The sequence below is a fragment of the Tersicoccus phoenicis genome (assembly GCF_001968835.1).
In the GTDB taxonomy this organism is placed as follows: domain Bacteria; phylum Actinomycetota; class Actinomycetes; order Actinomycetales; family Micrococcaceae; genus Tersicoccus; species Tersicoccus phoenicis.
Genome location: NZ_MRDE01000063.1, coordinates 1 through 57,671, shown reverse-complemented (window position 1 = coordinate 57,671; position 57,671 = coordinate 1). Strand labels below are relative to the sequence as shown.

Here is a 57,671-nt window from a genome sequence, read left to right as displayed (position 1 = left end):
TGACCTGGCCGTCCTGGGCGCGGCGCATGATCGGGACGACGTCGATGATCGGGTCCGAGGACATGATGACGCCGGCGGCGTGCACGCCCCACTGGCGTTTCAGGCCCTCGAGGCCCAGCGCCGTGTCGAACACCTGCTGCGCGGCCGCGTCGCCCGCCAGCAGCTCCCGGAACTCGCCGGCCTCGCCGTACCGCTTGGCCTGCGGGTCGTGGATGTCGGCGAGCGGGATGTCCTTGGCCATCACCGCGGGCGGGAGTGCCTTCGAGAGCTGCTCCCCCATACTGAACGGGTGACCCAGCACGCGGGCGGAGTCCTTGAGCGCCTGCTTGGTCTTGATCGTGCCGTAGGTGACGATCATCGCGACCCGGTCGTCACCGTACTTCTCGGTGACGTAACGGATCACCTCGGAGCGGCGGCGATCGTCGAAGTCGACGTCGAAGTCGGGCATGGAGACGCGCTCGGGGTTGAGGAACCGCTCGAAGATCAGTCCGTGCCGCAGCGGGTCGAGGTCGGTGATGCGCAGTGCGTAGGCGACCATGGAGCCGGCGCCGGAGCCGCGGCCGGGGCCGACGCGGATGCCGTTGTTCTTGGCCCAGTTGATGAAGTCGGCGACGACGAGGAAGTAGCCGGGGAACCCCATCTGGGTGATGACGCCGAGCTCGTAGTCGGCCTGCTGGCGGACCGCGTCGGGGATGCCGTCGGGGAACCGGTAGGCCAGACCGCTGTCGACCTCCTTGACCAGCCAGGACGTCTCGTCCTCGCCGTCCGGGCAGGGGAACTTCGGCATGTAGTTCGCGCCCGTGTTGAACGAGACGTCGCAGCGTTCGGCGATGAGCAGGGTGTTGTCGCACGCCTCAGGCAGTTCCGTGAACAGGGACCGCATCTCGGCGGCGCTCTTGAGGTAGAACCCGGTGCCGCTGAACGCGAACCGGCTGCCGCCGGCGTCGTAGGTGGGTTCGAGCAGCGTGGAGCCGGACTGGAGGGCGAGCAGCGCCTCGTGCGCTTTTGCATCCTCCTCGTGCGTGTAGTGCAGGTCGTTGGTGGCCACCAGGGGCAGGTCCAGGTCCTTGGCCAGGCGCAGCAGGTCGCCGACCGTGCGTCGCTCGAACTCGAGGCCGTGGTCCATGACCTCGCAGTAGTAGTTCTCCGCGCCGAAGATGTCGCGGTAGTCGGAGGCCGCCTGGCGGGCGGCGTCGTACTGGCCCAGCCGCAGCTTCGTCAGCACCTCCCCGGAGGGACAGCCGGTGGTGGCGATCAGCCCGGGGCTGTAGGTCTCGAGCAGTTCCCGGTCCAGGCGCGGATACTTGCCGTACGCGGCGTCCAGCGACGCGATCGATGACGCACGGAAGAGGTTGCGCATGCCCTGGTTGTTGTAGCTGAGCAGGGTCATATGGGTGTACGTGCCGGACGCCGAGACGTCGTCCCTCTTCTGACTCTCGTCCCCCCAGCGCACCCGCGTCCGGTCCGACCGGGCGGTGCCCGGGGTGACGTACGCCTCAACCCCGATGATCGGCTTGATGCCGGCGTCGGTCGCCTTCTTCCAGAAATCGAAGGCCCCGAAGAGGTACCCGTGGTCGGTGGTCGCGATCGCCGGCATCTGCTGACGGCTGGCCTCGGCGAACAGGTCGTCGAGGCGAGCGGCCCCATCGAGCATCGAATACTCGGTGTGATTGTGGAGATGGACGAACGACGAGGAGGAACCGGATGCCACCGACCCAGTCTAGTGGCCGCCACCGGACCGGTCCGTGTGGCGGCACGCGCGTGCCGCCCGCGTCAGTGCGGCGATGTCCGGGGTCAGTCCAGGAAGGTGATCGGTGGCAGGTTGGGGTGGGCGGCGACGGCGGTGGTGAGCACCTGGACGAACTGCCGGTAGTCGGCCTCCATCGTCTCGTCGGTCGCCGCCGCGCCGAGCCGGTAGACGACCCGTTGCTCGTCGAGCGGGGTGAGCACGAGCCGCCGGCGGCGGGGCCGGCCGCGGTCGGCGGGCGTGACGGCGACGGATCGCAGGTCGGTGAAGGAGTAGTACGTCTCTCCCATCCAGATGCCGCGGCTGTCCACCGTCACCCGTGCCGGCGTGCTGCGCAGGTCGAAGAGTCGGGTGGCGAGCACGATCAGGGCGATGGCGGAGACGAACATCCCGGTCCCGAGCGCCATGATCAGGAACGAGCTGTGGCCGGGCCCGGCCAACCGGTCCCCGAGCAGCAGGGCGAGGACGATGCACGCCGCGAGAACCGCGGCGCACGCCAGGATCGCCGTCGCGTACTGCCGGCGGACCCGGCGGCGGTTGAGTCCGAAGCTCACCGATGCCACGGCGTGCCCCGTCCCGGGCTGCGGAGCGGGCCGGCGCACTCCCACGCCGGCTCAGGGGCACGGTCAGGGACGAGCACGGAGCGCGTCCAGGGCGTACTGCAGATCCGGTGCGCAGGCGCTCTCGAAGCTGACCGCGTCACCGGTGCCGGGATCCCTGAACCCCAGGCGCCGGGCGTGCAGCCACTGGCGGGTCAGGCCGAGTTCGGCCGCCAACCGCGGGTCGGCGCCGTAGGTGAGGTCCCCGACGCAGGGGTGTCGTAGGGCCGAGACGTGCACCCGGATCTGGTGCGTGCGGCCGGTCTCGAGGTGCACCTCGAGCAGGGTGGCTCGACCGAACGCCTCGAGCGTCCGGTAGTGGGTCACGGACGGGCGGCCGTCCGAGGTCACGGCGAAGCGCCAGTCGTGGCCGGGGTGCCGTCCGATCGGCGCGTCGATGGTCCCGTTCATGGGGTCGGGCAGCCCCTGCACCAAGGCGTGGTAGACCTTCTCGACGGTGCGCTCCTTGAAGGCCCGTTTGAGCTGGGTGTAGGCGCGTTCGGTCTTGGCGACGACCATCACGCCGGACGTGCCGACGTCGAGCCGGTGCACGATGCCGGCCCGCTCGGGCGCACCGGAGGTGGAGATCCGGTACCCGGCAGCGGCCAGGCCGCCGACCACGGTGGGCCCCACCCAGCCGGGCGAGGGGTGCGCCGCGACACCGGGCGGCTTGTCCACCACGACGTAGTCGTCGGCGTCGGCGAGGATTCCCATGTCGTCGATGGTCTCGGCACGGATCCGGGCCGGGTCCTCCCGTTCCGGGACCGTCACCTCGATGATCTCGCCTCCGCTGAGCCGGTCCGACTTGGCCAGGGGGTGGCCCCGGCGACGGATGTGACCACCGGCGAACAGGGCGGCGGCCGCCGACCGGGAGATCGTCAGCAGGGCCGCGACGACGGCGTCGGCTCGCTCGGCCCGGACGTCCGCGGGCACCCGGACCGGGGTGGGTCGCGGGTCCGGCACGCTCACCGACGCGGCTCCGGCTCGTCGCCGGTGCCGCCCACCTCCGGGCCTGCCTCCTCCGCACCGGTGCGCTTCGTGCCGGTCGTCCGGCGGCGTGCTGTCGTCTCCCGTTGCCCGGAGATGCCGATGCCGATCAGGGTGAGCACACACAGCGTGGTGACGCCGCTGACGATCGCCGAGTCGGCGAGGTTGAAGATGGCGAAGTTCGGCAGCGCGATGAAGTCGATCACCTCGCCGAAACCGAAACCCGGGTCGCGGAACAACCGGTCGGTGAGATTGCCCAGCGTTCCCCCGAGCAGAAGGCCCAGGCCGATCGCCCACCACCAGGACCGAACCTTCCGGACCAGGACGAGCAGGATGAACAGCGCCACCGCGATCATGATCAGCGTGAACACCCAGGTGTAGCCCTCCCCCAGCGAGAACGCCGCCCCGGAGTTGCGGAAGAAGCGCCACTGCAACAGGGGGGGCAGGACGGGCGTGACCTGACCCTCGGTCATCGTGTCGAGTACCCACAGCTTGGTGGTCTGGTCGAGCAGCCAAGCGAAGACGGCACAACCGAGCAGGACGAGCACGTACCCGAAGCGGTGCGTCCGGGCCGCGGCCACCGAGCCGTCGGCGTCCGCCGCGGGTTCGTCGGCGCGTCCCGACGAGGCCCGTCCGTCCGGGCTCGCGGGAGACGGGTGCGGTGTGCCGGTGTCCGGCGGGGTAGCGGCGGGGCGGGCGTCGTCGCCGTCGATCATGATGAGGCAGTTCCTCGAATGCTGGGATCCGGCCAACGATGCGCAGCCGACGCGGCCGGAGACGGGGCGGGGGAGCCGCCCGCACCGGCCGCGTCGGGCGTAAGCCGGTCGGACGGGGTGAGTCTGGATCGGGTGGCCCGGCGCTGACGTCGACCGCAGCACCGGACCGGAAGAAACCGGGTCAGACGGTGTCGGAGCGTTGTTCGACGGACCCGGTCGACTCCAGATCGCGCAGCTGGGACTCGATGTATTCCTTCAACCGGGAGCGGTAGTCCCGCTCGAAACCGCGTAGCTGCTCGACCTGGTCCTCGAGGGCGGACTTCTGCTTCTCGAGATCGCTGAGGGTGCGGTTGCTCTTCTGCTCGGCATCGTCGATCATCGCCTCCGCCCGGCCCTGGGCCTCCGCGATGATGCTGTCCCGCTGCTCGATGCCGGAGTTGACGTACTCGTCGTGGATCCGCTGCGCCATGGCCAGCAAGCCGGCCGCGTTGTCCGCGGCCGGGGTGGTCGCACCCGTCCCGTCGGCGGCGGAGGTGACCGGAGCCGGGGTGTCGGTGTCCGTGTGGTCTGCCCCCGGGGCCTGGCCGCCCGTCTCGGTGTCCGTCCGGGTATCGACGTCGGTGGCGGCCGACGGCCCCTCCGCGGCGACGGTACCCGTCCCGCTGTCGTCGGTGAGGCTCTCGGAGCCCGTGGTCGGTCGGATGCTGGCATCGGTCTCGCCGGCGGCGCCCTCGGATCGAGCCAGACGCTGACGCAGCTCGTCGTTCTCCTGGTTCAGCCTGCGCAACTCGACGACGACCTCGTCCAGGAAGTCGTCGACCTCGTCCTGGTCGTAGCCCTCGCGGAACTTGGTGGGCTGGAAACGCTTGTTGACAACGTCCTCAGGCGTCAGAGCCATCAGGTCACCTCACTTTGTCGGATTGTCGGATCCCGTGTCGACCGGTCCCCCGCTCGTCCCCGGGAAAGGGGCACACCTACCGGACCGCGGTGGACCCGGCGGCCGTGTTCCCAACTGTACGCGAGCGATCGCGTCCACCGGGGCGCGTCGGACCGTTTCACCCTCCACGTCGTGGGAACGGGAATCGGGGGCACCCGATCAGGAGAACGAGAGAGCGAGGCCGGAGGCGATGCTCATCAGGATGCCCGTGACGAACAACAGGATGAGGAAGCCGAGGTCGAGAGAGACCGCTCCGAGCCGTAACGGCGGGATCGTGCGGCGCAACCACTTCACCGGCGGGTCCGTCACCGTGTAGATCGCGGACGCCAGCACCAGACCCGCGCCCTGGGGCCGCCAGCCTCGAGCGAACATCTGCACCCAGTCGTAGATCAGACGGATGAGGAGGCTGAGCAGGAACAACAACAGGAGCACGTAGATCACTCCGAAAACGAAACTCACCTCAGGCGCACATCCCTCATCGCTCGCGTACCGGTCGCGTGGATTCTACCGGTTCCGTCCGCGGTGGGCCCGATCACGCCCGACCGGTCAGCTCTGATTGAAGAAGCCTGCGGTCGTGTCCTGCGGCTTTTTCTCCTCGCCCAGCACCTGCACGTAGGACGGGGTGAGCAGGAACACCTTGCTGGTGACTCGTTCGATGCTGCCGTGCAGCCCGAAGACGAGGCCGGCAGAGAAGTCGACGAGCCGCTTGGCGTCGGACTCGCCCATGTCGGTGACGTTCATGATGACGGGAATACCGTCGCGGAAGCTCTCGCCGATAACTTTCGCATCGTTGTACGACCGCGGGTGAACCGTGGTGATCTGGTGCAACTCGGTGCTCTCCTCGCGGGCAGACGTCGCCCGCTTGATCGGCGTGACCGGCGCACGGTAGTCGTCGCTGCCGGGAACGGGACGGGCGGACTCCCGTCGCGTCTCACGCTGGGGCTCCGCGTAGGCGGTCTCCTGACGCTGCGCCGGGGCAGGCGCGTCGTAGTCCTCATCGCCGTCGGCAAGCCCGAGGTAGACCATTGCCTTCCGCATCGTCCCGGCCATGAACATCTCCCTTGTGCATCGTGCGTGGGTTACTGCCTAGGACGCTACCCCACGGCCGGGCGCGGTCCGAGAACATCTGATCCGACACGCAGGTGTGTCGTTCCGTGCGCGATCGCGCTCTCCAGGTCCGCGCTCATTCCGGCCGAGATACCGGTGGCGGAGGGGTGCGCCTCGCGCAGGTCCGCCGCGATCTGCGCCAGGCGCGCGAAGGAGGGATCGGGGTCGTCACCCCGGGGTGCGACTGCCATCACCCCGGCAACGGTGAGCCCCTCCGCGGCGGCAATGGCGTCGGCGAGGGGCAGCACCTGGTCCGGTGGCGCGCCGCCGCGGCCGGTGCCCCCGCTCGTACCCGTCATCCCGGCGGATCGGGCACCGCGGTCGACGCCCGGATCGAGGTCGATCTGCACCCAGCAGGCGAGCGGGCCGAGCTCAGCGGGACGGTGATCGAGGACGGCCCGGCCGAGCGCGTGGACCAGCGGCACACGGTCGACCGAGTGCACGCTGCGTGCGTAGCGGACCACCGAGCGCGCCTTGTTGCTCTGCAACTGGCCGATGAAGTGCCAACGCAGGTCGCGGCCCGCCGGGGTGGCCGCTGCAGCGTCCGCCTTGGCGGAAGCCTCCTGGTCCCGGTTCTCGCCCACGTCGCGCACCCCGAGCTCGGCCAGGCGCAGCACGTCCTCGACGGGGAAGAACTTCGTCACCACGATCAGCTGCGGACGGTCGGAGCGACCGGCGTCCGCGGTGGCCCGGTCGATGCGCTCGGCCACGGCGGCGAGCCGGGTCCGCAGCTCCTCGGTGCGCGGATCCGGCTCCGGGGGTGCCGTCACGGCTGGACGCGCCAGACGAGGCCCGCGGTCCGGCCGGTGGCGGGGTCGCGGCGGTAGGAGAAGAGGTTCTCGCTCTCCCGGGTGCAGCCGGGCACGACCGTGACGTCGACCCCGGCGGTGCGCAACTGCCGGTGGAGGCCGGCGCGGAGATCGAGTCCCGGGGTGCCCGCACGCGTGGTCGATGCCGAGCCGGGCAGCACGGCCTCGACCTCCGCCTGCATGTCCACGGGCACCTCGTAACACGCGCCGCAGATCGCGGGGCCCAGCCAGGCGCGGACCTGTTCGCCACCCTCGGCCTGTAGAGCCCGCACGGTCGCGGTGGCGATGCCGCCGGCGGCGCCGCGTCGGCCGGCGTGGGCCACCGCGGCCGCCGTCGAACCGTCCGACCGTTCGGCGACCAGGAGGATCGGCACACAGTCGGCGACGAGGACGGCCAGCGCACTGGTGCCCGCACCGTCGACCAGCGCGTCCGCCACCGGCACGCCCGGCGCCTCGGCGGGACCGATCCGGTGCACCGCCGTCCCGTGTACTTGGTGCATGAAGCGCAGCGACCCGTGGGGCACTCCCATCGCCGCGAGCAGAGCGGCACGATTCCTGGCCACCTCGGCGGGATCGCCGCCGAGGCGGCTGGCCAGGTTCCCGGCCCCTGTGTCGGTGAAGCCGACCCAGATGCCGGCCGCGACCTGCTCCCGGTGGTGGAACATCGGCTGCCTACTTCAGGAAGTCCGGCACGTCCAGGTCGTCGTCGCGGCGCGCGGCCTGACCGGAGCCGGGCTCGACGACGGCCGGCAACTCCTCGTAGCCGGTGTTCCGCGAGCCGGAGGAACGGTCCGCCTCGGTGCCCTGCTCCCAGCCGGACTCCGACGCACGGACGCCCTCGGGGGCGTAGGCGGGGACGGGCTCCTGAGTACCATGACGATATCCACTTCCGGCGCCGTTCTGGCTGAACCCACCTTGGCCGTGGCCGTTCTGCCCGTGCGGAGCCGCCGGGGCGGGCCGCTCCGGCGCTGCCGGGCGGGAGGCGGGCCGGGACGGAGCGGGCCGGCTCGGGACGGAGGACCGGCCCTGACCGGCGGGGCCACCCTGCCCGGCGGAACGTGACGGGGCGGACCCCGTCTGAGCAGCGGCGTAGGCCGGCGTGGCGGGCCGCTCGTCGTCGGAGTCGGTGGTGTCGAAGCCGGCGGCGATCACGGTGACGCGCGCCTCGTCGCCGAGGGCGTCGTCGATGACCGCACCGAAGATGATGTTGGCCTCGGGGTGCGCGACTTCCTGGACCAGGCGGGCCGCTTCGTTGATCTCGAACAGGCCGAGGTCGGAGCCGCCCTGGATGGAGAGCAGGACGCCGTAGGCCCCGTCGATGGAGGCCTCCAGCAGGGGCGAGGCGATGGCCAGCTCCGCGGCCTTGACCGCGCGATCCTCGCCGCGAGCCGAGCCGATGCCCATCAGGGCCGAGCCGGCTCCCTGCATGACCGACTTGACGTCGGCGAAGTCGAGGTTGATCAGGCCGGGGGTGGTGATCAGGTCGGTGATGCCCTGGACACCGGAGAGCAGCACCTGGTCGGCGGAGCGGAACGCGTCGAGCATGGAGACGTTGCGGTCACTGATGGAGAGCAGCCGGTCGTTGGGGATCACGATCAGCGTGTCGACCTCGTCGCGCAGCGTGTCGATGCCGGACTCGGCCTGATTCGACCGGCGCCGGCCCTCGAAGGTGAACGGCCGGGTCACGACGCCGATGGTCAGGGCGCCGAGGCCGCGGGCGATGCGCGCGACCACCGGCGCGCCGCCGGTGCCGGTGCCGCCGCCCTCGCCAGCGGTGACGAAGACCATGTCGGCGCCCTTGAGCACCTCCTCGATCTCCTCGGCGTGATCCTCCGCCGCTTTGCGGCCCACCTCGGGATCCGCACCGGCACCGAGACCGCGGGTCAGCTCACGCCCGACGTCGAGCTTGACGTCGGCGTCGCTCATCAGCAGGGCCTGCGCGTCGGTGTTGATCGCGATGAATTCGACACCACGCAATCCGACCTCGATCATACGGTTGACGGCATTGACGCCGCCGCCGCCGATCCCGACGACCTTGATGACGGCCAGGTAGTTCTGAGGTGCTGCCACGTTCTCGATCCCTTGTTCGTTCGTTCCTCGCCGTACCGGACCGTGGGTCCGATGCCTGGCCTTGCGGTGGTGTCCCTCACCGGTGCGTGAGGGGCCCGGAGTGCCCGGGGGCCACGACCGCGCCTCCATGCTCGCACGGGGTTCGAGTGCGACACGAAGCCGAAGTCCGCGACCTTAACCCTCAGCTTGAAGGTTAGAGTTATGTCAAGTTCGACGTCGTGAAGAACGCTAGGCGGTCGGCTCGCCGGGAGCAAACACGGTCCCCGGCGTGTCTTCGGATGGCCCCGTCGGGTCAGCGGGTGACGGGGCGGGACGGTGTGCTGACGTCGTAGGTCTGTACCGCCGGGGTGCCCGGGTTCTGCGGCCGCGCGATCAAGGCGGCCAGCACCTTCGCCTTGAGCTCCCGCTGCGACGAGTTGCCCCAGACGACCTTCTTGCCGTCCTGCAGGGTCAGTTCCACCGAGTCGACCGAGGTCGCCGAGGCGTGCTCCATCTTGGCCAGGACGTCGGCGGGCAGGGCGGCGAGCACGGCGGTGATGGCGCGGAACACGTCCTTGCCGATGACCGCGGTGCCGCCGTCGATGATCGGCAGGGACACGGTGGAGCGGTCGGTGGCGGTGGCCAGCTGGGTGCCGTTCTGATCGATCAGCAGATACCGGTCCTGCTCCTTCAGGACCGCGACCGGAACCCGTTCGTGCACGGTGACGGCGAGGGTCGACGGCGGCCGCGCCTCGACGGACACGTCCTCGACGGCGGGCATCGACGCGAGCCGGTTCCGCACCTCGTCGCGGGTGATCTGCGGCAGCGGGATGCCCTGGAGCGAGGAGAGCGCGTCGGTGACCGCCCGGGTGCCGGTCAGCCGGTTCCCGGTGACGCTGACCTGGCGCAGGGCGAGCACCGGGGAGAAGACCAGCACCGCGATCAGCGCGGCGACCGCGGCGAGGGTGACGGCGGCGCCGATCGCCCAGCCGCGGCGTCGACGACGGCGGTCGGCGCCCGGGAAGTCGAGCACCGTCGAGTCACCCGTCCCGGGAGTGCCCGCGAGCAGCGCGGCGCTGCTGGGCGGTTCCGGTTCGAGCAGACTGACCCTGCCGGTCGAGCCGACCCGGATCTCGGAGCGGTAGGCACCCGTGGCCGCCCGCTCCTTCTCCCGCGCGGTTCGTTCACTCATCGTCGGCCTCCGGGTCGTTCGTGGGTGCGTTGGGGGCCGGTGCGGTCCCGGTCGGAGTGGACGCGGTGACGGCCGCGAGCGCGGTCACCAGGCGCGGGCCGAGGGCGGTGACGTCGCCGGCACCGACGGTCAGGAGCAGATCGCCCGCCCGGGCGGCGGCCGCCGCGTCGAGCACGGCATGCTCGGGGTCGGGGACGAGCGCGACGGCGGCGTCCGGTGCGAACCGGTCCGTGATGAGTGCGCTGGACACCCCGGCCTCGGGTTCCTCGCGGGCCGGGTAGATGTCCAGCACGGTGACGCGGTCGGCGGCGGCCAGCGCCGCCGCGAACTCGGCGGCGAAGATCCGGGTGCGGGAGAAGAGGTGCGGCTGGAAGATCACGTGCACGGCGCCTGCCCCGGCCACCGAGCGGGCGGCGGCCAGGGCGGCGGCCACCTCGGTGGGGTGGTGCGCGTAGTCGTCGTAGACCCGGATCGTCCCGTCCGGAGAGGCGCCCTTGTACTCGAATCGGCGGCCGGCACCGGTGAAGGTGCCCAGCGCCGCACTCCCCTCCCCCGCGCCGACGCCGAGCGCGACCCCGACGAGCAGGGCCGCGACGGCGTTGCGCACGTTGTGCTCCCCGGGCACGCGCAGCACGAGGTCCGCCCGCTCTCCGCCGGGCAGGGCGAGCCGGCTGCGGCTGCCCGCACCCGCGGGCACGATGTCCTCGATCACGGCGTCGTGGCCGGGGTCCTCCGCCGGGCTGGTGCCGTACGTCAGCACGGTGGGGCCGCCGGCCCGGGACCGGGCCAGGGCGGCCAGGTCGGCGGACCCGGCGTCGTCCCGGCACGCGATCAGGGTATCCTCGGGCCCGAGCAGGGCGGTGAAGTCCGCGAAGGCGGCGTGCACCGCCTCCGGGGTGCCGTAGTGGTCGAGGTGGTCCGGCTCGATGTTGGTGACCACGGCGACGCGCGGCTGATAGTTCAGGAACGACCCGTCGGACTCGTCGGCCTCGGCGACGAACACGCCGCCGTCGCCGTGCGCGGCATTCACCCCGAGCGCGGAGACGTCACCGCCGATGGCGAAAGACGGATCGCGGCCCGTCTCGCGCAGCAGGACCGTGGTCATCGCCGTGGTGGTGGTCTTACCGTGCGTCCCGGCCACGGCGACGACGTCGGTACCCGTCATGGCCGCGGCCAGCGCCTCGGACCGGTGCAGCACGGTGAGCCCGGCGGCCCGCGCCGCGGCGAGCTCGGGGTTGGTCGGGCGGATCGCGGTGGAGACGACGACCGTGTCGGCGCCGGCGACGTGTGCGGCGTCGTGCCCCAGGTGCACGGTCGCGCCCAGGTCGCGCAGCGCCGTGACGACGGCGGATTCGCGGGCGTCGGAGCCGCTGACCGGTACGCCGCGGGCCAACAGGATCCGGGCGACGGCGGACATACCGGCTCCCCCGATACCGATCAGGTGCACCCGGCCCAGCCGGGCCAGCGCGTCCGGCCGGCTGCTCGTCGCTTCGCTCACCGGGCGCCCCCGGACGCACCGGCCGGACCCTCGACGTGTTGGTCGGCGGCGGCGAGGACGAGCCGGGCCATGGTGCGGTCGGCGTCGCGGATCCCGCGGTCGGCAGCGGCGGCGGCCATGCCGGCGAGCCGCGCGTCGTCGTGCAGCAGGGTCGGCACCCGGGCGCCGATCCAGTCGGCCGTGAACTCGTGGTCGCGCACGAGCAGGGCGGCGCCGGCGTCGACGAGGACCCGGGCGTTGAGCGCCTGCTCGCCGTTGCCGTGGGGCAGGGGGACGAAGACGGCGGGCAGGCCGACGGCGGCGACCTCGCTGACGGTGCCGGCGCCGGCGCGGGCGACGAGCAGGTCCGCCGCGGCGTACAGGTCCGCCATGCCGTCGACGTACTCGATCTGGGTGTAGTGCGGCCCGGTCAGGGCGACGCCGGGGGCGGACTCGATCTGCTTGCCGCGGCCGGTCACGTGCAGCACCGTCACCCCGGCCGCGGCCAGCGCGGGCAACGCACCGACCAGGGCCCGGTTCAGGGACGCGGCGCCGGAGGACCCGCCGGTGACGGCGAGCAGCCGCGCGTCCGGGGCGATGCCGAACCGGGCGCGGGCGGCGGTCCGGGCGGCGGTCCGGTCCAGGCCCGCGATGGTGGCGCTCATCGGCATGCCGACGAGCCGGGCGTGCGGGAGCCTGGTCCGCGCGAACGCGGTACCGACCGCGGTGGCGAACCGGGCTCCGACCCGATTGGCCAGGCCGGCCGTCACGTTGGCCTCGTGGATGACGATGGGCACGCCGCGGCGGCGGGCCGCGAGGTAGAGCGGGGTGCACACGTACCCGCCGACACCGAGGACGGCGTCGGCGGCCGCCGTGTCGAGGATCTGCCCGGCCTGCCGTACCGCCCGGGCCAACCGGACGGGCAACCGAGCCAGGTCGCCAGACAGCGTCCGTGGCAGCGGCACCCGGTCGATGGTGGCCAGTCGGTGCCCGGCGGCGGGGACGAGCCGGGTCTCCATGCCGGCTGCCGTGCCGACGGCGAGCAGCTCCGCCTCCGGGCGGGCAGCACGGATGGCGTCGGCGATGGCCAGCAGGGGTGACACGTGCCCGGCGGTGCCGCCGCCGCCCAGCACGATGCTCGGTGGACGCATCAGCCGCGGCCCCGTCCGGTGGCACGGGCATCGGTTCCCCGGTCCAACCCGTTCAGCAGTGGCACCCGGCCCACCCCGGAACCGGTGGGCCCACCGCGCCGGGCCGTCGGGCGGGTGCGGGCGAAGGAGAGCACGACGCCGATACCGCACAGCACCACCAGCAACGACGAGCCACCGTAGGAGATGAACGGCAGGGGCACCCCGATCACCGGCAGCAGGCCCGTGACCATGGCGATGTTCACAAACGCCTGGCCGATGATCCAGGTGAGGATGGCGCCGGAGGTGATCCGGACGAACGGGTCGGTGTGCCGCATGATCACGCGCAGGATGGCGATCGCGAGGATGCCGAACAGGCAGACCACGACGAGGGTGCCGACCAGGCCGAGTTCCTCCCCGATGATGGAGAAGATGAAGTCGTTGTGGGCTTCCGGGATGTAGTACCACTTCTGCCGGCTCTGGCCGAGCCCCAGGCCCCACCAGCCACCCGAGGCGAGCGCCCCCAGACCGGCGTTGGCCTGGTCGTTGACGCCGACACACTGGCCGGCACCGAGCCAGCCCGTGATGCGACACATCCGGTTCCCGCTGCCCAGGGCCATCGCGACGGCGCCGGCCGCGGCGAGCACGCCGGCGACGACGAAGAGCCGCTTCGGTACGCCCGCGAAGAAGAGGATCGCCATCACGATCATCACCAGCAGCAGCGAGGTGCCGAGGTCGCGCTGCAGCACGACCAACCCGATAATCAGCGCCGCGACGGGAAGCACGGGGATCAGGGCATGGTGCAGTTGCCGGAGCAGCGCACCCTTGCGGGCGAGGATCAGCGACATCCAGAGGCAGAGTGCGAACTTGGCGGCCTCGGACGGCTGCCCGGTCAGGCCACCGAACCGCAGCCAGCTGCGGTTCCCGTTGACCTCGTAGCCCAGCGGGGTGAACACCGCCAGCAGCAGCAATATCGCCAACCCGACGGCCGGCCAGGCGAGCCCTTTCAACGCCGGGACGGGCAGTCGACTGAGCACGAACATGCCGATCAGGCCGAGGATGCCGAACATGCCCTGTTTGAGGAACAGGGCGTACGAGGAGCCTTCCTGGGCGATGGCCTCGACCGCGGACGAGGAGAGCACCATCAGCAGACCGACGGCGGTCAGGGCGATGGTCGAGCCGAGGATCAGGTAGTAGCTGGAGTTGCCGGAGCGCTGGTCGCGGTCCTCGATGCGCGCCCAGACGCCGGCGATCAGCCGGAAGAACGTGGACCGGGGCACCCGCGGGGGTGCGGGCCGGACGGGGCTCGCCCCCACGCGGGGGGCCTGCGGCCGCGGGGGCGTGATGACCACGGGCTGATCTCCTGTCTGCGGGCGGGTCTGGTGCCGTGCCGGTACGTCGAGCGAGCGACCGGCACCGACCTCGCGACCGGCGAGTGCGTCAGCCGGCGTCGCCTGTCGTACCGCCGGCCGTGCCGTCGTCGTCGGCGAATCGCCGCACCGCCGTGATGAAGGCGTCACCACGCTCGGCGTACGAGACGAACTGGTCCATCGAGGCGGCCGCCGGCGCCATCAGCACGGTGTCCCCGTCGGTCGCCACCGCGGCGGCGGCCGACACGGCCCGTGTCATGATGCCGGTTCCGCCATCGGTCCCGGCGGACTGCCCGAGTCCAGTCTCGCCCGCACCGGGCTCGATGACCGGCACATCGGGGGCGTGTCGCGCCAGCGCGGCGCGCAGGTCGGCGCTGTCCACGCCGATCAGCACGACGGCGCGCAAACGGTCGCGGTGCCGGGTGACGAGCTCGTCGTAGGCGACGCCCTTGGACAGGCCACCGGCGATCCAGACCACCGGCCGGAACGAGGCCAGCGAGGCGTCGGCGGCGTGCGGGTTGGTGGCCTTCGAATCGTTCACCCACAGCACGCCGTCCAAGGTGGCGACGGGCTGGATCCGGTGGGCGCCGGGATGGTACGCGCGCAGGCCGTCCCGCACGGCGACGGGTTCGACGCCCGCGGCGCGCGCCAGGGCGGCGGCGGCGAGGGCGTTGGCGACCTGGTGGCGCGGCACCAGGTCGCCGATGTCGGAGACGTGAGCGAGTTCGGCGGCGCTGGTGCGGCGCTCGGCGACGAAGGCGCGGTCCACCAGCAGCCCGTCGACGACGCCGACCATGCTCAGGGCGGGAGCACCGGTGGTGAAACCGATCGCGCGAGCGCCGTCGACCACGTCGGCGTCCTCGACCATCCGCTCGGTCTCGATCTGCTCGGCGTTGTAGACGCAGGCGACCCGGGTGCGGGCGTAGACCTTCGCCTTCGCGGCCCGGTACTGCGCGTAGGAGCCGTGCCAGTCGACATGGTCCTCGGCGATGTTCAGGCAGACGCTGGCGAGCGGGGAGAGGCTGTGGCTGTAGTGCAGCTGGAAACTGGACAGCTCGACGGCGAGCACGTCGTACTCGACCGGGTCCCGCAGCGCGTCCAGGATGGGGGTGCCGACGTTGCCGACGGCGACGGCCTTCAACCCGGCCGCCTGCAGGATCGCCTCGGTCATCCCCACCGTGGTGGTCTTGCCGTTCGTGCCGGTGATGGCCAGCCATGCGGGCGTGGTCCGGCCGGCACGCTCGGTCACGCGCCACGCCAGCTCGGTGTCCCCCCACACGGGTACGCCCGCGGCCTCGGCGGCCCGCAGCAGCGGGGCGGTGGGCCGCCAGCCCGGGGACACGACGACGAGCTCGGGCGCGGCGTCATCGATCCGGGGCAGGGTCCCGGCGGTGTCGGGACCGAGCAGGACATCGCGCGCACCGACGATGCGCAGCGTGTCCGCGGCCTGCCGGCTGGCGGCGGTGTCCGCCGCGTCGACGACGACGACGGCGGCGCCGAGTTCGATCAGGGTGTCGGCGGCAGCGAACCCGGCCGTGCCGATCCCCGCGACGACGACGCGCAACCCGGCCCAGTCGGCGTCCCAGCTCCGCAGTGCCCGTGTGCGCGGAGAATCGGTCCGGGGCGAAGTCGCGTCCGTGTCGTCGGGCCCGCTCACGCCAGGGCCACCCATTCGGCGTAGAAGATGCCGACGGCCACGGCGACACCGAGCCCGCAGATGATCCAGAACCGGACCACGACGGTCACCTCGGCCCAGCCCTTCAGCTCGAAGTGGTGCTGTAGTGGCGCCATCTTGAACAGCCGTCGCCCGCGCGTGAGCTTGAAGAATCCGACCTGCAGGATGACGGACAGGGAGATGATGACGAACAGGCCGGCGAGGACGATCAACAGCAGCTCGGTGCGGGAGAGGATGGCGAACGCGGCGACCGCGCCGCCCAGGGCGAGCGAGCCGGTGTCGCCCATGAAGATCTTCGCCGGGGAGGTGTTCCACCACAGGAAGCCGACCAGGGCGCCGATCAGCGCGGCCGCGAGCATCGCCAGGTCGATCGGGTCCCGCACCGAGTAGCAGGCTCCCGCCTGAGCGATCCGCGGGGACGCGCAGTTCTGGTTGTACTGCCAGAACCCCATGATCAGGTAACCGCTGAACACCATGATCGACGCCCCCGCGGCGAGCCCGTCGAGACCGTCGGTCAGGTTCACGCCGTTGGTGGTCGCGGTGACGATCAGGTTGGCCCAGATCACGAACAGCACGACGCCGAGTGCGGGCCCGGCGAACGCCAGGTCGAGCGGCGTGTCGCGGACGAAGGAGATCGCGGTCGACGCCGGCGTGACGCCGTTGGCGTCGGGAAAGCCCAGCGCCAGCACCGCGAACACGATGCCGATCACGCCCTGCAGGGTCAGTTTGGCCGCGGCGGTCAGACCAAGGCTGCGCTGCCGGGAGATCTTCAGGGCGTCGTCGAGGAACCCGACGCCGCCCATGGCGCACATGAGGAACAGCAGCAGGGCACCGGAAATGGTCGGCCCCTCGGTCCGCGGGTTGAGCAGGAAGACGACGAGGTGGGTGATCAGATAGCTCGCCAGCACCGCGGCGACGACGACGGTGCCGCCCATGGTGGGCGTGCCTCGTTTGGTGTGGTGCGAGGTGGGCCCGTCGTCCCGGATGAACTGGCCGTAGCCGCGGCGCACGAGCAGCCGAATGAACAGCGGCGTGCCGACCAGGGAGAAGAGCAGGGCCAGGCCGCCACTGAGGATGAGGGCGATCACGGTCCGCTGACCTCCGGGGCCGCGGGCGGCTCGGCCGTGTCCTGGCTGCTCATCGGCCCCCATGCTAGCCGATCACCCAGGTGGCGCAGCCCGGCCCCGTTGGACGACTTGACCAGCACGATGTCGCCGGGCCGGAGCTCATCGGCGAGCAGCCGCTCGGCGGCGTCGACGTCGGGCACCCAGCGGGACTCATCCCCCCAGGAGCCCTCCATCACGGCGCCGGTGTGCAGGGCGCGGGCCTCCTCTCCCACGACCACGAGTTGGTTGATGTTCAGCCGCACCGCGGCCCGGCCGATCGCGTCGTGCTCGGCGACGGAGTTCTCCCCCAGCTCCAGCATGGTGCCCAGGACGGCCCAGGTGCGGCGGCCCGAGTCGGCGCCGAGCGCGGCGAGCGTACGCAGGGCGGCCCGCATGGAGTCGGGGTTGGCGTTGTAGGCGTCGTTGATCACGGTCACCCCGTCGAGCCGGTCCGTGCGTTCCATCCGCCAGCGGCTGACGGCACCGCTGGTGGTCAGGACGGCGGCGATGTCGGTGCCGGGTACGCCGGCGGCGTGCGCGAGCGCGGCGGAGGCGAGCAGGTTCCCGACGTGATGGACGCCGATCAGACGACTCCGTACCGGGTGTTCGGTGCCGGGTCCGTTCGGTCCGGGGGGCAGGTGGAGGGTGAAGACCGGGTGCCCGTCGGCGTCGGTGCGCAGGTCGGTCGCGCGCACGGCGGACGCCAGCTCGGGGTGCTCGTCGGCGCGCGGGTCGGCGGTGAACCAGAGCACGCTCGCGCCGGTGCGTGCGGCCATCGACCGGACCCGCTCGTCGTCGTGGTTCAGGACGGCGGTGCCGGTGGCCGGCAGCGCCTCGACCAGTTCGCCCTTGGTCGCGACGATGGTCTCGACGGAGCCGAACTCGCCCAGATGCGCCGTTCCGACCATCAGTACGGCGCCCAGGTCGGGACGGACGAGGTCGGCCAGATAGGCGATGTTGCCTTGCTGGGTCGCCCCCATCTCGATCACCAGGTACCGGGTCCGGGGTCCGGCGGTGAACACGGTCAGGGGGACACCGACCTCGCCGTTGTAGGAGCCGATCGGTCCGACGGTCGGACCCCGGGTGGCCAGCAGGGCGGTGGTCAGATCCTTGGTGGTGGTCTTGCCGGCCGAGCCGGTGATGCCGATGACGGTCAGCGGCCCGGTCGCACGCAGCCGCGCCACGTGGTCAGCGGCCAAGGCGCCCATCGCGAGCACGGCGTCCGGCACCAACACGGCCGGATGCGGCCGGCCGGCGTCGTCGGTGGTCTCCCGCTCGGCCAGGACCAGGCTCGCCCCGGCGGCCAGTGCACCGGGGACGAAGTCGTGCCCGTCGGCCACCGCACCGGGCTTGGCCACGAACAGGGTGCCGGGACCGACCTCGCGGGAGTCGGTGGCGACGGCCGAGACGACCGTGGCGGGATCGGTGCCGGCCGTGAGCGTGCCCCCGGTGATCTCGGCGACCTGCGCTGCCGTGACGTCCATCATGCTGGTGTGTTGCCTTCCTCCTGGTGACGACCGTCCCGGGGCGCTGGATCGGCTTCGTCCACCGGGGCATTCCCACGGTCGCCGACCTGGCGCAGGGCGGCGGCCAACTCCTGCCGGTCGTCCAGCGGCAGGTTCACGCCCTTGACCTCCTGCCAGACCTCGTGGCCGCGGCCGGCCACCAGGATGCTGTCCTGCGGGCGGGCCAGGGCCACCGCCCGGCGGATCGCCTCCGCACGGGGGTGCACTTCCTCGACGACCCGGCTGAACCCTTCGTCATGGACGGCCCGGTGAGCGCCGGCCAGGACGGCAGCCCTGATCCGGGCGGGGTCCTCGTCGTGCGGGTCGTCGTCGGTGACGATGACCACGTCCGCCAGTCGGGCCGCGATCTGGCCCATCAGGGGCCGCTTGGTGGCGTCCCGGTCCCCCGTGGCGCCGAAGACGAGCAGCAGCCGGCCGCCGTCGTCGGGACGGGTCGCCTCCAGCGCGCGGACCAGGGCGTCGGGGTTGTGGGCGAAGTCCACGACGGCGTGCGGCGCCGTGCCGATGACCTGCATCCGGCCGGGCACTTGCGGGGTGAGCACGTCGGGCACCTCGAGCAGGTCCTGGATCGCGGCCGGGTCCATCCCTCCGGCGTGCACCATCAGTACGGCCAGGGCCGCGTTGGCCACGTTGAACCGGCCGGGCAGCCCGGTCCGGGCATGCAACCGGACGCCGGCGGGTCCGACCAGGGTGAAGCGGTGGCCGAGTCCGTCCCGCGTCAGGTCGGTGACGTGCCAGAGGGCACCGGGAAGATCGACAGCGCGCAGGTCGGGGCCCGATGCGGCGTCCATGCCCGGTGCCCCGTCCTCGGGCCCGCCCACGAGCAGGCAGGTCACCGCGTCGGCGCCGAGCCGGTCCGCGGCGTGGTGGGCCATCGCCCGACCCCAGTGGTCGTCGGCGAGCACGACCGCGCGTCGGCAGTGTTCGGGAGTGAACAGCTGCGCCTTCGCGGCGAAGTACTCGGACATGCTGCCGTGCAGGTCGAGGTGGTCCTGCGTCAGGTTCGTGAAGCCCGCGACGTCGAACCGGATCCCGTCCACCCGGTGGTAGGACAGCGCGTGCGAGGAGACCTCCATGGCTGCCGCGTTCACTCCGTGCTCCCGCATCAGGGCCAGCAGCGCATGCACCTGCGGCGCCTCCGGCGTGGTGAGCACCGACGGGACGGCCGTGCCCCCCGCCAGGATCTCGATGGTCCCGATCAGGCCCGTCCTCGCGCCGGCGGCACCGAGCAGCCCGTTGATCAGGTAGGTCGTGGTGGTCTTCCCGTTCGTGCCGGTGACCGCGTACAGCGCCAGTTCCTCGTCCGTCGCGGCCGGACCGAAGACGCGGTGTGAGAGCGCACCGACCACCGCACGCGGGCGCGGGTGGACCAGGACGGGGACGGTGACGCCGGAGCGAGCAGCCAGGGCGGCGCCGTCCGGATCGGTGAGCACGGCGACGGCGCCGGCGTCGACCGCGTCCGCGATGAACTGCCCGCCGTGCCGGTGCGTGCCGGGCAACGCCGCGTAGAGGTCCCCGGGCAGCGTCTGCGACGTGTTCAGACTCACTCCGGTGACGGCCGGGTCGGCGCGTCCCGCGGAACCGGGAACGGCCTCCGCGTCGATCAGGGCACGCAACTCCGACAGGGGTACGGCACGCGGGTGGGCGGGCCGGAGCGCAGCCGCACCGGCCGGCGGCGCCGTGGAGGTCGAGGCACCACCAGGGGAACGGTCGGGCGTGCCCCCGGGGGCAGCCTCGTCCGAGGCGGAATGATAAGCAGGCATCCTGTTCACCGTAGCGCGTTCTTCGCTCAGTAGGAGAGCGGGAGGCGAGGCGGATTGCCCGTCGACGGAGGGACCTGGTAGGTGTTCAGCACCTGGCTCATGATCGTCTTGAACACCGGTGCGGTGGAGATGCCGTAGATGTTGCCCTGCGGTTTCTGCAGGACGATGCCGACGACGTACTGCGGGTTGTCCATCGGCGCTATCCCGACGAAGGACGCGGTGAAGCCGTCGAACCCGCCGTTGGGGCCGGGGTTCTCGGAGGTACCGGTCTTGCCTCCGATCCGGTAGCCCTCCATCTGGGCGTCCTTGGCCCCACCGTCGGTGATCACGCCCTCGAGGATCTGCTGTACCTGGCGGGCGGTGTCCTGCGTGACCACGCGGGTGCCGGGGGCGATCGGCACCTTGCGCTCCGTGCCGTCCGGTTCGATGTAGGCATCGATCAGCCGCGGCTGCAGTCGGATGCCGTTGTTCGCGATGGTCTGGAAGGCCATCGCCGTGTGCACCGGCGTCTGCGAGACGCCCTGACCGAACAGCACCGTGTACTGTTGCCGGCCGTCCCACTGGTCCGGTGGCGCGAGGATGCCCTGGCTGGTGCCGGGCAGGGGCAGGTTCAGGGGCTGCCCGATGCCGAAGCGGCGCAGATAGTCGTAGCGCTGTTCCCGCGAGAGCTGCGAGCCGGCCATCACCGTACCGGTGTTCATGGACCAGCCGAGAATGCCGGCCAGGGTCCGCCGCTCGTAACCGTGCTCGAACGAGTCGGAGAACGTCTGACCGTCGATGGTGTAGGTCGGCGGCAGCAGGTACTGCGAGAGCGGAGTGGCCTTCTTCTCCTCGATCAATCCGGACGCGGTGATCATCTTGGTGGTGGAGCCGGGCTCGTAGGCGGCCTCGACGGCGAGCGAACCGCGTCGGTCCGCCGGGGTGGCACCCGGGTTGTTCGGGTCCACGGTGGTCGAGTCCGCGACGGCGATCAGGTTGCCGGTGCTGACTTCCACGACGACGGCCGTGCCCCATTCCGCCTTGGTCGCAGCCACCTGGTTGGCGATGGCTTGCTGCGCGACCCACTGGATGTCCTGGTTGATCGTCAACCGCACCGTGTCGCCGTTCCGCGCGGGAACGTCGTTGGCGGTGGCGTTGGGGATGCGGACGCCGTTGGCGCCGATCTCGAACTTGCGCTCACCGTCGGTGCCGGTCAGCTGCTTGTCCTGGGTCAGCTCCAGGCCCGCGAGGGCACGGTTGTCGGAGCTCATGAAGCCCACGAGGCCACCGGCGACGGCACCCGAGGGGTAGACGCGCTGGGAGTTGGTCTCGGTGTAGACGGCCGGATTGCCCAGGTCGAGTACCTTGGTCCGCACCTCCGGGCTGACCTTGCGGGCGACGTAATTGAAGCGCTTGTCTCCGGTGACGGCGGTCCGCACCTTCGCGCGGTCCATGCTCAGCGCGGCGGCGAGTTCAGTGATGGCGTCATCCCGGGTCACCCGGACCTTCGCGCCGTTGTCCCCGGCCGCGCGGTCGTAGTCCTGGAACAGGGTCTGGTCCACCGTGATGTTGAAGCTCTGCACGCTCTTGGCCAGGACGTTGCCGTTGGCGTCGACGATCTCTCCGCGCGTGGCGGGCATTTCGATCACCCGGGTGCGATTGGCGGTGACGGCCTGCGCCAGTCCGGACGGGTCCAGGCCCTGCACCCAGAACAGCCTCCCGCCGAGCAACACGAGCAACGTCAGCAGCATGACCAGCCCGATCCGCAGCCGTCGGCCGATCACCGCCTGAGTCGCCGCTCCGTCGCGAGTCCGTCCAGGTGTCGTCTTCCTGCCTGTTGCCACGCTCGTCCCATCGTTGCGGACCGGCGCTCACGGATGACTGGCCGTGTGCCGTTCCTCTGTCGTTCTCTGTGCTGCCACGCCGGTCGAGTCGGCGACCGGTCCCTGCCCCTCGCCGGCCGCAAGGTGTCGCGGGTATGGCGGGTCAGCGGCCCTTCTGCTGCGGCGCCTCGATGGTGCCGCCGTACAGATCGACCGGTCGGGGCCGGACCGGATCCTTCGTGCCGGACGACTTCACGCCCTTCTTCCCATCATCGACCCTGGCGTCCGTTGTCGCCGGTGACGGCGCGCCGGGGACCGCCGGAGCGGGAATCTGCACCTTGGGTGCGTCCTTCTTCACGGCGGCGGTCGGGTTGCCGGAGACGCTGAGCCGGTCGAGGTTGATGTACCCGGGCGCGGGCGCCGGCACCATGCCCGCCTTCGCCGCCTTCGCGGCCAGGTTCTGCGGTGCCACGTTGTTCTCCACCTGGGCCGTGAGCGCCTGGTTCTGCTCGGTCAGCGCGGTCTGCTCGTTACGCAGTTCGATCAGCGTGTACTGTCCCCCGGACATGGTGACGTTCAGGACCAGGACCGCTACCAGCGCGGACGCCAGGACGAGGAAGCAGAACACCACGAACGGGGTACGCCGACGGCTGGGTCCGGCAGGGACGACCGAAAGGGCGGTGCGGCGTCGAGGTTCCGTCCGCGCCGGTCGTGCCTCGGGCGCCGCGGGTGCGTCGGGCTGGCTGGTGACGGCACTCATGCGCCGCTCCTGTCTGTGCGGCGGTCTGTGTGGCGGTCCGTGTGGCGGCCTGTGTGGCGGTCTGCGTGGCGGGCGGCCGGGCGTTCGGCGATGCGTTCGGCGGCGCGAAGCCGAGCCGAGGCGGCGCGGGGGTTGGCGGCGACCTCCTGCTCGGACGGGGTCTCGGTGCCCTTGGTGAGCAGGCGAAAGTGGGGCTGGTGCTCGGGCAGTTCCACCGGGAACCCGCGCGGCGCACTGGAACGCGACGCTGCCGCCAGTTCCCGCTTGGCGATCCCATCCTCGAGCGAGTGGTAGGAGAGGACCACGATCCGCCCGTGCAGATCGAGCGCACCGAGAGCGGCGGGGATGGCCCGCTCCAGCACGTCGAGTTCGTCGTTGACCGCGATCCGCAGCGCCTGGAAGGTTCGCTTGGCGGGGTGACCGCCGGTCCGGGCGGCGGCCGCGGGCACAGCCGAGCGGATCACCTCCACCAGCTGCCCGGTGGTCGCGAGCTCACCCACGGTACGGGCAGCGACGATGGCGCGGGCGATCCGCCCCGCGAACTTCTCCTCGCCCCAGCGGCGGATGATCCGCACGAGGTCGGCCTCGTCCGCGGTGTTGACCAGCTCGCGAGCGGTGATGCCGGAGGTGGTGTCCATCCGCATGTCCAGCGGCGCGTCGTGTGCGTAGGCGAAGCCCCGTTCGGTCTCGTCCAACTGCAGGGAGGAGACACCGAGATCGTAGAGCACCCCGTCGAGGTGATCGACGCCGGCCCGCGCCAGGACGGCAGGAACCTCGTCGTAGACGGCTTTGATCAGCGTGACCCGCCCACCGAAACGGGCGAGCCGTTCACCGGCCAGCCCGAGGGCCTGCGGATCCCGGTCGACGCCGACCAGGTGCAGGTGCGGGAACCGGGAGAGCATCGCTTCGCTGTGACCGCCCATGCCCAGGGTCGCGTCGAGCGCCACCGCACCCGCGTGCGCCAGGGCGGGGGCCAGGAGGTCGAGAGTACGGCTCAGCAGTACGGGTGTGTGCCGCATCGACGCCGGCGTCTGCCCGGTCATTCCACCTCGCCCCACCTCGTGCCGCGCACCATCCCTGCGGCCGGGATGCCGTGCCGCGGCCGTGTCGAACCAGCTCCGCGAGCGGGGAAGGTCCGACGTCGTCATGTCCTGATCAAGAATCGCATCCTGCGGGACCAAGAACCGGGACGCACGCGCGCGACGCGCCGGGATGTCGGTGCAGCCGGATCCCCATCCGCGCCTGCCCTTGCCTGCCTGACTCCGGGGAAGGTGAGTCAGGTCGGTCGGACGGGCGGCTGGAGATCCCACCACAGCGCTCCCGGCGCGTTGCATGGTCCCGGTGGTCATCGCGGCCTCAGAGGATGCCCGGCAGGGCGTCCTCGTCGGTCTCGGAGAAGGCGTTCTCCTTCTCCGTCAAGTACTCGCCCCACGCCTGGGCGTCCCAGATCTCGGCACGGGTCCCTGCCCCGATGACGGCCAGTTCCCGGTCCAGCCCCGCGTAGTCACGCAGCGCCACAGGGATGGTCACCCTCCCCTGCTTGTCCGGCACCTCGTCGGAGGCGCCGGAGAGAAAGACCCGGATGTAGTCCCGGACCTGGCGCGACGAGATGGGAGCTTGTCGCATCTGGTCGTGGACCCGTTCGAACTCCTTCTGGCTGAACACGTAGAGGCACCGTTCCTGCCCTCGGGTGAGTACCAGCCCCTCCGCCAGTTCCTCGCGGAACTTGGCCGGCAGGATGAGGCGGCCCTTCTCGTCGAGACGGGGTGAATGCGTTCCCAGGAACACCTCACACCCCCAAGCGTGCCTCCACGATCCTCTACTGCCCTCCACTTTACTCCACACTTCACCACTGTCAACGCCGGCGGTGCTCCACTGTCAGCCCGCTTGGCCGTTTACGGGCGTCATCGACCGGAACATGCCCCGCCGGTGATTCGCCACAGACCCCGTCCCTTTGCCCAGCCGAGACGCGGACACGCCGCTGGGCATCGGCCGTGCCGGTCGGTGTGCAGGCGCTCGCCATCCGGTGGTGGAGGGAAATGGAGGGGGCCCTCAGCGGGAGAAGGCGGCGCTTTCGGCGGGAAAGGATGGATCACTGGCTCGCCGGACGGCAACCCCACTCCGCGTCCGATCTCACGACCCGGTCGATTCACTCGGGATGCAGCGCTCCTTTCCCGTCGACATTGGGCGTGTCGCGGGACCGGATGCTGGGAGAGGGCGGTGTCGCTGGAGAGCAGGCACCACGCAACAGCGGAAGGCATCGGCGGGAAGGCAGGACGAGGCGTCCGCCGGGCGCCGGTCTATCGGCGGTGCCGGTCAGACGATCTATCGGCGGTGCCGGTCAGACGATCGCATCACGCCGAGAACATCGCGCCGGTCGTACGACGATCAGGCTCGCTTCACGCTGGTGACGCGAGTCTGGCGAACCGATTTCAGGACTCGTCGCGTCGGCGCTCGTCCCAGCGATTCTCGAGCGACGTCATGAAGGCACTGCGGTGCGGACCGGAGTTGTCGCCGCCGCGGCCCGCTCCGTTCGGCCGGCCACGGGTGTGCCGTGCGGACGCCCAGTAGATGCCGCCGCCCATGATCACGAATCCAAGGACGCCGAGCACGATGATCTGCGAGGAGATGCCGAACAACAGGACGAGGACGCCGATCACGGCCACGAGGGAACCGAGCACGACGTGCCGGGCGGCCAACGACCGATTCGTTCCGGACCCGAGCGTGCTGGCCAGTTTGGGATCTTCATTGTGCAACTGTTGTTCCAGTTGCTCGAGCAGGCGCTGCTCGTGCTCCGACAGTGGCATCACTGCCTCCTTGCCCTCGGTCCGACCTGAAGGATCCCCGCGCCCGTTGCTTGGGCCCCGTGAGGAAAACTCTCCGACTCCTGGTCTGGAGAACGATTCTCGCACGGTTTGTGTTCCCGTTTTCACTCGGATATCGAGCGGTCGCGGGGTGGGTCCGGCGAGTCGTCCATACCACGCCGTCGCGGTCGGGCGGTGCAGTCAGAACGGTGTGTCCACGTCCAGAATAGAGGCCCGTCGAAGACGATGGGAAGCCGTCGGACGCCCCGTGGGGATATCCGCTCCACCAGTCGTCGCCCGGGTCCGTCAGCGCCATTCGGTGAGTCGCTCCGCCGCGAGATCCTCACCCTCCGAGTCCGTTCGGCGCGCCGTCTCCCGATGCCGGCGGGCGTGCCTGCCCGCCCATCAGTCGCGCCGGTCCGACGGCGGCTGCACCGAAGCGACGGTGCACGTCGTCGAGGGTGCGTTCGGCGCGGCGCCAGTTGTTCTCGCGCCGATCGATGCTCAATTGTTCGGCGGCCCCGGTCTCCCCGGTCAGCGATTCCGTCCGCAGACCGATCAGGCGAACAGCCATCGGCCGCGGTCCCAGGGCACGAAGCAGCGCGACGGCGACCGCGTGCAGCCGCGCCGCGCTGTCGACACCCTCAGCCATCGAGTGCGAGCGGGTGAGCGTGGTGAAGTCGGCGTAGCGGAGCTTGAGGGACACCGTGCGGGACCGCAGCCCCGCGCCCCGCAGCCGGGCCGCGGTGCGATGCGCCAACCGGAGCAGTTCGGCCTCCAGGCGCACATCGTCCGCCACGTCCTCGGCGAAGGTCTCCTCGGCACCGATGCTTTTCTCGATCCGGACCGGAGTGACGGGACGGGGGTCGATTCCCCAGGCGAGCCGGTGGACGTGCTCGCCGGTCGCACCGAGCATTCGCCGCATCGTCCCGACCGGCGTCGCTGCCAGCTGCGCCACCGTGGAGATGCCCGCCCGTGCCAGCACCCGCCGGGTCTTCTCCCCCACGCCCCACAGCGCCGTCACCGGCAGCGAATGCAGGAACGCCACGGTGTGCTCGGCGGGGATCACGAGCAGGCCGTCGGGCTTCGCCCGGGTGGACGCGATCTTGGCGACGAACTTCGAACCGGCGATGCCGACCGTCGCGGGGAGACCGAGTTCGCGGCGGATCCGCTCGCGCAACAGCCGCCCGATCTGCAGTGGCTCCCCGAGCCGGCGGACGGCGCCACCGACGTCGAGAAAGGCCTCGTCCACGCTGACCTGCTCCACCAGATCAGTCATCTGGGTGAAGACCCCCATCACCGCCGTCGACATCCGGCGGTACTTCTCCATGGACGGTTCGACGATCCGCACCTGCGGGCACAGCCGCAGGGCGGCGCCGACCGGCATCGCCGACCGGACCCCGTACGCGCGGGCCTCGTACGACGCGGAGAGCACCACCGAGCGTGGCGAGTGGTGGGCGACCAGCACTTCCCGGCCCCGAAGGGACGGATCGTCGAGCTCCTCGACCGAGACGTAGAAGGCGTCCATGTCCACGTGCAGGATGACGCTGCCACGCGTGGACGCACCCGCCCGTCCTCGCTCCTGCACCGCCACAGTCCCATGTTAGGAGCCGCTACCGACGTTCCGGTGCCGCCGCGTGCCCGTGGTGGCAGCCGACCCGACCCTAGACTGGCACCGACCGCAGACCCCCGACCCGAGGAGCCCGCATGTCCGCACCGGTACGCCCGGGTCACACCGTCCCGGCCGACGACCGGGCCTTCGTGGCAGCCGTCGACGCCGCTCTCGCCGCGTTCTTGCGCGGCGAGGTCGAGAACCTGGCCGCCATCTCCCCCGACGGTCGGCACCTGGTCGACGCGATCGCGAGCCTGAGCCGGGGCGGAAAGCGGATGCGCGCCACCCTGTGCTACTGGGGCCACGCGGCCGTGGACACCCCGGCGACGGTCGACATCGTGCAGGCCGGCGTCGCGCTCGAGCTCTTCCAGACCGCCGCCCTGATCCACGACGACATCATCGACCGGTCGGACACACGCCGTTCGATGCCGAGCGTGCACCGCCGATTCGAGGCCCTGCACGCGGAGCACGGCTGGGCCCTGGACGGCACCCACTTCGGAACCTCCGCGGCGGTGCTGACCGGCGACCTGTGCTTGAGTTTCAGCGAGCAGGTGTTCGGCTCACTCGGTGCCGCCGCCGCGAGCGGCACGCGCGCCCGCCTCGTGTTCGACCAGATGCGCATGCAGGTGCTGACGGGCCAGTACCTCGACGTCCTGGAGGAGGTGGCCGGACCGAGCCGGGAGCCCGCCGAAGCCGTGGCCCGCGCCCGGACCATCTCGTCGTACAAGTCGGCCCGGTACTCGGTGGAGCGTCCGCTCGTGCTCGGTGCCGCCCTGGCCGGCGCGGAGGCGGACCTCATCGACGCGCTCAGCGCGACCGGACTGCCCCTGGGCGAAGCGTTCCAGTTGCGCGACGACGTCCTCGGCGTCTTCGGTGACCCGGCGCTGACCGGCAAGCCCGCGGGCGACGACCTGCGCGAGGGCAAGCGCACCGTCCTGATCGGCTTCGCCCTCCAGCAGGCGCCGGCGGACGAGGCCGCCTGGCTCAGCGCCCAGCTCGGGAGACCGGATCTCGACTCGGCCACCATCGAGCGGCTCCGCACGATCCTGATCGACTCCGGCGCACTGCGCCGCACCGAGCAGCTCATCGAGGATCTTCATCGGCGGGCGGTGACGGCGATCGGGCTGCTGCCGGCGCCGGTCCCGGTCCGCGCGGCCCTGACCGAGCTGGCCGGCCGCGCGGTCAGTCGTCAGGCCTGACCTCGGCGGACGGACGGTCCCACGACGTCACCAGGCGAGCGCCTGCGCCCGACGGCGGATCTCGGTCTTGCGGCCGGTGCGCAGCGCGTCGATCGGACGGCCGGGCAGCGACTCGTCGAAGGTGAAGAGCCAGCGCAGCGCCTCGTCGTCGCTGAATCCCGCGTCGCGCAGCACGCTGATCGTGCCCCGCAGACTGTCCACCGGCCCGTCCTCGGTCAGGAATGCGGCCGGGACGCTGCGTACCGGAGGCTCACCCACCCGGAGGGCGAGCAGGGTCCCGTCGTCGATCAACCGATGCACCTTCGTGACCTGCAGATCGAGTCGCTCGGCGGCGTCGGGCAGGGGCAGCCAGTCACCCACGAGGTCGGTCAGGGAGTCGGATTCCGGCGTTGCGTTCGTGCCCGTGATCGGGCTCGCATCATGCGTGTCCACGGTGTCAGCGTGCCACGGACGGCGCCCACGCGCCACGTCGGAGTGCTCCGATCAGCAGGTTGCGGAGGGACGGTCGGAGGCGGGCGCCCTGAGGGTTGCGACACGGTATATCTCACGCCGCACAATCCGAAGCGACGAGATCGGTTTGTGATATGGCGAATCTCGGGTACATTCACAGCTGTCTCATTCGCAACACCTTCACCACCGGAACCACCCTCACCACGCCGACTGGGGGCGCGCGAGGCTGGTTCCGGTCGGGGGTGCCCACGATCCGTGAGGTCGACCTATGTCTGCTAGCCCCTCGTCCGCCCTGCCCTGCGGCGCGTCACCGGACACCACTCGGCACGCGGCCGCGCCGGGCCGCCGCGTTCTCGGTGCCGCCGTCACCGCCGCCACCGTGCCGGCCGTGATGCTCACCTCGCTCGCCGTCGCCGCCCCCGCCGTCGCCGCACCGGCGCACGCACCGGCCGGCGCTCAGACTCCGCTGCTCGGTGCCCCCGCCCTGCAGGTGCCGGCCCGGGCCGTGCCGGCCCGATACACCGTCAAGCGAGGCGACAGCGTCTGGGCCATCGCGACCCGGTACGGCCTGAACCCGACGTCCGTCCTGGCCCTCAACCGGCTGACCGGGGCCAGCATCATCCATCCCGGCCAGGTACTTCGCCTGACCGGCGCGGTGAGCGCGCCGGCCCGGCCCGCCCCCCGACCCGCTGCTGCGTCTCGACCGGCGACACCCCGACCGGCTGCCACCCCGGTGACCAGGTCCGGTTCGTACGTCGTGCGCTCCGGTGACACGCTGTCCGCCATCGCGGCCCGGCACGGCGTGAGCCTGTCGTCCGTGCTCACCGCCAACGGGCTGACGATGACCTCGATCATCTATCCGGGTCAGAACCTCCGGCTCTCCGGTTCGGCCGCCCTGCGTTCGGCCGCCCCGCGGGTGGCCGTCAGCACCGCCCGTCCGACCGCCACCGGCGGTTCGTACACGATCCGCAGCGGAGACACCCTCGGCGCGATCGCCGCCCGGCACGGGGTGTCCTTGCCGGCCCTGCTGAGCGCCAACCGGATGTCCGTCTCGACCATCATCTACCCGGGCCGCCGGCTGACCATCCCGGGACGAGGGGTCACGGTCACGCCGGCCGCCACGCCGCGGAAGGCCACACCGGAGCTGGTGCCGAGCACGTTCCTGCACTACACCTACCCGACGACCGTCGTGGCCGATGCCAACCGCAACAAGGCGGCACTGCTCGCTTCCCGGTTGCCCAATCCAGCGCAGATGCAGCAGATCGTCGCCAGCACCGCGCGGTCGATGGGCGTGAACCCGGCCCTGGCGATGGCTTTCGCGTATCAAGAGTCGGGTTTCTCGGCCACCGCCGTGTCCCCGGCCAACGCCATCGGCGTGATGCAGGTGATCCCCTCGTCCGGGACGTGGGCGTCCCAACTGGTCGGCCGGCCGCTGAACCTGCTGAATCCGTACGACAACGCCACGGCCGGCGTGGCCATCATCCGTGCCCTGGTGCGGTCCAGCCCGAACCTGGATCATGCGATCGGCTCCTACTACCAGGGGCAGGGATCGGTCAGCCGGTACGGATTCTTCGCCGACACCCGTGCCTACGTGAACAGCGTCAAGGCGCACATGAAGCGGTTCGGCTGACCGCAGGCCCGTGGCCGGGCAGGTTCCCGGTACCGACCCGACCTACCCGTGGTGCGCCCCGGTGCGAGTGTTGCGCCGGGGTGCCCCGCCCACGCGCCGTAGGATCGTCGGGTGCAGCACCGCGTACCCGACCGGCTGGTGGGCCGGGTGATCGACCAGCGCTACGAGATCGTCGAGCGGCTGGCGCGCGGAGGCATGTCCACCGTCTACCTCGCCGTGGACGGACGCCTGGACCGCGAGGTGGCGGTCAAGGTGATGGCCGACCACCTGACGGCTGATCCCGACTTCCTCGACCGGTTCATCCGCGAGGCCCGGGCCGCCGCCCGCCTCAACCACCCTCACGTCGTCCAGGTGCAGGACCGCGGGGCCGACGACGACGTCGTCTACCTCGTGATGGAGTACGTGCCCGGGCAGACGCTCCGGCAGGTGCTCGACCAGCGCGGTCGACTGACACCGCGGCACGCTCTGGCCCTGATCGATCCCGTGATCGACGGCCTCGCGGCAGCGCACGACGCCGGCCTCATCCACCGCGACGTGAAGCCGGAGAACGTTTTGATCGGGCACGACGGCCGGGTCAAGGTGGCGGACTTCGGCCTGGTCCGTGCCATCACGGCCCCGACCAACTCGACCACGCTGCTCGGCACCGTCGCCTACATCGCCCCCGAGGTGGTGCTCGGTGATCCGACGGACGCGCGCAGCGACCTCTACTCCGTCGGCGTGCTGCTGTACGAACTGCTCACCGGCCGACAGCCGTTCACCGGTGCGAGCGCCGTGCAGGTCGCCTACGCGCACGTCAACTCGGTGGTCCCCCCGCCGTCCCGGCTGGTGCCCGGCCTGTCCCCGGATCTGGACGAACTGGTGCAGTGGTGCGCCGCGACCGACCCGGACAACCGGCCGGTGCACGCGCACGCCCTGCTCGAGGAACTGCGGCACATCCAGAGCACCATGACGGACGAGGACCTGGATCAGGCCGGCCCGAGCGCGCCCGACGCCGGTCTGCTGGCTCCGAGTCCCGCACTGGCCGCGTCCGCCGCCCGGGACACCGAACGGACGGTCCTGCCGGAGCGGCCGGACCGCCCCCCGCGCGGCATGCCCGCGGGGATTCCCGGAGGCGACCGCACCGAGGTGATCGGACCCCTCGCGGCGACCACGGCGATCTCCGGCCCCGGCGTGGTTACCGGGGCGCCCGAACGCGCCGCGGCCGACACGTCGACGGTCCGCCCCGGCCACGCCGGCGCTCCCCTCCCACGGCCGACCCGCGGCGGCACCGCCCCCGTCTCACTGCACCGGGGACACGCCCGCCGGCGCGGCGTCCTGCTGGTGGTGCTCGCCCTGCTCGTCGCCCTCGTCGCCGGGTTGCTGGCCTGGTTCTTCGGCTACGGCCCCGGGGTCGCCGTCGCCGTCCCGGACGTGCGGACCCGCACCCTCGCAGCGGCGGAGCGGTCGCTCGCCGAACTCGGCCTGGCCGGCACGGTACGGCGGGTCAACGACGAGGTCGCGGCCATCGGCACGGTGATCGACACGGACCCCGCCGCCGCCACGCCGATCCGCCGGTTCCAGCCGGTCACGCTGCTGGTCTCGGCCGGGCCCACACTGTATGCGGTTCCCGGGGTGGTCGGGCGGACGACCGAGGAGGCCCGGGCCACCCTCACGGGCGCACGACTCGACGTCGGCACCGTCAGCGGCGCCTGGAGCGAGACGGTCGCCGCCGGCCGGGTGCTCAGTCAGCTGCCGGCCGCGGACGCGCAGCGCCGGGCCGGCTCGGGCGTGAACCTCGTGGTCTCCCGGGGACGCCAGCCCGTGGACGTCCCCGACGTCACCGGTTCACCGGAGCGGCAGGCGCGGCAGCGGCTGGCCGACGCGGGGCTCCTCGTCGCGCTCGCGCCCGCCCGCGTGTTCAGTGGCACGGTGCCGGAGGGCTCGGTCACGGCGCAGGCACCCGCCGGTGGGCAGGCCCCGCGGGGGTCGACGGTCAACCTCACCCTGTCGAAGGGCCCCCGCATGGTCGAGGTGCCCGATCTGATCGGCACCCAGGTCGACCAGGCGCGTCGGCGGCTGGAGACGACGGGTTTCCGGGTCGAGGTACGCGAGGTGCTCGGCGGGTTCTTCGGCACCGTCCGGGCACAGGACCCGGCCGGCGGCGGCACCGCTCCCGAGGGGTCAACGATCGTGCTGACCGTGGTCTGAGCCGGCAGCGCGCGGTCAGCGTGCGCGCTCCTCCTCGGCGAGCCGGACCGGTGAGATCAGCAGGCCGTCGCGTACCAGCGACGGCAGAACCCGTCGAGCGGTCACCAGCCGCACGGCGGCCAGGACCAGGTACAGACCCGAGAAGCCGAACCGTGTGTACGTCTGGACGTCGTCGGGGAGGAACACGCTCGCGGAGAAATCACCGAGGAAGAGCACCAGGATGAGCACGGCCTCCCGCACCGTCAGCTTCAGATCGGTGAGCAGGCTCATCGCGAAGATGGATTGCGCTCCGGTGAGGAAGAGTTCCTGCCGCTGCAGCGGGTCCATCGGCAGTCCCGTGAGCGAACCGCCGCCGAGCAGGAAGGCGATCGGCACCGCTCCGACCAACAGCGACCACTGGTTGATCTTGGAGGAGAGCAGGGTGCCGAGCCCCTCGTTGGCGCTCTGTCGCCACGCGAAGATGCACGCCGGGATCAACTCGGCGGTCTCCGTGGCCAGCGGCGCGATCCACTGCACCATGAGGAAGCTGTCCACACCCAGATCCTGTCCGGACTGGACCAGTGAGCCGGAGAACGGCTCGGCCGAGAGCAGGATCACCGTGGCAGCCACCACCATGAGCGCGATGGTCACCAACCGCCGGGCACCGGTCGGGAGCACGGCGATCGCGGCGGGTGGCCCGATGAAGTCCGGTTCCTCCTTCGGAGCCCGCCACAGTCGCGTCACGTAGAAGGCGAACATCCCGATCAGGACGACCGAGTCGATCACCGTCAGAGAGGGACGCAGGACCAGCGTGAGCGCGTAGACGGAGATCAAGCCCAGCACGACCACGTCCACCGTCGCGAGGCGTCCGAGGCGGAAGTCGAAGGGTGAGCCGGCGGAGGGATTCTTCCGGTTCTGGCGCCGGAATCCGAGCGCCGCCACCAGGACGACCAGCGACCAGCCGACGCCGATCAACAGCCGGTTCGCCCCGGTCATGTTCGCCAGCGCGAGCGGTGCGCTCTGCGGGTCGGTGCCGGCCTGGAAGGCGAACAGGAGATCGACCGCGTACTCCGGCAGGATCGCGATCAGCGCCAGAAACGAGATCGCGAGCCCCTGCGGCAGATCGATCTGCGCCAGTTCGGTCCCCCAGGTGAGCAGCAGCGCGGCTCCGATGAACGCCGCGCCGTAGATCAAGACGCTGGCGATGGGCAACAGCTCGATGCCGAAGAGCAGACTCACCATGGCGGGCGTGAACAGCGCCACCGCAACGGCGATGGGCACCAACCGCCCCGCGGACACCGCGGAGGTCGACGTCGCGCGTCCGGTCACCGTGCGGCTCCCCGCACGATCGCCCGGGCCCGACCGAGCACGCCGGACAGCGTGCGGACCACGCCGGGATCAGCGATGACGGCGTCCGAAGAACATGCGCAGCAGCCGGGTGAGCAGGCCGGAGCGTCTACGTCCGTAGCCTCCCGTCGACCGGTGGTGAGCGCCCAAGGGGTTCCCGAGATACCCACCACCCATCGGGCTGGTGCGATGGTGACCCCCACCGTAGGACTTGCGACCGTGATGTCCCACGTCGCTCCTTCCGATCGTCCGACTGTCGACCAGCTCCGACGGAGCGGCCACGACGAATACTACTCCGCGGCACCTGGCCGGTCCCCGCGACCCCGGCACCGACATCGTCCTACCGCGTCAGTTCCCGGCGAGGGACTCCGCAACGAGGAAGGCGAGCTCCAGGGACTGCTGGTGGTTCAGCCGAGGGTCGCACACCGACTCGTACCGGGTGAGGAAGGCCTCCTGGTCGATCCGGTCGGAGCCGCCCAGGCACTCGGCGACGTCGTCGCCGGTCATCTCGACGTGCAGGCCCCCGGGCACGGTGCCCAGTTCCCGATGCACCTCGAAGAAGCCGCGGACCTCGTCCACCACGTCGTCGAAGTTCCGGGTCTTGTACCCGTTCGGGGAGGTCACGGTGTTGCCGTGCATCGGGTCGGTGATCCACAGCACCGTGGCCCCGCTGTCGGTCACCGTGCGCACCAGGTCCGGCAGTCGGTCGCGGATGAGACCGGCGCCCATCCGGGTGATGAAGGTCAGTCGTCCGGGTTCCCGCTCCGGGTCCAGCCGGTCGATCAGGCCGAGCACGTCGTCGGGCGCCGTGCCGGGGCCGAGCTTGACGCCGATGGGGTTGCGCACGCGGGACAGGAAGTCCACGTGCGCGCCGTCGAGGTCGCGGGTCCGCTCCCCGATCCAAACGAAGTGCGCGGAGGTGTCGTACGGCAGCCGGCTGCGCGAGTCGATCCGGGTGAGCACCCGCTCGTACTCGAGCACGAGCGCCTCGTGGCTGGCGAAGAACTCGACTCCGCGCAGCGCGTCGAAGTCCGCGCCGCACGCGGCCATGAACTTCAGCGCCCGGTCGATCTGGGCCACCGTCGACTCGTAGCGCACGTGCGCCGGGTGGGCCGCGAAACCCCGGTTCCAGTCGTGCACGGCGCGCAGGTCGGCGAACCCGCCCTGGGTGAAGGCCCGGACGAGGTTCAGCGTCGAGGCGGCGTTGTGGTAGGCGCGGATCAGCCGCGCCGGATCGTGACGCCGGGACGCCTCGGTGAAGTCGTAACCGTTGACCATGTCACCGCGGTAGGCGGGCAGGGTGACCCCGTGACGGGTCTCCTCGTTGGAGGACCGCGGCTTGGCGAACTGTCCGGCCATCCGGCCCATCTTCACCACCGGCAGCGAGGCTCCGTAGGTGAGCACGACGGCCATCTGCAGGATGGTGCGCACGCGAGCGCTGATCCGGTCCGCGGTCATCCCCGCGAAGGTCTCTGCGCAGTCCCCGCCCTGCAGCACGAAAGCGTTGCCCTGCGCGGCGGCGGCGAGCCGGGTCCGCAGCTGATCCACCTCGCCGGCGAACACGAGCGGCGGCGCCGAGGACAGTTCGGTCAGCGCCGCGTCCAGGCCCGGGCCGTCCTGCCAGTCCGGCTGCTGCGAGATCGGCAGCGACCGCCACGCGTCCAGGCCCGGATACGCGGCGGCACCCTCCTGGGTGCCGGTCGCGGGGATCATGCGGGATCCGGGGATGGCTGCGTCGAGATTCACGCGCTCAGCGTACCGGCGGTGCGAGTGGGCGCGGAAACCGTGTCCTTCCGCCGTCCCGGAGGTCCTGGAGCCGGTGCGGCCGCAGCAGCCGATCCCGCGGCCGGTCGGTCAGCCACGCCCGGTCCCGTCGTCGGACCCGGAGCGCTTCCGTGCGAGTTCGGCCTTGACGGTCGCGGCGTACACGTCCGGCACGGATTCCTGCCCCGACAGCCGGGCCAGGTTCAGCATGATCTCGTCGGTCACGGCGCGCAGCACGTCCCGGTCCTCGTGCTGCCCGTGGTACCGGCGGAAATCGAGCGCGGGCCCGATGATGATGCCGACCCGGTGCACCCGCGGGACGATCCGACCGATCGGTTGGACCTGGTCGGTCCCGATCATGGCGACCGGGATCACGGGCACCCCTGCCTCCAGGGCGAGGGTGGCGACGCCGACCTTGCCGCGGTAGAGCCGCCCGTCGGGACTGCGGGTGCCCTCCGGGTAGATGCCGAGCAGCTTGCCCGCCCGCAACACGTCCGCCGCGGCGGTCAGGGACAAGGCACTGGCGGCGCCTCCGGAGCGGTCCATCGGCAACTGGTTGATCAGGCGGAAGAACAGGGCGGTGAACCAGCCCTTGAGCCCGGTGCCGGTGAAGTACTCCTGCTTGGCCAGGAAGGCGACGGGGCGCGGCACGACCACGGGAAGGAACACCGAGTCCGAGAACGAGAGATGATTGCTGGCCAGGATCGCGCCGCCCGTGCCGGGAACGTGCCGCAGACCGCTCACCCACGGCCGGAACACCAGGCGCACGAGCGGACCGACGACCAGATGCTTCAAGAACCAGTAGAACAAGGCCAGCCCTCCCGCTCCGGTGACGCCCTCACCCTACCGGCCCGCATCGGCGCAGACCGATGACGGCGGCATGTCGCCGCTCGGCGCCGGCTCCCACGGTCCGGACCGTCCGCGCCGGGGCCCGGGGTGGCACGATAGGACCATGCGGGCCCCCTCCGATTTCCTCGCGTTCTCCCGGGCCGGTTCCGGTGAGCGGCAACGCACCGGTGTCGTCGTCAGCCACGGGTTCACCGGCTCCCCCACCTCCGTGCTGCCGTGGGCGCGTCACCTGGCCGACGCCGGTTTCGCCGTCCGGGTACCCCTGCTCGAAGGACACGGCACGAGTTGGCAGCACCTCAACCGCACCACCTGGCAGCAGTGGTACGGCAGTCTGGTGACCGCCTACCACGACCTCGCCGACCACGTGGACGGGGTCGCCGTGGCAGGACTGTCGATGGGCGGCACACTCGCCCTGCGGTTGGCCGCCCAGTACCCGATCGTCGGCGCGACGCTCGTCAATCCTGCGATGACCTTCGCCTCCCCCGCCGCACGGTGGGTGGGTGCGCTGAAGTTCGTCTGCCGGTCCCTGCCCGCGATCGGCAGTGACATCAAGGCGCCCGGCGTCGACGAGGAGGCGTATCCCCGCACTCCCGTCGCCGCGACCCACCAGCTGGCGCGGCTGTTCGCGGCGACCGACCCGCTGCTGCCGGAGGTGCACTGCCCGGTGCAGATCTTCCGGTCCACGGTGGATGCGGTCGTCCCGGACAGCAGCCTGACCGCGATCACCGCCGGCCTACCGGTCGCTCCCGAGGTGATCGCCCTGCACAACAGCTATCACGTGGCCACCCTGGACAACGACGCCGCGCAGATCTTCACCGCCTCGGTCCGCTTCCTCGACGCGTGCGTCCGCCCGGAAACGGCGCCCAGCCGATGAGCGACCCGCGGGCGGTGGAGCCCTCTCGCCCGGACGACGAGGCGGCCTGGCAGGACCTGGTCCGCCGGTTCCATGAGTCCGGTCCGGCCAGCCACGAGTCCGGACCGGCGCCCGGCCCGCGCGACCACGTGGTGGACGAGCCGGACGAGGACTTCGAGCCGCCCGAACCGGCCCCGCTCAGTTCCGCCGAGCCGGCCCTGGCGCTGGCCTGGACCGGCGTCGTCGTCTCCCTCGGTCTGCTGCTGGTCGTCACCGTGTTCCTCCGGCCGGCACCCAGCGTGTTCGCCTGGGCCCTCGCCGGGTTGTTCGTCATCAGTGCCGGCTACCTGGCGTATCGACTGCCCCGCGAGCGACACGACGACGACGACGGCGCCCGGGTCTGAGCCCGCCCAGCAGCCGTGGCCGGGGAGCGCTCAACGGCGGCTACGCGCACTGACCCGGGCCAGGTCCGCAGCACCGACCAGACCGGCGTCGGCGCCGAGCGTCGCGGCCACGATCGGCGCCACCGGGCGGAACCCGCGCCCGGTCAGGTGGCGGGCGAAAGCGTGGCGGGCCGGTTCGAGCAGCAGGTCGCCCGCGGCGCTGAGACCGCCGCCGATCACGAACCGGCCCGGATCCAGCGCGGCGGACAGGTTCGCGAGCCCGATCCCCAGCCACCGACCCATGTCCTCGAGCAGCTCCCGGCTGGCCGGGTCACCGTCGACGGCGAGCGCGGTGACCAGGGCCCCCGTGATCACCTCCGGGTCGCCCCCGGCCGCCGCCAGCAGCCGGTGCGCCAGCGGTGAGGCTGCCCGCGCCAGGCCCCGTGCCTCCCGTCCGAGGGCATTGCCGGACGCGTACTGTTCCCAGCACCCGCGGTTCCCGCACTCGCAGCGATGCCCCTCCGGCATGATGACCTGGTGGCCGAACTCCCCGGCCAGACCGAACTCGCCGCGCTCCAGTTGCCCGTCGCGGACCAGCGAACCGCCGATGCCGGTACCCAGCGTGATGCACGCCAGTCGGGACACGTGCCGGCCGGCGCCGAAGCGGTACTCCCCCCACCCGGCCGCGTCCGCGTCGTTGACCACGAGGATGCGTCGCCCCAGCCGAGCCTCCAGCGTCGCCCGCAGCGGCTCGTTGCGCCAGGCCAGGTGAGGACTGAACAGGACGGTCGAGCCGCTCAGGTCCATCCAGCCGGCCGCGCCGATGCCGACCGAGAGGATCCGGTGCGCGGCGGAGAACTCATGAACCAGCGCCACGATCGTCTCCTCGACGGCAGCTGCGTCGGTCGCCGGCGTCGCGCGCTGCGCTCGGTCGATCACCACGCCCTCGGCGTTCACCACCCCTGCGGCCACCTTCGTGCCACCGATGTCCACGCCCAGCGACAGGGAACGACGGGCCAGCCGGGACGGGATCCGGCGCGGTGAGCGGTCCACCTGCGGTGGCCGGCGGGCGGAGCGGTCACGGCCGGCGCGCCCGTACGGGACGCCGGGAAGCGGCACCGACCGATCGTCCATGGCCGTCAGTGTAGGGGGTGGGCGGATGGGGACGGACCCGGCTGAGGTTACTCATTGGTAACTTCTGGCCGGATGAGTGACGTCCGGCCGATATGCTGACCCCAGCAGGCGGTTGCGAGGAACGGTTCGAGTTGCACCCGTGCTGCACACGATGCCGAAGGAGCTCCCGTGCGCGAAGCCGTCGTCCCGGCCCTGGTCGAGGTGGACCCGGACCTGAACATCACCGACCTGTTGCTGCGGCAGACCGCCAAGCCACACGATCCCGCACTGTTCGCCCGGCGCGGCGCCGCTGACGCCTGGCAGGACGTGCCCGCCACCCTCTTCCTCGCCGAGGTCACGGCGGTCGCCCGCGGACTGATCGCGAGCGGCATCCAGCCCGGTGACCGGATCGGCATCATGGCCTCGACCAGCTACCAGTGGTCCCTCGTCGACTTCGCGATCTGGTTCGCCGGTGCCGTGTCCGTGCCGGTGTACGAGACCTCCGCGCCCAGCCAGGTCGCGTGGAATCTGACCGATTCGGGCGCCCGTGCCATCTTCGTCGAGTCGGACCGGCACCGCGCCGTGGTTGACCGGGCGCGCGAACTCGAGGACCTGGTCGCCGTGGGCGACGTCTGGGTGATGGACGACGCCGGTCTGGCGCCGCTGATCGCCGCCGGACGGGACGTCCCCGCCGCCACGGTGGAGGATCGCCGCAGCGCCGCCGGCCTGGAGGACCCGGCCACCGTGATCTACACGTCCGGGACGACGGGCCGGCCCAAGGGCGTGATCCTCACGCACGGGAACTTCGTGCGGCTGGCCGACAACGCCTCGGCCGCGCTCGGCTCGGTCGCTCACGAGGGTGCGCGGACCATCATGTTCCTGCCCCTGGCGCACGTGTTCGCCCGTTTCATCGCCGTGCTCGCCGTCTCGGCCGGCTGCGTGGTCGCGCACACCCCGGACGTGAAGAACCTGCTGCGGGACCTGCAGGGCTTCCGCCCCGACTTCATCCTCGTCGTGCCGCGGGTCTTCGAGAAGGTGTACAACGCCTCGAAGCTGAAGGCCGAGGACGGCGGGCGCGGCACGATCTTCGCCGCCGCCGAGCGGGTCGCGATCGACTGGTCCCGGGCGCGGCAGGCCGGTTCCGTACCGGTGGGTCTGCGGCTGCGGCACGCCCTGTTCGACCGGCTCGTCTACGGGAAACTACGCACCGCGATGGGTGGCCGGGTCCGTTTCGCCGTCTCCGGCGGTGGACCGCTCGGGGAGCGCCTCGGCCACTTCTTCGACGGCGTGGGCGTGACCGTGCTCGAGGGCTACGGCCTGACCGAGACGACGGCGCCGTTGACCGTCAACACACCCGAGAAGATCAAGATCGGGACCGTGGGCCCGGCACTTCCGGGCAACGGGATCCGGATCGCCGAGGACGGCGAGGTGCTCGCGGCCGGGGTCTGCGTCACCCCCGGCTACTGGCGCCGGGACGACCTGAACGCGGAGGCCTTCTCCGACGGCTGGTTCCACACCGGCGACCTCGGCGAACTCGACGAGGACGGTTACCTGCGGATCACCGGGCGGAAGAAGGAGATCCTCGTGACCTCCGGGGGGAAGAACGTCGCGCCGAGCGGGCTGGAGGACGCGATCCGCGCCGACTCCTTGGTCTCCCAGTGCATCGTCGTCGGCGATCACCGGCCGTTCATCAGCGCCCTGGTCACCCTCGACGAGGAGGCCCTGCCCGGATGGTTGAAGCGGCACCAGCTGCCCGCGATGTCGGCGGCGGACGCGGCCGGGAACGACGTCGTCGTCGCCCGGGTGCAGGAGCTCGTCGACGCCGCCAACGAGCGGGTGTCCCGGGCGGAGTCGATTCGCGCGTTCCGGGTCGTGCCCACCGACTTCACGGAGGCCTCCGGTCACCTGACGCCCTCATTGAAGCTGCGACGCGCTCGGGTGATCGCCGACTTCACCGACCTCATCGACGAGATCTACGCCGCACAGCGGCGTTGAGCCAGTGGCAGCGGTGAGCCTACGTCAGGCGCCGGTGTGCAGGTTGAGCAGGGCGTTCTCCACCACCTCGGTCAGGGCCGGGTGGATCCAGTACTGGCCGCGGGCCATCCGGTGCGCGGGCAGGCCGGTGTGCATGGCCTGGACCAGCGGCTGGATCAGCATCGATGCCTCGTGCCCGAGCAGGTGCGCACCGAGGATCCGGCCGGTGCCGCGCTCGGCGAGCAGCTTGACGATGCCCGTCCGGTCCTCCATCGCCCACCCGTAGGCCGTGCTGCCGTAGTCCTGGACGGCGACCGCCAGGTCCTGCCCCACGGCGGCGCAGTGGGACCGCGCCTGCGCCTCGGTCATCCCCACCTGTGCGAGCTGCGGGTGGGTGAAGACCGCGGACGGGACGAACCGGTGGTCGCTGGCCAGCAGCGATCCGGTGGTGGTCAGGTTGTGTGCCACCACCCGGGCCTCGTGGTTGGCCACGTGCTTGAGCTGGTACTCGGAGCAGATGTCCCCCAGCGCCCACACCCCGGGGGCGGGCCGGCCGGCGGCGAGCACGCGCTGGAACTGGTCGACCCGGAGCCGCCCGTCGTGGTGCAGGTCCAGGCCGACCGCACCGGCGCCCAGCCGATCCGTGTTGGGGATCCTGCCGACCGCGATCAACACCAGATCCGCATCCACATGTCCCGCGTCCCGGTCCTCGGCATCCATCAGGGACACCCGGACCGGTCCGGTGCCGGGGTGCTCCTCGTCGATCGGGGCGATCGCCGTGATCTCCGTGCCCAGCCGCACGTCCCACTGGTCACGGGCGGCACGGGTGAACCGGTCCGCGATCGTCTCGTCCAGGTCCCGGAGCAACGTCGTGCCGCGGACCACCTGAGTGACCGCCACACCGATCTGGTGGAAGATCGCCGCGAACTCCGCGGCGACGTAACCACCGCCCACGATCACCAGGCGCCGGGGCGGGTGCGGGATCCGCATGATGGTGTCCGAGCTGTGCACCTGTGGCAGCGCCGCCCCCGGCACGGGGAGCTCCCGCGGCCGGGATCCCGCGGCGATGACCACAGCGTCGGCGGTGACGGTCCGCCCCGAATCGGTGACCAGTTCGCGTGGACCCGTCATCCGGGCGTGTTCCCCGTAGAGGGTGACGTTCTTCTGTTCGACGTCCCGGTACGCCCGCCCGTTCGCGGAGATCGCGTCGACCCGACCGAAGATCCGGTCGCGGATCCGCTGCCAGTGGACGGCGTCCCGGGTCAGGTCGACACCCAGGCGCGCCGCCTCGGCCGGCACGGCGGCCAGTCCGGCGGGGTAGACGAACATCTTCGTGGGGATGCAGCCCACATTCAGGCAGGTGCCGCCGAAGGTCCCGCCCTCCACGATGGCGACCGACCGGCCGTCCCACTCGGGCCCCAGGATGCTGTTCCCGGAACCGGAGCCGACGATCACGAGGTCGTGGTGGGAACTCATCCGACGACGGTCATCCCAGCACCACGATCAGGTCCCCGCCCTGCACCTGGGCGACGCCCTGCAGCGCGACCCGGGACACCGTCCCACCGGTCGGGCTCGTGATGGCCGCTTCCATCTTCATCGCCTCGATGGTGGCGACCGTCCCGCCGGGGGCGACGGTGTCGCCCTCGTTGACGGTCACGGTCACCGCTCCGGCGAAGGGCGCGGCGACGTGGCCCGGATTGGACGGGTCGGCCTTCTCGGCCTCCTTGACGTCCGTCTCGATCGTGCGGTCGCGCACGCTGACCGGACGGCCCTGACCGTTCAGGGTGCACATCACCGTGCGCATGCCCCGCTCGTCGGGTTCGCCCACGGCATCCAGGCTGGCGATCAGTCGTACGCCCCGCTCGAGCGGGATGATGTGCTCGGTTCCGCTGCGCAGCCCGTACAGGTAGTCGCGGGTGTCCAGCACGGACACGTCACCGTAGAGTTCGCGGGTGCGGGCGAACGCGTCGGTCGGGCCGGGGAACAGCAGCCGGTTCAGGGTCGACCGGCGCGACGCGGAGTCACCGGCCAGGGCGGCCCGGTCCTCGCTGCTGATGTCCTCCGTCCGCGGCTTCACGGTGCGGCCCTGGAGCGCCTTCGTCCGGAACGGTTCCGGCCAGCCGCCGGGCGGGTCGCCGAGTTCACCGGAGAGGAACTGGATCACCGAGTCGGGGATGTCGAATCGCTGCGGGTCCGCCTCGAATTCCCTCGGGTCGACCCCCTGCCCCACCAGCTGGAGGGCGAGGTCACCGACCACCTTCGACGACGGGGTGACCTTGACCAGTCGGCCCAGGATCCGGTTGGCCTCCGTGTACATGTCCTCGATGGCCTCGAACTTCTCCCCCAGGCCGAGGGCGATGGCCTGCTGCCGGAGGTTGGAGAGCTGACCGCCGGGGATCTCGTGCCGGTAGACGCGGCCGGTGGGCCCGGGCAGCCCGGACTCGAACGGGGCGTAGACCCGGCGGACCGCCTCCCAGTAGGGCTCCAGGGCGCTGACGTTCTCCAGGTTCAGGCCGGTGTCCCGGTCGGTGTGGGCGAGCGCCGCCACCAGGGCGGACGCCGAGACCTGGCTGGTGGTCCCGGACATCGAGGCACTGGCGACGTCGACGGCGTCGACGCCGGCGTCCACGGCCGCGAGGAGGGTGGCCAGCTGGCCGCCGGCGGTGTCGTGCGTGTGCAGGTGCACGGGCAGGTCGAACCGGTCCCGCAGGGCGCCGACCAGCTTCGCGGCGGCCGCCGGCCGGAGCAGGCCGGCCATGTCCTTGATCGCCAGGATGTGAGCACCGGCGTCGACGATCCGCTGCGCCAGGTCCAGGTAGTAGTCCAGCGTGTACAGGGTCTCGTCCGGGTCCAGCAGGTCCGCCGTGTAGCACAGCGCCACCTCGGCGACGGCGGTGCCGGTCTTGCGCACCGCGGCGACCGCCGGCTCCATCTGGCTCACGTCGTTGAGCGCGTCGAAGATCCGGAAGATGTCGATCCCGGTCGCGGCGGCCTCCGCCACGAACGCGTCGGTCACCTCCGTCGGGTAGGGCGTGTACCCGACGGTGTTCCGGCCGCGCAGCAGCATCTGCAGGCAGATGTTCGGGATCGCCCGGCGCAGCTTCGCCAGCCGCTCCCACGGGTCCTCGCCCAGGAACCGGAGCGCGACGTCGTAGGTGGCCCCGCCCCAGGCCTCGACCGAGAGCAGTGTCGGGGTGAGCACCGAGACGGCGGGTCCGGCGGCCACCAGGTCCCGGGTGCGGACGCGGGTGGCCAGCAGCGACTGATGGGCGTCGCGGAAGGTCGTGTCGGTCACGGCGACGGCACGCTGGGCGCGCAGATCCGCCGCGAAGCCCTCCGGTCCCCGCTCGGCGAGGCGCTGACGGGAACCCGAGGCCGGGATGGCCGGCAGCGCGGCGGAGGTGCGGGCGTCCCCGGGCGGCTCGACGGGCAGCTTGAGCGCCGGGTCGGCGTGCACCGGGTTCTCGCCGTGCGGCTTGTTCACGGTCACGTCCGCCAGCCAGCTCAGCAGCCGGGTGCCGCGGTCCGCGGACCCGCGGGCGTGGAGCAGCTCCGGCCGCTCGTCGATGAACGACGTCGCGACGTTGCCGGCGACGAACTCCGGGTCGTCGAGCACGGCCTGCAGGAACGGGATGTTGGTGGAGACGCCGCGGATCCGGAACTCGGCGAGCGCGCGCCGGGCGCGGGCGATGGCGGTGGGGTAGGTGCGGCCGCGGCAGGTGAGTTTGACCAGCATCGAGTCGAAGTGGGGGCTGATCTCGGCACCCGAGTAGATGGTGCCTCCGTCGAGCCGCACCCCGGCGCCACCGGCGGACCGGTACCCGGTGATCCGGCCGACGTCGGGCCGGAAGCCGTTGGCCGGGTCCTCCGTGGTGATCCGGCACTGCAGTGCGGCGCCGTTGATGCGGACCGCGTCCTGGTTCAGACCGAGGTCGGCGAGCGACTCCCCGGACGCGATCCGCAGCTGCGCCTGGACCAGGTCGACGTCGGTGATCTCCTCGGTCACCGTGTGCTCGACCTGGATGCGGGGGTTCATCTCGATGAACACGTGCTGCCCGGCGCGCTCCCCCACGGTGTCGACGAGGAACTCGACCGTGCCGGCGTTCTGATAGTTCAACGCCTTCGCGAAGGCGACGGCGTCACGGTACAGGGCTTGCCGGATGCTCTCGTCCAGGTTGGGGGCCGGCGCGATCTCGATCACCTTCTGGTGCCGGCGCTGCAGCGAGCAGTCCCGCTCGAACAGGTGCATGACGTTGCCGTGACCGTCCGCGAGGATCTGCACCTCGATGTGCCGGGGGCGCAGCACGGCCTGCTCGAGGAACACGGTCGGGTCGCCGAAGGCACTGTCGGCTTCCCGCATGGCCGCGCTGAGCGCCTCCGGCAGGGCGTCGCGGGTGTCCACCCGGCGCATGCCTCGCCCGCCCCCGCCGGCCACGGCCTTGACGAAGATGGGGAAGCCGATCGTCTCGGCCGCGGCGATCAGTTCCTCGGGGTCGGCGCTCGGTTCACTGGAGGCCAGCGTCGGGATGCCCGCTGCCTTGGCGGCCTTCAGGGCGGCGACCTTGTTGCCGGCGAGTTCGAGGACCTCGGCCGGCGGGCCCACGAAGGTGATGCCGGCGTCGGCCGCGGCGCGCGCCAGATCGGGGTTCTCGGAGAGGAAGCCGTAACCCGGGTAGATCGCGTCCGCGCCGGCCTCCCGGGCCACCCGGATCATCTCGGCGACGTCCAGATAGGCGCGAACCGGGTGCCCCTCCGCCCCGATGAGGTAGGCCTCGTCTGCCTTCTGCCGGTGGATCGAGTTGCGATCCTCGTGGGGGAAGACCGCCACGGTCTTCGCGCCGGACTCGTACCCGGCGCGGAACGCCCGAATGGCGATCTCCCCGCGGTTGGCCACCAGGATCTTCGAGAACATGAGGGTGCACTCCTCTACGTGGTCGCGCGTCATTGCGCCCGGGCTCAGGTGTGTTCATACCTTAGCCGCCGGCATCGGAAGCACGGCGTGCTCCTCGTCACACCGGTACGCGGCGGCCGTCCTCCCCTATGATGAGACGCGGTGCGCACCGCCTGCGCGCCGTCGGCGCACCGCCGGCGCACCGCCGGCGAGGAGAGAAAGCGGAGTCACCCGTGCACGTCGTCAGCATCACCAGCCTCAAGGGCGGCGTGGGGAAGACGACGGTCACCCTCGGCCTGGCGTCCGCGGCCCTGCACGCGGGACTGCGCGTCCTGGTGATCGACCTCGATCCGCACGCGGACGCGACGACGGCACTGGCCGTGCGCCGAGGCCGGTGCATCGACGTCGGGCACCTGCTGCGCAACGCCCGTCGGCAGCGTCTCACCGACGCGGTCGCCGCGAGCGCCTGGAGTCGGGAGCAGCGGGCCCGGGTGCCGGGGACCACCGCCCGGCTCGACGTGGTGCCCGGTTCGGCCTACAGCGGCATCTTCGACCGGCCCGATCTCGGCCGGCGGGACCTGCAGCGACTGCACCGGCTGCTCACCCGCGACCCGGAGGCCGCCGCGAGTTACGACCTGGCCCTGATCGACTGCCCGCCGTCCCTCAACGGTCTGACCCGGATCGCGTGGACGGCCAGTTCCGGCGTGCTCCTGGTCGCCGAACCGGCCCTGTTCTCGGTCGCCGGCACCGAGCGAACCCTGCGTGCTCTGGACCTGTTCCGACGCGAGTACGCACCCGGTCTGCGCACCGCCGGCGTCGTCGCCAACCGGGTACGCCAGGATTCCCCCGAGCAGGTGTTCCGGCTGCGGGAGATGGAGCGGATGTTCACGTCGCTGCTGCTGCGGCCCGCGTTGGTCGACCGGCCCGTCCTGGCACAGATCCAGGGCGCCGCGCACGCGGTGCATCACTGGCCCGGAGCCGATGCGGGTCGCGCGGCACGGGACTTCGACGCGATCCTGGCCGGCCTGCGCGGACACACCGAGGGCTCGGGGCCTGCCGAGTTCGCGGACGCGGCGACAGTACCGTCGGTCCTGGTCTGACCGGTACCGGTCAGGAGATGCGGCGGGAGGCGCGACGTCGACTCAGCTCGTCGTCGGGGAAGTCCTGCTGGTCCGCGTGCTCGGAGGGCAGTTCGGCCAGGCTGCCCTCGACCTCGCGCCAGACGCGGCCGACGGCGATGCCGAACACGCCTTGGCCCCCCTGGACCAGGTCGATCACCTCGTCGGCCGACGTGCACTCGTACACACTCGCCCCGTCGCTCATCAGGGTGATCTGGGCCAGGTCCTCCACGCCGCGCTGACGCAGGTGCTCGACCGCGGTGCGGATCTGCTGCAGGGAGACGCCCGTGTCGAGCAACCGCTTGACCACCTTCAGGACGAGGATGTCGCGGAAGCCGTAGAGCCGCTGCGACCCGGAGCCCGAGGCCGAGCGCACGGCCGGCTCGACCAGTCCGGTGCGGGCCCAGTAGTCGAGTTGCCGGTAGGTGATGCCCGCCGCCTTGCAGGCAGTCGGTCCGCGGTAACCGGCGTCCTCGTCCAGGACCGGGAGGTCCTCGGTGAACAGCAACCCCTGAGCACCGTCGGGCTGGACATCGTGAGCGGCGCGGCGCAGTTCGCCGGTTTCACCTTTCGGACTCACGTGGACCCTCCTTGATCAGTAGCTCCACTGGGGGGAAGCGGGCACCGGCCAAGTCTACCAAGCGGGGTCCTCGGGGCACCGGGCCGATCGGAGACGGGCCTTTGCGCGGGTGCCGCCGGGAACCGCGGCGCGAGACGCTGGACGGGACCCGATGGAGCTGTCCAGAATGACGTTAGAGGTCCCGGTGCGACGGGTCAAAGACCCGGGCCGCCCGGGTGCGGCGTGTCGTCGTCCGCGATGCGGGCCGCCAGGGGCTCCGGTCAACTCTCGAAGTCCTCCGGCTCGACGTCGTCGAGGAACTGCCGGAACCGCCGCAGCTCGCTCTCGGCGTTCTCGTCCGGGCGGGCAGTGCCGGCCTCCTCACCCTCGGCGACCTCCCCGGCCTCGGTGATCTGCACGCCGGCGTCGTCGAGCACCTCGGGGGTGCAGAGGATGGGGCAGTCCAGGCGGATGGCCAGGGCGATGGCGTCCGAGGCGCGGGACGAGACGATCGCCCCCGAACCGAAGACCAGCTGGGCGTAGAAGACGGCGTCGCGGACGGCGAGGATGTGCACCTGCGTCAACTCACCGCCGAGCGCCTCGATCACCGAGACCATCAGGTCGTGCGTCATGGGACGCGGCGGGACGATACCCTGCTGAGCGAGCGCGATGGCGCTGGCCTCGGGAGCACCGATCCAGATCGGCAGGTGTCGCTCACCGCGGGCCTCCTTCAGGAGGACCAGCGGCTGGTTGGCCGGCAGCTCGATCCTGACCCCCAGCACCTCCATGGCGATCATGGTGCTTCCTGTCCCGTCATCGACTCACTCGTCCAGTCGGTCGATCCGCCCGTTGACCAGGGCGCGGTGCAGCGCCAGGCAGGCCTCACTCAGTTCCCGGGCCGCCTCGGCCGCCCGGGCCCGGGATGCCGTGTCCCGGCGGGACGTCAACGGCGAGATGGCCTGTTCGACGAGGCTGAGTTCCCGGTCCGCGGCCACGCGGAACGCCCGCAGGTGTCGCGGCTCGATCCCGTGTGTCTGCAGCTGGACGCAGGACCGCACCACTGCCAGGTCATGCTCGTTGTAGTACCCGTCCACCGGGCTGATCAGCCCGAAGCTGACCAGCTTCTGCAGCAACTCGCTGGGCGCCTGCGCTTGTCGACGCAACTCGAGGGCGGACACCCGGCGGCTACGAACCGACAGGTCGTCGGCCAGTTGGGGCGAGACCATCCGGGGACTCACCGCCCCGGCCGGCAGGTTCTCCGGCCGCTCTCCACGGTCGATGGCCTCGCAGTACTCCTTGATCACCTTCAACGGCAGGTAGCGGTCCCGCTGCAGGGCGAGGATGAACCGCAGCCGTTCGATGTCCGCGTGCGTGTACTTGCGGTAGCCGGCGGGAGTCCGCTGCGGGGCGATCAGGCCCTTCTCCTCCAGAAAACGGACCTTGGAGGCGGTCACCGACTCGAAATCGTGGCGTAGCCGGGACAGCACCTCACCGATGGTGAAGACACGACCGGAGACGCCCCCGGCCGCGGAAACCGCTGGATGCCGGGATGCCGGACCGGAACCGGACACGCTCAGGATCCGCCCTGACCCGGTTCGACGGCGGAGGGGCCCGAGCCGGCTCCTCGGGCGCCGGCAGCCGCGGCGGCCCGGGAAGGATAGAAGGTGAGCCGGAATTTGCCGATCCGAACCTCGTCCCCCGAGGTCAGCCTCGCCCGGTCCACCCGGTCGCCGTTGACGTAGGTGCCGTTCAGACTGCGGCTGTCGACGAGATCGAAGCCGTCATCGGTCCGCCGGAACTCGACGTGACGCCGCGAGACGGTCACATCATCGAGGAAGATGTCGGCGTTCGGATGCCGCCCCGCCGTGGTGACCGACTGATCCAGCAGGAATCGGGCCCCCGCATTGGGGCCCTGGTGGGCGATGAGCAGGGCCGACCCCCCCGGCAGCGCCTCGATGGAGGCCTGCTCCTCGGGGCTGAGCCGGGGTACCACATGCTGCGCTCCGGTGACCGGAGCGACGTTGATCGACGTCGTGTCCAACGACGACTCCCGTGGCGTGTTCACGATGCTGCGTTCCCCCTCTCCTCCGCCCTGCACGGTGCTCTCAGCCTACCTGTTGTCGATAGCCTGCCGCATCGAGCAGCTGGTCAACGGCCTGGGGATCGTCCAACCGCAGATCGAAGAGCCAGCCCTCCCCGTACGGGTCGGAGTTCACCAGCCCCGGATCGTCCTCGAGCGCCTCGTTGCGCGCGACGATCTCCCCGTCCAACGGCGCGAACACCTCGCTGACACTCTTGGTCGATTCGATCTCCCCCACCGCCTCTCCCTGGCTGATGGCGGTACCCGCGTCGGGCAGCTGGACGAAGACGACGTCACCGAGTTCCTGCTGGGCGAAATCGGTGATGCCGACGCGCACCACGGTCTGCTCGTCCGCCGCGGAGATCCACTCGTGCTCCTCGGTGTAGCCGAACTCTTCGGGGATGGTGGACATGGGGCGCCTTCCTCGATCCGGGGGTCGGTCCGTCGAGTATAGCCACAGCGCCCGGTCGGCTCCGACGCGTATCCACAGCCGTTCCACCGGGCGTACATCACCGGTTCCGCCGGCCGGACGGTCACCCGGGCGAAGGCCCATCGGCCCGATTGACACAGTCGAACATGTGTTCGAACATGGGGTCATGTCTCTTCTCGCTGCCCCGTCCACGCCGGGTCGCCCCCGCAGCGCGGGAACGGATCCGGGGCCGCTCGAGGCGAGAGGCGCCTCGCGTGACCCCGCGGCCACGTCGGCGATCACGGCGACGCTGAAGTCGAGGATTCGTCAGCTGGAGGCCGTTCATCTTGCCGCTCAACGCTTCCCCGTGCCCCGTGCGCTCGAGGCCCTGCTGCCGCAGGGACTGCTCGCGGGATCCAGCTACGCCGTTCTCGGGTCGACCACTCTGGCGTTGAGCATGATGGCGCGGGCATCCGCGGACGGCGCCTGGTGCGGGGTGCTCGGGCTGCCCGACCTGGGCACGGAGGCGGCGGCGGGTCTGGGGATCGACCTGCAGCGGTTGATCCTGGTGCCCTCCGCCGGACGGCAGTGGGCCGCCGTCGCAGCCGCCATGATCGATGTGCTCTCCGTGGTGGTCGCCGTCCCGCCCGCGTCCATCGATGGCAGTGACGTCGCGCGGTTGAACGCTCGGTTGCGTCAGCGCCGGGCCACGATGATCACGCTCGACCCCTGGCCGCAGACCGAGACGACGCTGCGCGTGACCGGCAGCCGGTGGTCCGGGCTGGGCTCCGGGCACGGGTACCTCACCGGCCGGAATCTGCTCGTGGAGGTACTCGATCGGCGGGCCGGAGGGCGCCGGCGCACCGGCGAGGTGGATCTGGGCGGGCCGACTCGTCCGGGACTCACCCTGGTCCCGGGCACGGGTGATCCGATGCCGAGCATGTCCGGCATCCCGTCGGCGGATGCTTCGTCGGCGGATACTGCGGTGGTGGGGGCCGGACCGGATCGGTCCACACCGCTCGACCGGTCGCGGGGGCGGCGCACCAGCCGGGCGGGATGACATGAGCTCGACGTCATCAGCACAGCACGGCACCGGCTGGAATCACACCGACCCGGCCCGTACCGGCATCGGCAGCAGCGGCGGCAGCGAACGGGTGGTCGTGGTGCTCAGCCCGCGCTGGCCGATCGTGTCCGCCCGTGGCACCGGCCGACTGCCCGGTTCCGGGCCGGCGGCCGTCATCGATCGTGGCCGCGTGGCCGCGGCCTCGGCGGAGGCCGAGCGGGAGGGGGTGCTGCCCGGTCAACGCCTGCGGGACGCTCAGTCCCGGTGCCCGGACCTGGCCGTCGCCGGCTGGGAACCCGGCGCCGATCAGCAGGCGTTCGAGCCGGTGGTCAAGGCACTCGAGGAGGTCAGCCCCGCGGTGCAGATCATCGAACCGGGGTGCTGCGCGCTGCGGGCCCGGGGAGTGCGCCGCTATCACGGCACCGAGGAGGAAGCGGGACGGTCCCTGTTGCGGGTGCTGGACGGAGTTCATGTCCCGGGTCGGATTGGGATCGCGGACACCCTGTTCGCGGCGCTGCAGGCCGCCGACCGGGCCACGGACGACGTGCCCCTGGTCATCGTCCCCGCCGGCCGTTCCGCCGCGTTCCTGGCCCCGTTGCCCGTCGGCGTGCTCCCGGATACCATCCTGGTGTCCCTGCTGCGTCGGCTGGGTCGGCACACCCTGGGTGACTTCGCCGCCATGGACGCAGCCGCGGTCCGGGACCGGTTCGGTGCGGCCGGGGTGCGGCTGCACCGGTGGGCCGCCGGGACCGATCCTCGGACCGTGGTCGCCCGCACCCCACCCCAGGACTTCGACCGGGTGGCGGAATTCGAGCCACCGCTGATGCGGGCGGATCAGGTGGCCTTTGCGTTCCGGGTGGCGGCCGAGGACGCCGTCTCCACCCTGGCCGACGCGGGGTTGGTGTGCACCCGGATCCACCTGACGCTCACGGGTGAGGACGGGGTCGCCTCGGAGCGCTCCTGGACCCATCCCCGGCACTTCACCGCGGGGGACATCACCGACCGGATCCGCTGGCAACTCGAAGGCGAGGTCGCCTCCGGGTCGGGCCCGGCATCCGGCCGGCTCGAGCAGCCCGTGGCCCGGGTGCGGCTCAGTCCGGAGCGTACCGAGCCCATCGGGCAGGCCGGGGACGGGTTGTGGGGTGCCGGGGTGGACGAGCACGTGAATCACGGGCTGACCCGGATCCAGTCGATGCTCGGGCGCCGGGGCGTGCTCACCGCGGTCACCGGGGGCGGCCGGCTGCTGGACGAGCGCCGCGTGCTGGTGCCGTGGGGAGACGCGGTGCCGACCCCGGTGCACACCGAGGCGTCCCGGCCCTGGCCGGGCGCGCTGCCCGGTCCCGCGCCGGCCACCGTGTTCGACCGACTGCATCCGGTGCTGCTGCTCGACGGCGCCGGCCGGCCGGTGCTGGCGGGTGGTCGGGGGGAGCTCTCCGCTGCCCCCGACCGGCTGGACCCCGACGGCGCCGGGACGACTCGGGCGGTGCTGGCGTGGGCCGGCCCCTGGCCGGTGCGGCAGCGCTGGTGGGACGCCGACCGGAAACGGCGGGTCGATCGGGTGCAGGTGGTCGACGAGACGTCGGCAGCCTGGCTGCTGGTCACCACCGGGTCCCTGTGGTGGGCCGAGGCCCGGTACGACTGAGCCCGGTACGACCGAGCCCGGTCCACGCGGTAGCCCGGTCCACGCGGTAGCCGGGCCCACGCGGTAGCCGGGTCCACGCGGTAGCCGGGTCCACGCGGTAGCGCGTGGACCGGGAAGACCGGGGAAGGAAGAAGGACGGACATGGGGTGGCGTAATCCCCCGATCCCGTGGCGGGACCTCGAGCGCGCGCTCTCCGACCGCCCCGGCCAGCGGTCCAGCCTGCGCCCGCGTCCCGGCGCCGGGCAGCGGCCCGACGGCGGGGACGGACCGGCCTTCTCCCGCAAGCGGGGCCCCTACACACCGCCGGCCCCGCTCGGCGGGAGGACCACGGCCGCGGGGTCGGCAGTGGCGTACGCCGAGCTGCACGCCCACTCCAGCTACAGCTTCCTCGATGGGGCGTCCTCTCCCGAACAGCTGGTCGAGGAGGCCGTCCGGCTCGGACTGAACGCCCTGGCGCTGACGGACCACGACGGTCTGTACGGGATCGTGCGGATGGCCGAGGCCGCCGAGGCGCACGGGCTGCGCACCGTCTTCGGCGCCGAGCTCTCCCTCGGCCTGCCCGGCCCGCAGAACGGGGAGCCCGACCCGCACGGGGAACACCTGTTGGTCCTGGCCCGTGGCGAGGAGGGCTATCACCGGCTGGCCAGGGCACTGACCTCCGCCCACCTGGCCGCGGACGCGCAGAAGGGGCGACCGGTCCACGACCTGGCCGCCCTGGCTGAAGTCGCCGGTGGGCACTGGGTGATCCTGACCGGGTGCCGCAAGGGGGCGGTCCGGCGCGCCCTGACCGACGGCGGGCCGGCCGCGGCCGAGACGGCACTGCGTCGCCTGGTGGAGTTGTTCGGGCAGCGCAACGTCGTCGTCGAACTCCTCGACCACGGCGGCCCCGCGGACAGCACCCACAATGACGTGCTCGCCGGGCTGGCCGCCCGGCTGGATCTGCGCTGCGTGGCCACCAACGCCGTGCACTACGCGACCGAGGAGCAGTTCCCGCTGGCCACCACAGTGGCCGCGGTGCGAGCCCGACGCAGCCTGGACGAGCTGGACGGCTGGCTGCCGGGGTCGGACGGCGCCCACCTGCGCAGCGGGACGGAGATGGCGCGGCGGTTCGCCCGCTACCCCGGCGCCGTGGCCGCGACCGTCGAGCTGGCCGAGGAACTGGCGTTCGAATTGCGCGCCGCCCGGCCACGGCTGCCTCGCCAGGACGTCCCGGACGGGCACACCCCCATGTCGTGGCTGCGCGAACTGGTCCAGGTCGGAGCCGAGACGGTCTACCCCGATGCGGACGCCGCCGTCACCGAGCGGCTGGAGGCGGAGCTGGCGGTGATCGAGGCCAAGGACTTCCCGGGTTACTTCCTGATCGTCCACGACATCGTCCGGTTCGCCCGCTCCCGCGGCATCCTCTGCCAGGGCCGGGGCAGCGCGGCGAACTCGGCGGTGTGCTACGTGCTGGGCATCACCGCCGTCGACTCGATCTTCTACGACCTGCCGTTCCAGCGGTTCCTGTCCAGCCTGCGGCAGGAGGAGCCGGACATCGACGTCGACTTCGACTCGAACCGACGGGAGGAGGTGATTCAGTACGTCTACGGCAAGTACGGCCGGCGCAACGCCGCGCAGGTGGCCAACGTGGTCACCTACCGGCCGAAGAACGCCGTCCGGGACATGGCCAAGGCCCTCGGGTACAGCACGGGGCAACAGGACGCCTGGTCCAAGCAGGTGGAGCGGTGGGGATCCCTGCGCGAGGCCGCCGACGTCGAGATCCCCGAGCACGTCCTCGACCTGGCCGAATCGGTGCTGGGCTTCCCTCGGCACCTCGGCATCCATTCCGGGGGGATGGTGTTGACCGACCGGCCCGTCGGGGAGGTGGTGCCGATCGAGCGCGCTCGGATGGCGGACCGGACAGTGCTGCAGTGGGACAAGGACGACTGCGAATGGATGGGACTGGTCAAATTCGACCTGCTGGGCCTGGGCATGCTCGCCGCACTGCAGTACGCGTTCGAGGCGATCGCGGCGCACCTGGGCGAGACGTGGACGATCGAGACCATCCCCCGGGAGGAGGCCGCCGTCTACGACATGCTGTGCCGGGCGGATTCGATCGGGGTGTTCCAGGTGGAGAGCCGCGCCCAGATGGGGACGTTGCCGCGGCTGCGACCCCGTCGGTTCTACGACCTGGTGATCGAGATCGCGTTGATCCGGCCCGGGCCGATCCAGGGCGGAGCCGTGCATCCCTACATCCGGCGTCGGTCGGGTGCCGAGCCGGTCACCTACCCGCACGAGCGGACCGTTCCGGTGCTGGAACGCACGCTGGGGGTGCCGCTGTTCCAGGAGCAGGTGATGCAGATGGCCATGGCGATCGGTGACTGCTCGGCCGAGGACGCTGACCTGCTGCGCCGGGCCATGGGCTCCAAGCGCGGCCGGGAGAAGATCGAGACGCTGCGGGAGAAGCTGTACGCGGGCATGGCTCGCAACGGGATCACCGGGGAGGCCGCCGACGTCCTGTACGACAAGATCCAGGCGTTCGCGAACTTCGGTTTCGCGGAGAGCCACAGCCTGTCCTTCGGCGTGCTGGTGTACGCCAGTTCCTGGATCAAACTGCACTACCCGGGGGTGTTCACCGCGTCGCTGCTGCGGGCCCAGCCCATGGGCTTCTACTCCCCGCACACGCTGGTGGCCGACGCCCGCCGGCACGGGGTCCGGTTCCTCCGCCCCGACATCGCCCGGTCCGGGGTCGACGCCGGGATGGAGCCCATCGACGGCGTCACCGCCGGCGCCAGTCCGGAATCAGGCGGCCGGGAATCAGGCGGCCGGGCCGCGTGCCTGGCGTTCACCCAGCCGGCAGTGGGCCCGTTCGATCCGAACGCTCGCGACGCCTCGGCCGACCACCGGCGCGACGGGGCGTTGGCGGTCCGGCTGGGCCTGGCCGGAATCACCGGCATCGGCAAGGACCTGGCCGCGCGGATCGTGGCCGAGCGCGACGCCGGCGGCCCTTACCAGGACATGACGGAGCTGGCGCGGCGGGTGACGATGAGCACCGAGCAGCTCGAGGCACTGGCCACCGCGGGCGCCTTCGCCGGCTGGGGCCTGAACCGGCGGGAGGCGCTCTGGCAGGCCGGGCATGCGGCCGGCGAGCGGGACGGACAGCTTCCGGGCACCGCGGTCCCGCTGCAGCTGCCGTTGTTCGACGCGCCGTCCGCGGCAGAGACGGTGGCGGACGACCTGTGGGCGACCGGGCTCAGCACCGACGACCATCCCGTCGCGCACCTGCGGGCCCGGTTGGACGAGCGGGGCGTGTTCCGGGCGGCTCACCTGCAGCGGGCGGAGCCCGGCCGGCGGGTCGAGGTCTGCGGGATCGTCACCCATCGGCAGCGACCGCAGACCGCCCAGGGCATCACCTTCCTCAACCTGGAGGACGAGACGGGCATCCTCAACGTGATCTGCAGCGTCGGGGTGTGGACCCGCTACCGGCGGACCGCGCGCGATGCGAAGGCGATGATCGTCCGCGGGGTGCTGGAACGGTCCCCGGAGGGAGTCACGAACCTGGTGGCCGACCGGCTCGAACCGCTGCCACTGTCCCTGCGCCTCTCCTCACGTGACTTCCACTGACCCGGTCCCACCGACGTGACGCGTGCCTACCCGCAGTCCGTACCGATCAGTGCTGGGCGGCGGTCGGTGGTCGACGCTGCTCAGTAGTCGATGTCACCGTCCGCCGCGGGATCCCAGCGCTGGAAGTCCAGCGTCAGGTAGAGGGCGAGTGCGGCTGCGTTGTCCTCGCTGATCCGCAGCGCGACCTGCTCGTACCCCGCCTCGGCCAGCTTCGCCAGGGACTGGCGGACCAGCTCCTCGGCATAGCCCTTGCGCCGATGGTCCGGATGGGTGAAGAGCTCGAGCACGAACGGCACATCCGGCAGCGCGGCGTCCGGGAATCCGTCGACGACCAGCAGCGCCGCCACGGGCCTGCCGTCACCGTCCGGCACCACGAGCGAAGCATCCCGCAGGAAACGGCCGAACTCGTCGGCGTAGACCTTCCGCACGTCGGCGGTCGCCTCGTCCTCGGTCCAGGGCCGGCTGTCCGCATAGGAGGAGAAGAACAGCTGACCCAGAACCGGAATGTCCCCCTCCTCGACGGGTCGCGTCGTCACCCCGGGCTCACGCTCCAGCGGTACGGTCTGCGCGGTCAGCGTGATGGTTCCTGCCATGGTCGCCCTTCCAGCCGATGCCTGCCTCGGTGCGGACACCCACGTCCGCCTGTCACCAGGAGTGTAGGGACCCGGACGGGCGGAAGTCATCCGACAGCATGCTGGCGTTACGTCATCGTGGTGCACGGGCGCCGCACGGTCGCGTTCGAGCCCTGCTGTTACAGCTGCGAAGAGACGGTTAACGTCGGATGACCCGGGCCGTTTCCGCGTCGTTGCGGGTGGCCCGGGTCGTCCGGTTACTGGTTGTCCGGCGGTGTCCTACTCTCCCACACCCTCACGAGTGCAGTACCATCGGCGCAGTGGGTCTTAGCTTCCGGGTTCGGGATGGGTCCGGGCGTTTCCCCCACGCTATGGCCGCCGTAACGCTATTCCCCCGTTTCTGGGGTGACGTGTTGGGACACCGGCTGGTGTCCGGTTGCTTCCCTGGTGTTCCCGCCCGCCCCGGGTTCCGGGGTGAGGGGTTTGTGGTTCGGGAGCTGCATGGTGGACGCGGAGCAGAGCTTGTATTCTGACCACACCCCCGGGGGGTGTGTGGTGTAAGTTGTCGGCCTATTAGTACTGGTCAGCTTCACGAGTCTTCAGTCCTCGCTTCCACATCCAGCCTATCAACCCAGTGGTCTAGCTGGGGGCCTTCAACCCTCACGGGTATGGAAATCTCATCTTGAAGCGGGCTTCCCGCTTAGATGCTTTCAGCGGTTATCCCATCCGAACGTAGCTAATCAGCGGTGCACTTGGCAGTACAACTGACACACCAGAGGTTCGTCCGTCCCGGTCCTCTCGTACTAAGGACAGCCCTTCTCAAATTTCCTGCGCGCGCAGC

The 57,671-nt window shown here is 71.4% G+C and carries 47 protein-coding genes and 2 rRNA genes (1 of these 49 running past the window's edge); 10 read left to right on the top strand and 39 right to left on the bottom strand.

Going from position 1 to position 57,671, the window contains the following annotated elements:
• From dnaE to dinB, 24 genes are all read right to left on the bottom strand, one after another.
• Nucleotides 1-1,711: the 5' end (the start) of a DNA polymerase III subunit alpha gene (gene dnaE, locus BKD30_RS09110; protein ID WP_076704136.1), read on the bottom strand. It extends 1,901 nt beyond the left edge of the window; only the first 1,711 of its 3,612 coding nucleotides appear in the window; it begins with the start codon at nt 1,709-1,711; its stop codon lies off the left edge, out of view.
• An 83-nt stretch (nt 1,712-1,794) separates the two neighbouring features.
• The gene (locus BKD30_RS09105; RefSeq protein WP_076704135.1) at nt 1,795-2,301 is read right to left on the bottom strand and encodes a hypothetical protein; all 507 of its coding nucleotides are present in this window, start codon (nt 2,299-2,301) and stop codon (nt 1,795-1,797) included.
• 72 nt (nt 2,302-2,373) lie between these two features.
• The gene (locus BKD30_RS09100; protein ID WP_173893079.1) at nt 2,374-3,315 is read right to left on the bottom strand and encodes an RluA family pseudouridine synthase; all 942 of its coding nucleotides are present in this window, start codon (nt 3,313-3,315) and stop codon (nt 2,374-2,376) included.
• The gene (gene lspA / locus BKD30_RS09095) at nt 3,312-4,049 is read right to left on the bottom strand and encodes a signal peptidase II (RefSeq protein ID WP_076704133.1); all 738 of its coding nucleotides are present in this window, start codon (nt 4,047-4,049) and stop codon (nt 3,312-3,314) included. Before lspA ends, BKD30_RS09100 begins: the two co-directional genes overlap by 4 nt.
• A gap of 181 nt (nt 4,050-4,230) precedes the next feature.
• Nucleotides 4,231-4,947, bottom strand: a complete 717-nt coding sequence (locus tag BKD30_RS09090; protein WP_076704132.1) for a DivIVA domain-containing protein — start codon at nt 4,945-4,947, stop codon at nt 4,231-4,233.
• A 198-nt stretch (nt 4,948-5,145) separates the two neighbouring features.
• Complete coding sequence (locus tag BKD30_RS09085; RefSeq protein ID WP_076704130.1) at nt 5,146-5,445, bottom strand: YggT family protein; 300 nt, start codon at nt 5,443-5,445, stop codon at nt 5,146-5,148.
• 87 nt (nt 5,446-5,532) lie between these two features.
• Nucleotides 5,533-6,036 (bottom strand): cell division protein SepF, encoded by a 504-nt coding sequence (locus tag BKD30_RS09080; RefSeq protein ID WP_076704151.1) that lies wholly within the window; start codon nt 6,034-6,036, stop codon nt 5,533-5,535.
• A 44-nt stretch (nt 6,037-6,080) separates the two neighbouring features.
• The gene (locus BKD30_RS09075; RefSeq protein WP_218189289.1) at nt 6,081-6,863 is read right to left on the bottom strand and encodes a YggS family pyridoxal phosphate enzyme; all 783 of its coding nucleotides are present in this window, start codon (nt 6,861-6,863) and stop codon (nt 6,081-6,083) included.
• Nucleotides 6,860-7,567 (bottom strand): polyphenol oxidase family protein, encoded by a 708-nt coding sequence (locus BKD30_RS09070; RefSeq protein WP_076704129.1) that lies wholly within the window; start codon nt 7,565-7,567, stop codon nt 6,860-6,862. The genes BKD30_RS09075 and BKD30_RS09070 overlap by 4 nt, the downstream gene beginning before the upstream one ends.
• A 7-nt stretch (nt 7,568-7,574) precedes the next feature.
• Nucleotides 7,575-8,972, bottom strand: a complete 1,398-nt coding sequence (gene ftsZ / locus BKD30_RS09065; protein WP_076704127.1) for a cell division protein FtsZ — start codon at nt 8,970-8,972, stop codon at nt 7,575-7,577.
• A gap of 292 nt (nt 8,973-9,264) precedes the next feature.
• On the bottom strand, nt 9,265-10,143 hold the full coding sequence (locus tag BKD30_RS09060) for a cell division protein FtsQ/DivIB (protein WP_076704126.1): 879 nt from the start codon (nt 10,141-10,143) through the stop codon (nt 9,265-9,267).
• Entirely contained in the window at nt 10,136-11,560 is a 1,425-nt protein-coding gene (gene murC / locus BKD30_RS16725) for a UDP-N-acetylmuramate--L-alanine ligase (protein WP_235861580.1), read from the bottom strand. Before murC ends, BKD30_RS09060 begins: the two co-directional genes overlap by 8 nt.
• Before the next feature lie 77 nt (nt 11,561-11,637).
• Nucleotides 11,638-12,771 (bottom strand): undecaprenyldiphospho-muramoylpentapeptide beta-N-acetylglucosaminyltransferase, encoded by a 1,134-nt coding sequence (gene murG / locus BKD30_RS16720; RefSeq protein ID WP_076704123.1) that lies wholly within the window; start codon nt 12,769-12,771, stop codon nt 11,638-11,640.
• Nucleotides 12,771-14,099: a putative lipid II flippase FtsW gene (gene ftsW, locus BKD30_RS09045; RefSeq protein ID WP_076704121.1), complete on the bottom strand. Its 1,329-nt coding sequence runs from the start codon at nt 14,097-14,099 to the stop codon at nt 12,771-12,773. The genes murG and ftsW overlap by 1 nt, the downstream gene beginning before the upstream one ends.
• A gap of 88 nt (nt 14,100-14,187) precedes the next feature.
• Nucleotides 14,188-15,789, bottom strand: a complete 1,602-nt coding sequence (gene murD / locus BKD30_RS09040; protein WP_076704120.1) for a UDP-N-acetylmuramoyl-L-alanine--D-glutamate ligase — start codon at nt 15,787-15,789, stop codon at nt 14,188-14,190.
• Nucleotides 15,771-16,880, bottom strand: coding sequence for a phospho-N-acetylmuramoyl-pentapeptide-transferase (mraY, locus tag BKD30_RS09035; protein ID WP_076704118.1), 1,110 nt, complete (start codon nt 16,878-16,880; stop codon nt 15,771-15,773). The genes murD and mraY overlap by 19 nt, the downstream gene beginning before the upstream one ends.
• Nucleotides 16,877-18,385: a UDP-N-acetylmuramoyl-tripeptide--D-alanyl-D-alanine ligase gene (locus BKD30_RS09030; RefSeq protein WP_076704117.1), complete on the bottom strand. Its 1,509-nt coding sequence runs from the start codon at nt 18,383-18,385 to the stop codon at nt 16,877-16,879. The genes mraY and BKD30_RS09030 overlap by 4 nt, the downstream gene beginning before the upstream one ends.
• The gene (locus BKD30_RS09025) at nt 18,382-20,187 is read right to left on the bottom strand and encodes a UDP-N-acetylmuramoyl-L-alanyl-D-glutamate--2,6-diaminopimelate ligase (protein ID WP_076704115.1); all 1,806 of its coding nucleotides are present in this window, start codon (nt 20,185-20,187) and stop codon (nt 18,382-18,384) included. The genes BKD30_RS09030 and BKD30_RS09025 overlap by 4 nt, the downstream gene beginning before the upstream one ends.
• A gap of 26 nt (nt 20,188-20,213) precedes the next feature.
• The gene (locus BKD30_RS09020; RefSeq protein WP_076704114.1) at nt 20,214-21,950 is read right to left on the bottom strand and encodes a peptidoglycan D,D-transpeptidase FtsI family protein; all 1,737 of its coding nucleotides are present in this window, start codon (nt 21,948-21,950) and stop codon (nt 20,214-20,216) included.
• 202 nt (nt 21,951-22,152) lie between these two features.
• Nucleotides 22,153-22,749 (bottom strand): hypothetical protein, encoded by a 597-nt coding sequence (locus tag BKD30_RS09015; protein ID WP_076704112.1) that lies wholly within the window; start codon nt 22,747-22,749, stop codon nt 22,153-22,155.
• Nucleotides 22,746-23,792, bottom strand: a complete 1,047-nt coding sequence (gene rsmH, locus BKD30_RS09010) for a 16S rRNA (cytosine(1402)-N(4))-methyltransferase RsmH (RefSeq protein WP_076704111.1) — start codon at nt 23,790-23,792, stop codon at nt 22,746-22,748. Before rsmH ends, BKD30_RS09015 begins: the two co-directional genes overlap by 4 nt.
• Before the next feature lie 313 nt (nt 23,793-24,105).
• The gene (gene mraZ, locus BKD30_RS09005) at nt 24,106-24,537 is read right to left on the bottom strand and encodes a division/cell wall cluster transcriptional repressor MraZ (RefSeq protein ID WP_076704109.1); all 432 of its coding nucleotides are present in this window, start codon (nt 24,535-24,537) and stop codon (nt 24,106-24,108) included.
• Between the two features lie 644 nt (nt 24,538-25,181).
• The gene (locus BKD30_RS09000) at nt 25,182-25,556 is read right to left on the bottom strand and encodes a DUF3040 domain-containing protein (RefSeq protein WP_076704107.1); all 375 of its coding nucleotides are present in this window, start codon (nt 25,554-25,556) and stop codon (nt 25,182-25,184) included.
• A gap of 340 nt (nt 25,557-25,896) precedes the next feature.
• Complete coding sequence (gene dinB, locus BKD30_RS08995) at nt 25,897-27,141, bottom strand: DNA polymerase IV (RefSeq protein WP_268874377.1); 1,245 nt, start codon at nt 27,139-27,141, stop codon at nt 25,897-25,899.
• A 119-nt stretch (nt 27,142-27,260) separates the two neighbouring features.
• On the opposite strand from dinB, the gene BKD30_RS08990 reads away from it, so the two are divergent.
• Complete coding sequence (locus BKD30_RS08990) at nt 27,261-28,364, top strand: polyprenyl synthetase family protein (RefSeq protein ID WP_076704105.1); 1,104 nt, start codon at nt 27,261-27,263, stop codon at nt 28,362-28,364.
• A 27-nt stretch (nt 28,365-28,391) separates the two neighbouring features.
• Here the strand turns inward: BKD30_RS08990 and BKD30_RS08985 are convergent, their stop codons facing one another.
• Nucleotides 28,392-28,772, bottom strand: coding sequence for an Rv2175c family DNA-binding protein (locus tag BKD30_RS08985; protein WP_076704146.1), 381 nt, complete (start codon nt 28,770-28,772; stop codon nt 28,392-28,394).
• 310 nt (nt 28,773-29,082) lie between these two features.
• Between BKD30_RS08985 and BKD30_RS08980 the strand changes: the two genes are divergently transcribed.
• Nucleotides 29,083-30,444: a lytic transglycosylase domain-containing protein gene (locus BKD30_RS08980; RefSeq protein WP_076704104.1), complete on the top strand. Its 1,362-nt coding sequence runs from the start codon at nt 29,083-29,085 to the stop codon at nt 30,442-30,444.
• 111 nt (nt 30,445-30,555) lie between these two features.
• A complete protein-coding gene (pknB, locus tag BKD30_RS08975; RefSeq protein WP_076704102.1) occupies nt 30,556-32,631 on the top strand; it encodes a Stk1 family PASTA domain-containing Ser/Thr kinase in 2,076 nt (691 codons plus the stop codon).
• Between the two features lie 15 nt (nt 32,632-32,646).
• Here the strand turns inward: pknB and BKD30_RS08970 are convergent, their stop codons facing one another.
• From BKD30_RS08970 to BKD30_RS08960, 3 genes are all read right to left on the bottom strand, one after another.
• On the bottom strand, nt 32,647-33,939 hold the full coding sequence (locus BKD30_RS08970) for a sodium:proton exchanger (protein ID WP_143588134.1): 1,293 nt from the start codon (nt 33,937-33,939) through the stop codon (nt 32,647-32,649).
• A 366-nt stretch (nt 33,940-34,305) separates the two neighbouring features.
• On the bottom strand, nt 34,306-35,670 hold the full coding sequence (locus BKD30_RS08965) for a class II 3-deoxy-7-phosphoheptulonate synthase (RefSeq protein ID WP_076704099.1): 1,365 nt from the start codon (nt 35,668-35,670) through the stop codon (nt 34,306-34,308).
• Between the two features lie 141 nt (nt 35,671-35,811).
• Nucleotides 35,812-36,531, bottom strand: a complete 720-nt coding sequence (locus tag BKD30_RS08960; RefSeq protein ID WP_076704098.1) for a lysophospholipid acyltransferase family protein — start codon at nt 36,529-36,531, stop codon at nt 35,812-35,814.
• 142 nt (nt 36,532-36,673) lie between these two features.
• Between BKD30_RS08960 and BKD30_RS08955 the strand changes: the two genes are divergently transcribed.
• Nucleotides 36,674-37,444, top strand: coding sequence for an alpha/beta hydrolase (locus BKD30_RS08955; RefSeq protein WP_076704096.1), 771 nt, complete (start codon nt 36,674-36,676; stop codon nt 37,442-37,444).
• Entirely contained in the window at nt 37,441-37,827 is a 387-nt protein-coding gene (locus tag BKD30_RS08950; RefSeq protein WP_076704094.1) for a hypothetical protein, read from the top strand. The genes BKD30_RS08955 and BKD30_RS08950 overlap by 4 nt, the downstream gene beginning before the upstream one ends.
• Before the next feature lie 30 nt (nt 37,828-37,857).
• Here the strand turns inward: BKD30_RS08950 and BKD30_RS08945 are convergent, their stop codons facing one another.
• Nucleotides 37,858-38,940 carry an ROK family glucokinase gene (locus BKD30_RS08945; protein WP_083956190.1) on the bottom strand — a complete coding sequence of 361 codons (1,083 nt, stop codon included), beginning with the start codon at nt 38,938-38,940 and terminating at the stop codon, nt 37,858-37,860.
• Nucleotides 38,941-39,108: 168 nt separating this feature from the next.
• Here BKD30_RS08945 and BKD30_RS08940 point away from each other — a divergent pair, with 168 nt between their 5' ends.
• Complete coding sequence (locus BKD30_RS08940; protein ID WP_076704093.1) at nt 39,109-40,914, top strand: AMP-dependent synthetase/ligase; 1,806 nt, start codon at nt 39,109-39,111, stop codon at nt 40,912-40,914.
• A gap of 24 nt (nt 40,915-40,938) precedes the next feature.
• Here the strand turns inward: BKD30_RS08940 and BKD30_RS08935 are convergent, their stop codons facing one another.
• The gene (locus BKD30_RS08935; RefSeq protein WP_076704091.1) at nt 40,939-42,369 is read right to left on the bottom strand and encodes a mycothione reductase; all 1,431 of its coding nucleotides are present in this window, start codon (nt 42,367-42,369) and stop codon (nt 40,939-40,941) included.
• 10 nt (nt 42,370-42,379) lie between these two features.
• Complete coding sequence (locus tag BKD30_RS08930; RefSeq protein WP_076704090.1) at nt 42,380-45,805, bottom strand: pyruvate carboxylase; 3,426 nt, start codon at nt 45,803-45,805, stop codon at nt 42,380-42,382.
• Nucleotides 45,806-46,017: 212 nt separating this feature from the next.
• Between BKD30_RS08930 and BKD30_RS08925 the strand changes: the two genes are divergently transcribed.
• Nucleotides 46,018-46,884 carry a ParA family protein gene (locus tag BKD30_RS08925; protein ID WP_083956189.1) on the top strand — a complete coding sequence of 289 codons (867 nt, stop codon included), beginning with the start codon at nt 46,018-46,020 and terminating at the stop codon, nt 46,882-46,884.
• Between the two features lie 10 nt (nt 46,885-46,894).
• On the opposite strand, the gene BKD30_RS08920 is transcribed toward BKD30_RS08925, so the two are convergent.
• The 5 genes from BKD30_RS08920 to gcvH all read right to left on the bottom strand — a co-directional run bounded on the left by BKD30_RS08920 (nt 46,895) and on the right by gcvH (nt 49,953).
• Complete coding sequence (locus BKD30_RS08920; protein ID WP_076704088.1) at nt 46,895-47,482, bottom strand: MerR family transcriptional regulator; 588 nt, start codon at nt 47,480-47,482, stop codon at nt 46,895-46,897.
• Between the two features lie 260 nt (nt 47,483-47,742).
• On the bottom strand, nt 47,743-48,258 hold the full coding sequence (locus BKD30_RS08915) for a bifunctional nuclease family protein (protein ID WP_076704086.1): 516 nt from the start codon (nt 48,256-48,258) through the stop codon (nt 47,743-47,745).
• A 24-nt stretch (nt 48,259-48,282) separates the two neighbouring features.
• A complete protein-coding gene (ftsR, locus tag BKD30_RS08910) occupies nt 48,283-48,957 on the bottom strand; it encodes a transcriptional regulator FtsR (RefSeq protein ID WP_076704142.1) in 675 nt (224 codons plus the stop codon).
• Between the two features lie 77 nt (nt 48,958-49,034).
• Nucleotides 49,035-49,526 (bottom strand): FHA domain-containing protein, encoded by a 492-nt coding sequence (locus BKD30_RS08905; protein WP_235861576.1) that lies wholly within the window; start codon nt 49,524-49,526, stop codon nt 49,035-49,037.
• A gap of 40 nt (nt 49,527-49,566) precedes the next feature.
• The gene (gene gcvH, locus BKD30_RS08900; protein WP_076704083.1) at nt 49,567-49,953 is read right to left on the bottom strand and encodes a glycine cleavage system protein GcvH; all 387 of its coding nucleotides are present in this window, start codon (nt 49,951-49,953) and stop codon (nt 49,567-49,569) included.
• 184 nt (nt 49,954-50,137) lie between these two features.
• Here gcvH and BKD30_RS08895 point away from each other — a divergent pair, with 184 nt between their 5' ends.
• The 3 genes from BKD30_RS08895 (at nt 50,138) to BKD30_RS08885 (ending at nt 56,258) form a co-directional block, all read left to right on the top strand.
• Nucleotides 50,138-51,010: a DNA recombination/repair protein RecA gene (locus BKD30_RS08895; protein WP_143588133.1), complete on the top strand. Its 873-nt coding sequence runs from the start codon at nt 50,138-50,140 to the stop codon at nt 51,008-51,010.
• A 1-nt stretch (nt 51,011) separates the two neighbouring features.
• Nucleotides 51,012-52,655 (top strand): DNA polymerase Y family protein, encoded by a 1,644-nt coding sequence (locus BKD30_RS08890; RefSeq protein WP_083956186.1) that lies wholly within the window; start codon nt 51,012-51,014, stop codon nt 52,653-52,655.
• A gap of 141 nt (nt 52,656-52,796) precedes the next feature.
• On the top strand, nt 52,797-56,258 hold the full coding sequence (locus BKD30_RS08885) for an error-prone DNA polymerase (RefSeq protein WP_076704079.1): 3,462 nt from the start codon (nt 52,797-52,799) through the stop codon (nt 56,256-56,258).
• A gap of 80 nt (nt 56,259-56,338) precedes the next feature.
• Here BKD30_RS08885 and BKD30_RS08880 read toward each other — a convergent pair whose 3' ends face one another.
• The 3 genes from BKD30_RS08880 to BKD30_RS08870 all read right to left on the bottom strand — a co-directional run.
• Nucleotides 56,339-56,851, bottom strand: a complete 513-nt coding sequence (locus BKD30_RS08880) for a GNAT family N-acetyltransferase (RefSeq protein ID WP_076704077.1) — start codon at nt 56,849-56,851, stop codon at nt 56,339-56,341.
• A gap of 245 nt (nt 56,852-57,096) precedes the next feature.
• Nucleotides 57,097-57,213, bottom strand: a 5S ribosomal RNA gene (gene rrf / locus BKD30_RS08875).
• A gap of 169 nt (nt 57,214-57,382) precedes the next feature.
• A 23S ribosomal RNA gene (locus BKD30_RS08870) occupies nt 57,383-57,671 on the bottom strand; the annotation flags it as partial.

Coding starts and splice junctions, on each gene's coding strand:
- lspA (WP_076704133.1), bottom strand. CDS start 4,049: ATGATCGACGGCGACGACGCCCGCCCCGCCGCTACCCCGCCGGACACC.
- BKD30_RS09090 (WP_076704132.1), bottom strand. CDS start 4,947: ATGGCTCTGACGCCTGAGGACGTTGTCAACAAGCGTTTCCAGCCCACC.
- BKD30_RS09080 (WP_076704151.1), bottom strand. CDS start 6,036: ATGGCCGGGACGATGCGGAAGGCAATGGTCTACCTCGGGCTTGCCGAC.
- BKD30_RS09070 (WP_076704129.1), bottom strand. CDS start 7,567: ATGTTCCACCACCGGGAGCAGGTCGCGGCCGGCATCTGGGTCGGCTTC.
- BKD30_RS09060 (WP_076704126.1), bottom strand. CDS start 10,143: ATGAGTGAACGAACCGCGCGGGAGAAGGAGCGGGCGGCCACGGGTGCC.
- murC (WP_235861580.1), bottom strand. CDS start 11,560: ATGTCCGCCGTCGCCCGGATCCTGTTGGCCCGCGGCGTACCGGTCAGC.
- murG (WP_076704123.1), bottom strand. CDS start 12,771: ATGCGTCCACCGAGCATCGTGCTGGGCGGCGGCGGCACCGCCGGGCAC.
- murD (WP_076704120.1), bottom strand. CDS start 15,789: ATGGGTGGCCCTGGCGTGAGCGGGCCCGACGACACGGACGCGACTTCG.
- BKD30_RS09030 (WP_076704117.1), bottom strand. CDS start 18,385: ATGATGGACGTCACGGCAGCGCAGGTCGCCGAGATCACCGGGGGCACG.
- BKD30_RS09025 (WP_076704115.1), bottom strand. CDS start 20,187: ATGCCTGCTTATCATTCCGCCTCGGACGAGGCTGCCCCCGGGGGCACG.
- BKD30_RS09015 (WP_076704112.1), bottom strand. CDS start 22,749: ATGAGTGCCGTCACCAGCCAGCCCGACGCACCCGCGGCGCCCGAGGCA.
- rsmH (WP_076704111.1), bottom strand. CDS start 23,792: ATGACCGGGCAGACGCCGGCGTCGATGCGGCACACACCCGTACTGCTG.
- BKD30_RS09000 (WP_076704107.1), bottom strand. CDS start 25,556: ATGCCACTGTCGGAGCACGAGCAGCGCCTGCTCGAGCAACTGGAACAA.
- BKD30_RS08990 (WP_076704105.1), top strand. CDS start 27,261: ATGTCCGCACCGGTACGCCCGGGTCACACCGTCCCGGCCGACGACCGG.
- BKD30_RS08980 (WP_076704104.1), top strand. CDS start 29,083: ATGTCTGCTAGCCCCTCGTCCGCCCTGCCCTGCGGCGCGTCACCGGAC.
- BKD30_RS08965 (WP_076704099.1), bottom strand. CDS start 35,670: ATGATCCCCGCGACCGGCACCCAGGAGGGTGCCGCCGCGTATCCGGGC.
- BKD30_RS08955 (WP_076704096.1), top strand. CDS start 36,674: ATGCGGGCCCCCTCCGATTTCCTCGCGTTCTCCCGGGCCGGTTCCGGT.
- BKD30_RS08950 (WP_076704094.1), top strand. CDS start 37,441: ATGAGCGACCCGCGGGCGGTGGAGCCCTCTCGCCCGGACGACGAGGCG.
- BKD30_RS08945 (WP_083956190.1), bottom strand. CDS start 38,940: ATGGACGATCGGTCGGTGCCGCTTCCCGGCGTCCCGTACGGGCGCGCC.
- BKD30_RS08935 (WP_076704091.1), bottom strand. CDS start 42,369: ATGAGTTCCCACCACGACCTCGTGATCGTCGGCTCCGGTTCCGGGAAC.
- BKD30_RS08930 (WP_076704090.1), bottom strand. CDS start 45,805: ATGTTCTCGAAGATCCTGGTGGCCAACCGCGGGGAGATCGCCATTCGG.
- BKD30_RS08915 (WP_076704086.1), bottom strand. CDS start 48,258: ATGATCGCCATGGAGGTGCTGGGGGTCAGGATCGAGCTGCCGGCCAAC.
- gcvH (WP_076704083.1), bottom strand. CDS start 49,953: ATGTCCACCATCCCCGAAGAGTTCGGCTACACCGAGGAGCACGAGTGG.
- BKD30_RS08895 (WP_143588133.1), top strand. CDS start 50,138: ATGTCTCTTCTCGCTGCCCCGTCCACGCCGGGTCGCCCCCGCAGCGCG.
- BKD30_RS08890 (WP_083956186.1), top strand. CDS start 51,012: ATGAGCTCGACGTCATCAGCACAGCACGGCACCGGCTGGAATCACACC.
- BKD30_RS08885 (WP_076704079.1), top strand. CDS start 52,797: ATGGGGTGGCGTAATCCCCCGATCCCGTGGCGGGACCTCGAGCGCGCG.
- BKD30_RS08880 (WP_076704077.1), bottom strand. CDS start 56,851: ATGGCAGGAACCATCACGCTGACCGCGCAGACCGTACCGCTGGAGCGT.